Source organism: Vibrio sp. Vb2960, assembly GCF_033337665.1.
Lineage (GTDB): Bacteria > Pseudomonadota > Gammaproteobacteria > Enterobacterales > Vibrionaceae > Vibrio > Vibrio alginolyticus.
In genome coordinates, this window is record NZ_JAWORD010000031.1 from 1 (window position 1) to 46504 (window position 46504).

The 46504-nt window shown below is 45.1% G+C and carries 38 protein-coding genes and 1 other annotated feature; of the genes, 13 read left to right on the forward strand and 25 right to left on the reverse strand.

The features are described from left to right. Positions 1 to 771: 771 nt before the first annotated feature. A complete protein-coding gene (locus R7O03_RS20695; RefSeq protein WP_318131986.1) occupies positions 772 to 1791 on the reverse strand; it encodes a DUF2955 domain-containing protein in 1020 nt (339 codons plus the stop codon). Positions 1792 to 1800: 9 nt separating this feature from the next. Further along, positions 1801 to 2865, reverse strand: coding sequence for an HlyD family secretion protein (locus tag R7O03_RS20700; protein WP_140299280.1), 1065 nt, complete (start codon positions 2863 to 2865; stop codon positions 1801 to 1803). A gap of 99 nt (positions 2866 to 2964) precedes the next feature. On the opposite strand from R7O03_RS20700, the gene R7O03_RS20705 reads away from it, so the two are divergent. Both R7O03_RS20705 and R7O03_RS20710 read left to right on the forward strand, forming a co-directional pair. Continuing rightward, a complete protein-coding gene (locus R7O03_RS20705) occupies positions 2965 to 3825 on the forward strand; it encodes a LysR family transcriptional regulator (RefSeq protein ID WP_318131987.1) in 861 nt (286 codons plus the stop codon). Positions 3826 to 3975: 150 nt separating this feature from the next. Next, positions 3976 to 4518: a hydrolase gene (locus R7O03_RS20710; RefSeq protein ID WP_318131988.1), complete on the forward strand. Its 543-nt coding sequence runs from the start codon at positions 3976 to 3978 to the stop codon at positions 4516 to 4518. 48 nt (positions 4519 to 4566) lie between these two features. On the opposite strand, the gene R7O03_RS20715 is transcribed toward R7O03_RS20710, so the two are convergent. Then, the gene (locus R7O03_RS20715) at positions 4567 to 5463 is read right to left on the reverse strand and encodes a 1-aminocyclopropane-1-carboxylate deaminase/D-cysteine desulfhydrase (RefSeq protein WP_318131998.1); all 897 of its coding nucleotides are present in this window, start codon (positions 5461 to 5463) and stop codon (positions 4567 to 4569) included. A gap of 280 nt (positions 5464 to 5743) precedes the next feature. Between R7O03_RS20715 and R7O03_RS20720 the strand changes: the two genes are divergently transcribed. Next, the gene (locus tag R7O03_RS20720; RefSeq protein WP_213968752.1) at positions 5744 to 6982 is read left to right on the forward strand and encodes a leucine-rich repeat-containing protein kinase family protein; all 1239 of its coding nucleotides are present in this window, start codon (positions 5744 to 5746) and stop codon (positions 6980 to 6982) included. Between the two features lie 96 nt (positions 6983 to 7078). Here R7O03_RS20720 and R7O03_RS20725 read toward each other — a convergent pair whose 3' ends face one another. Together R7O03_RS20725 and R7O03_RS20730 are read right to left on the reverse strand one after the other, a co-directional pair. After that, on the reverse strand, positions 7079 to 8377 hold the full coding sequence (locus R7O03_RS20725; RefSeq protein ID WP_318131989.1) for a HAMP domain-containing sensor histidine kinase: 1299 nt from the start codon (positions 8375 to 8377) through the stop codon (positions 7079 to 7081). Then, entirely contained in the window at positions 8374 to 9051 is a 678-nt protein-coding gene (locus R7O03_RS20730) for a response regulator transcription factor (protein WP_005389368.1), read from the reverse strand. The genes R7O03_RS20725 and R7O03_RS20730 overlap by 4 nt, the downstream gene beginning before the upstream one ends. A gap of 152 nt (positions 9052 to 9203) precedes the next feature. Here R7O03_RS20730 and R7O03_RS20735 point away from each other — a divergent pair, with 152 nt between their 5' ends. Genes R7O03_RS20735 through R7O03_RS20745 form a run of 3 tightly spaced genes read left to right on the forward strand, consistent with a single transcriptional unit; the run spans position 9204 to position 12074 of the window. Next, positions 9204 to 10244 (forward strand): glycosyltransferase family 2 protein, encoded by a 1041-nt coding sequence (locus tag R7O03_RS20735; RefSeq protein ID WP_318131990.1) that lies wholly within the window; start codon positions 9204 to 9206, stop codon positions 10242 to 10244. 2 nt (positions 10245 to 10246) lie between these two features. Continuing rightward, positions 10247 to 11653 carry an ArnT family glycosyltransferase gene (locus R7O03_RS20740; RefSeq protein ID WP_213908144.1) on the forward strand — a complete coding sequence of 469 codons (1407 nt, stop codon included), beginning with the start codon at positions 10247 to 10249 and terminating at the stop codon, positions 11651 to 11653. 4 nt (positions 11654 to 11657) lie between these two features. Continuing rightward, complete coding sequence (locus tag R7O03_RS20745; protein WP_262689256.1) at positions 11658 to 12074, forward strand: GtrA family protein; 417 nt, start codon at positions 11658 to 11660, stop codon at positions 12072 to 12074. A gap of 133 nt (positions 12075 to 12207) precedes the next feature. Here R7O03_RS20745 and R7O03_RS20750 read toward each other — a convergent pair whose 3' ends face one another. The 3 genes from R7O03_RS20750 to R7O03_RS20760 form a co-directional block, all read right to left on the reverse strand. Beyond that, positions 12208 to 13152 (reverse strand): hypothetical protein, encoded by a 945-nt coding sequence (locus R7O03_RS20750; protein WP_167415325.1) that lies wholly within the window; start codon positions 13150 to 13152, stop codon positions 12208 to 12210. Between the two features lie 3 nt (positions 13153 to 13155). Continuing rightward, the gene (locus tag R7O03_RS20755; protein WP_318131991.1) at positions 13156 to 16653 is read right to left on the reverse strand and encodes a T6SS effector BTH_I2691 family protein; all 3498 of its coding nucleotides are present in this window, start codon (positions 16651 to 16653) and stop codon (positions 13156 to 13158) included. 262 nt (positions 16654 to 16915) lie between these two features. After that, complete coding sequence (locus R7O03_RS20760) at positions 16916 to 19249, reverse strand: YgiQ family radical SAM protein (protein WP_054574765.1); 2334 nt, start codon at positions 19247 to 19249, stop codon at positions 16916 to 16918. A 424-nt stretch (positions 19250 to 19673) separates the two neighbouring features. Here R7O03_RS20760 and R7O03_RS20765 point away from each other — a divergent pair, with 424 nt between their 5' ends. From R7O03_RS20765 to R7O03_RS20775, 3 genes are all read left to right on the forward strand, one after another. Continuing rightward, complete coding sequence (locus R7O03_RS20765) at positions 19674 to 22130, forward strand: EAL domain-containing protein (protein ID WP_318131992.1); 2457 nt, start codon at positions 19674 to 19676, stop codon at positions 22128 to 22130. Between the two features lie 86 nt (positions 22131 to 22216). Continuing rightward, entirely contained in the window at positions 22217 to 22927 is a 711-nt protein-coding gene (locus R7O03_RS20770; protein WP_005376761.1) for a hypothetical protein, read from the forward strand. Between the two features lie 152 nt (positions 22928 to 23079). Then, positions 23080 to 23280, forward strand: a complete 201-nt coding sequence (locus R7O03_RS20775) for a DUF4250 domain-containing protein (RefSeq protein WP_005376762.1) — start codon at positions 23080 to 23082, stop codon at positions 23278 to 23280. Positions 23281 to 23301: 21 nt separating this feature from the next. Here the strand turns inward: R7O03_RS20775 and metR are convergent, their stop codons facing one another. Beyond that, positions 23302 to 24213 carry an HTH-type transcriptional regulator MetR gene (metR, locus tag R7O03_RS20780; protein ID WP_005376763.1) on the reverse strand — a complete coding sequence of 304 codons (912 nt, stop codon included), beginning with the start codon at positions 24211 to 24213 and terminating at the stop codon, positions 23302 to 23304. 281 nt (positions 24214 to 24494) lie between these two features. Here metR and metE point away from each other — a divergent pair, with 281 nt between their 5' ends. Further along, the gene (gene metE, locus R7O03_RS20785; RefSeq protein ID WP_318131993.1) at positions 24495 to 26777 is read left to right on the forward strand and encodes a 5-methyltetrahydropteroyltriglutamate--homocysteine S-methyltransferase; all 2283 of its coding nucleotides are present in this window, start codon (positions 24495 to 24497) and stop codon (positions 26775 to 26777) included. A gap of 133 nt (positions 26778 to 26910) precedes the next feature. Here metE and R7O03_RS20790 read toward each other — a convergent pair whose 3' ends face one another. The 8 genes from R7O03_RS20790 to R7O03_RS20825 form a co-directional block, all read right to left on the reverse strand. After that, positions 26911 to 27303, reverse strand: coding sequence for a GspS/AspS pilotin family protein (locus R7O03_RS20790; RefSeq protein ID WP_005386726.1), 393 nt, complete (start codon positions 27301 to 27303; stop codon positions 26911 to 26913). A gap of 3 nt (positions 27304 to 27306) precedes the next feature. Then, a complete protein-coding gene (locus R7O03_RS20795; RefSeq protein WP_318131994.1) occupies positions 27307 to 27603 on the reverse strand; it encodes a YciI family protein in 297 nt (98 codons plus the stop codon). 115 nt (positions 27604 to 27718) lie between these two features. Continuing rightward, the gene (gene yciA, locus R7O03_RS20800) at positions 27719 to 28114 is read right to left on the reverse strand and encodes an acyl-CoA thioester hydrolase YciA (RefSeq protein ID WP_005376768.1); all 396 of its coding nucleotides are present in this window, start codon (positions 28112 to 28114) and stop codon (positions 27719 to 27721) included. A 225-nt stretch (positions 28115 to 28339) separates the two neighbouring features. Continuing rightward, the gene (locus R7O03_RS20805) at positions 28340 to 28903 is read right to left on the reverse strand and encodes a septation protein A (RefSeq protein ID WP_085569781.1); all 564 of its coding nucleotides are present in this window, start codon (positions 28901 to 28903) and stop codon (positions 28340 to 28342) included. Positions 28904 to 29101: 198 nt separating this feature from the next. Then, positions 29102 to 29344: a hypothetical protein gene (locus R7O03_RS20810; RefSeq protein ID WP_017634694.1), complete on the reverse strand. Its 243-nt coding sequence runs from the start codon at positions 29342 to 29344 to the stop codon at positions 29102 to 29104. Positions 29345 to 29455: 111 nt separating this feature from the next. Then, positions 29456 to 31996: a response regulator gene (locus R7O03_RS20815; protein WP_318131995.1), complete on the reverse strand. Its 2541-nt coding sequence runs from the start codon at positions 31994 to 31996 to the stop codon at positions 29456 to 29458. After that, positions 31989 to 33173: an acyl-homoserine-lactone synthase gene (locus R7O03_RS20820; protein ID WP_318131996.1), complete on the reverse strand. Its 1185-nt coding sequence runs from the start codon at positions 33171 to 33173 to the stop codon at positions 31989 to 31991. The genes R7O03_RS20815 and R7O03_RS20820 overlap by 8 nt, the downstream gene beginning before the upstream one ends. 156 nt (positions 33174 to 33329) lie before the next feature. Next, positions 33330 to 34589, reverse strand: a complete 1260-nt coding sequence (locus R7O03_RS20825) for a dicarboxylate/amino acid:cation symporter (RefSeq protein WP_005376774.1) — start codon at positions 34587 to 34589, stop codon at positions 33330 to 33332. 543 nt (positions 34590 to 35132) lie between these two features. On the opposite strand from R7O03_RS20825, the gene R7O03_RS20830 reads away from it, so the two are divergent. Then, positions 35133 to 36674 (forward strand): long-chain-fatty-acid--CoA ligase, encoded by a 1542-nt coding sequence (locus tag R7O03_RS20830; protein ID WP_213868122.1) that lies wholly within the window; start codon positions 35133 to 35135, stop codon positions 36672 to 36674. Between the two features lie 126 nt (positions 36675 to 36800). On the opposite strand, the gene R7O03_RS20835 is transcribed toward R7O03_RS20830, so the two are convergent. From R7O03_RS20835 to R7O03_RS20870, 8 genes are all read right to left on the reverse strand, one after another. Beyond that, positions 36801 to 37496, reverse strand: a complete 696-nt coding sequence (locus R7O03_RS20835; protein ID WP_005376777.1) for a Crp/Fnr family transcriptional regulator — start codon at positions 37494 to 37496, stop codon at positions 36801 to 36803. Between the two features lie 196 nt (positions 37497 to 37692). Further along, positions 37693 to 38499, reverse strand: a complete 807-nt coding sequence (gene trpA / locus R7O03_RS20840; protein ID WP_130545111.1) for a tryptophan synthase subunit alpha — start codon at positions 38497 to 38499, stop codon at positions 37693 to 37695. Next, positions 38499 to 39689, reverse strand: a complete 1191-nt coding sequence (gene trpB / locus R7O03_RS20845) for a tryptophan synthase subunit beta (RefSeq protein ID WP_005386770.1) — start codon at positions 39687 to 39689, stop codon at positions 38499 to 38501. Before trpB ends, trpA begins: the two co-directional genes overlap by 1 nt. A 64-nt stretch (positions 39690 to 39753) precedes the next feature. Beyond that, positions 39754 to 41193, reverse strand: coding sequence for a bifunctional indole-3-glycerol-phosphate synthase TrpC/phosphoribosylanthranilate isomerase TrpF (gene trpCF / locus R7O03_RS20850; RefSeq protein ID WP_213966778.1), 1440 nt, complete (start codon positions 41191 to 41193; stop codon positions 39754 to 39756). A 13-nt stretch (positions 41194 to 41206) separates the two neighbouring features. Beyond that, on the reverse strand, positions 41207 to 42217 hold the full coding sequence (trpD, locus tag R7O03_RS20855) for an anthranilate phosphoribosyltransferase (RefSeq protein WP_318131997.1): 1011 nt from the start codon (positions 42215 to 42217) through the stop codon (positions 41207 to 41209). Positions 42218 to 42254: 37 nt separating this feature from the next. Beyond that, on the reverse strand, positions 42255 to 42863 hold the full coding sequence (locus R7O03_RS20860; protein ID WP_042522815.1) for an aminodeoxychorismate/anthranilate synthase component II: 609 nt from the start codon (positions 42861 to 42863) through the stop codon (positions 42255 to 42257). 16 nt (positions 42864 to 42879) lie between these two features. Beyond that, complete coding sequence (locus R7O03_RS20865) at positions 42880 to 44445, reverse strand: anthranilate synthase component 1 (protein WP_031781064.1); 1566 nt, start codon at positions 44443 to 44445, stop codon at positions 42880 to 42882. A gap of 126 nt (positions 44446 to 44571) precedes the next feature. Further along, positions 44572 to 44675, reverse strand: a sequence feature (Trp leader region). Next, positions 44622 to 44747, reverse strand: coding sequence for a trp operon leader peptide (locus R7O03_RS20870; RefSeq protein WP_005376787.1), 126 nt, complete (start codon positions 44745 to 44747; stop codon positions 44622 to 44624). (Overlaps the previous feature by 54 nt.) 95 nt (positions 44748 to 44842) lie before the next feature. On the opposite strand from R7O03_RS20870, the gene rnm reads away from it, so the two are divergent. Together rnm and R7O03_RS20880 are read left to right on the forward strand one after the other, a co-directional pair. Then, positions 44843 to 45700, forward strand: a complete 858-nt coding sequence (gene rnm, locus R7O03_RS20875) for an RNase RNM (RefSeq protein ID WP_005386777.1) — start codon at positions 44843 to 44845, stop codon at positions 45698 to 45700. Positions 45701 to 45759: 59 nt separating this feature from the next. Further along, positions 45760 to 46380, forward strand: a complete 621-nt coding sequence (locus R7O03_RS20880; protein WP_005376791.1) for an L-threonylcarbamoyladenylate synthase — start codon at positions 45760 to 45762, stop codon at positions 46378 to 46380. Positions 46381 to 46504: the final 124 nt, after the last annotated feature.

Genomic DNA, 46504 nt, shown 5'->3' on the forward strand with positions numbered 1-46504 from the left:
CAGCGAGTCTAGACGAGACTAGGAATCGGGTTACAGCTCGCTAGGAAATAGCGATAACTTTCGCACTTCAAAGCACTTGGTGGGTAGATCCTGAATCACGCTCGTCCCTCGCTGTTCAGGATGACGGCTGTTGGAAAATGCATTGCTCGCCACAACCCCAGGCATTGGATCTGCTCCAAGATAGGATCATTCCAGCGAGTTTAAATGAGAATAGGAATCTGATTACAGCTCGCTAGGAAATGACGATAACTTTCGCACTTCAAAGCACTCGGTGGGTAGATCCTGAATCACGCTCGTCCCTCGCTGTTCAGGATGACGGATGTTGGAAGATACATTGCTCGCCACAACCCTAGGTATTGGTGCAGCTCCAAGATAGGATCATTCTAGCGAGTTTAAACGAGACTAGGAATCGGGTTACAGCTCGCTAGGAAATGGCGATAACTTTCGTACTTCAAAGCACGTGGTTAGTAGGTCCTGAATCACCTCGTCCCTCGCTGTTCAGGATGACGGATGTTGGAAGATACATTGCTCTCCACAACCCTAGGTATTGGATCTGCTCCAAGAGAGGGTCATTCCAGCGAGTCTAGACGAGACTAGGAATCTGATTACAGCTCGCTAGGAAATGACGATAACTTTAGAACTTCACAGCACTCGGTGAGTCGATCCTGAACCACGCTCGTTCCTCGATGTTCAGGGTGACCGTTTTAAATAAAAATGCCGCTCACAGTAAAGTGAGCGGCATACATTTCCCGTTTCCAGCCTCGGCCAGATTTAATTCAACTCCACGTTCTTCATCTCAGGATGCTTTAGCAATATCACACGAATCCAGTGATGCACCACCCACATCACCATCGCGGTGAGCAGAACAGCAACGAAAATCGAGCTGAAACGGTACAAGATCGAAAAGAACGCGTCTTTTTGTTCTGGCACCAATGAAGTCGTCAGCGGAACCGATAGGGCAGACATGGCAGAAAACGCGATAGCCGCTTTAATTTGCCCCTTTGTGAGCCACAAGCAGAATGGCCCCATTGCAATGGTAAAGGCGAGCCAAAAGAGTAGCCCATGCCCATACCAACTGCCCAATATCAGCTGAACAGCCATCCCTGCGATGCAGCCTAGTGCGGTGCCGATGATGCGAATTTTTGCCATGGCGAGCGAGCCTGCTAAAGTCATTGGGGTTAGGATGATCAAAATGGAAGCTTGTGCGGATAACGAGTCATATAAGTCCGCTACTTGGAATACGATAAACGCCGCCATCGCCACTACCCAACCCATGGCAACTTGGCTGATGTAGTCAATATCGCTTTTCACTGGGGTCGACATCTTAATGTGCTCGGCGGGGGATTTTGGCTCCGGGAACAACCAATACGCGAATGCGCAAACAAAAATATTGCTGAACGCCATCACCCACATGTTGACATTGAACTCTTCAATATCCATGAAGTTATAGCTGGCAAAATTCAACACAATTGAACCCACTAACAGCCCCATGTAACCAAATAAATAGGTTTTCTGGTTCATCATTGCAATACACTTGAACAGCATCATGATTCCGACGGCTACGGTCATTAATGTTGGATGAAACTGCAAGTATTCCAGCAAAAATGTGGCTTGTATGGTTGTCCACACCGCAGAGAAAAACACGATCAATAAAGCCGAAAGATTAAAGTTGTCCATTCTGCCCAATATAAACAGCGGCATCATGATGGCAAAAAATCCGTAAGACCAACCGAAGATCATGCTTAGCGCGAGCCCTAAAGAGCAGCCGAACCAAATTCGTAAGGTTTTCATTGTCGCCGCCTAGTAAATGAAGTGGAACCAGCTTGCGAGGTGAATCTGTGCTTGCGCCATCAACTGCCAGAAAATGCTGTTGTCTGGGTACAAAACAATGGTAGCGCGAGAGCCGACAAACAGTGCTGGTGGTAACTCATCGCTGCTGGTTAGGTTCACTCGTGTACGCTGCGCATCACGTACCCAGCGGTTGTTCACTTCCACTTTGGTTAGTGCGCCATTAGGCGTTTGTTGTGCGGCTGCTACACCGTAATCGCGGCTAGCTAAATCAAAGTCGTACACCGAACCTGGGTTGGCATCAAATGTGACCAAGGCGTGGAAAGTCTTGTCTACGTTCGCGACGGATTTTTCACGAAAATCAGCGGCTACCCAGAGTGATCCTGTTGGTACAAACGTCAGCAATGGCATGTTGGTGTTTGCCATCGTGCCAACTTCTAGTTGCAGGTTGGTCACGACACCATCACTGGGAGCGAGTACCGCGGTATTTGCCAAATCAAGTTGCGCCTTTTCGATGCCGTTTTTGGCAATTCGAACGGCGGTGCTTTGACCTTTTTGGTCGCCTAATTGCGCCTCAATGACTTTTAAGTTTTGTCGTTCCGCTTTAAGCGCTGCACGTGATACCTGATTTTGGGCAAAGGCATTATCGAGTGTCGATTGAGAGATGACTTTCTGCTTCGATAGTGTCAGTAAGCGGTTGTACTCGCGGTGTGCATTATCAAATGTTGCTTGTGCGCGGGCAATATTGGCAAGAGCGGCTTCGCGTTGAGAATACAGCGTTGCTTCTTTTTCATAAGCGGATTGCAGAGACAGCTCCGCCTGTTCAAGCGCTATCTTGTATTTACGATCATCAATCGTAAACAACACATCGCCTTTTTGAACGGACTGGTTATTCTCGATGAGAACGTCGGTCACTTTACCAGATACCTCGGGTGCGACTTGGACAACGTATCCTTGCACTCGTCCTTCGGTCGTTAAGGGGGCGTGGCGGTCAGCAATGATAATGTACAAAAATAGTACGATGAACAGGACAATCAAAGTTCGCATCCAGTGTTTGAATTTTTGGTCAGCCGTCATTACAAGTTCCGTTAAACATATTGGATAGCGGATTATAGAGAAGTCACTCACAATTCAGTAGAATGATAATACGAACATAAATGACCTAAAAATAGGACAATGAACGTTAATTTTGATGATGTTTACCTATTCACTCAGACGGTGGTTCACGGCGGTATAAGTGCAGCGGCAGAGGCGAATCAACTACAACGCTCAAAAGTGAGTCGTCGTCTGCAAGAATTAGAGAAATCGCTCGGGGTACAGCTTTTGATTCGCACAACACGCAGCATTGAGTTGACGGAGCACGGGAAACGCTTGTTTGAGTTGGTGGGGCAGCCTATTGACCATATTCAGCAAGGTTTAAATGCCATGCACGAATATCAACAAGAGCTGACGGGCAAGGTGCGTTTAGCCATTCCTTCCGCATTGATGAGCTCTGCCGCGTTTAACGCGATCATCACCGAGTACACAACGCGGTATCCGGATATTTCGGTCGAGATTGAAAACCATCAAGAGAGTGTCGATCTCAAGCGTCAATCGTTTGATTTGCAGCTTCTTCCGAGCGTGGTCAGAGTCACCGATGACAGCTATGTGCAGTTCAGTCTTTTGCCTTATCGTAGTCACTTTGTTGCGTCAAAAGCCTATCTAGAATCGCATCCGCCAGTAAAAACGGTGGAAGATCTTAAGCAGCATCGCCTTTTAACTAATCGTTACAATGCCGATTTGCTCGATTCAGATCTGCATGTGGCGTTGCGCTCGGACGACCTCAACTTGCTGCGCTCGATGGCGATAGCAGGAAACGGCATCGCGTTTATTCCTCAAATTCATTCCAAGCCTGCACTGAGAGACGGTTTGTTGGTCGAGGTGCTGCCTCAATTCGCGCATCCGAAGCAGCATCTTACTCTGATTTATCCCTCGGCCTTATTTCTGCCTAATAAAGTCAAAGCCTTGATTGAACTAATTCGAGAGAAATTTAAATAGTCAGTTCAAACCACACTTAACTAAGGGCAAATGTGTGAGCGAAGGTCATCTTTCTAGGTTTTATTGCTCTAACATGAAAGGGTTCTGATACATTAACTGTTACTCAACTTGTTGAGTATGATTTGTGGTCGCACAAGATAGGAGATGGAAATGTTATCGAAAGGAAACACGGGCCTGATTGTGGTGGATGTTCAGGGCAAACTCGCTACATTAGTGCATGAAAGCGACGCACTGATTGAAAATATCACGAAACTGGTAAAGGGTGCCAAAGCACTAGATTTGCCTATTCTGTGGCTAGAACAGAATCCAGAAAGGTTGGGCCCAACCGCGGATCCGATTCGTGAAGTGCTTGAAAGCACGCATTTACCTATTACCAAGTACACGTTTGATGGTTGCAAAGAGGCGACGTTTAAGGTCGCGGTGGAGAACGCAAAAGTGGATACCTGGTTGGTTTGCGGTATTGAATCCCACATTTGCGTCTATCAAACCGCGGTTTCTCTGCGTCAGTCCGGTTATCGCGTTGAATTAGTCACGGATTGTGTATCTTCCCGAACCGCTGCCAATAAGGCGCTCGCTCTTGCGAAGTTAACCGCTAACGGTGTGGTGCTCACTGGGCTAGAAATGTGTTTGTATGAAATGGTCGAAGATTGCCGAGCACCTGAATTCAAAGAAATTCTGGCGCTCATCAAATAGTGGAATCACTGTAATCACTGTAATCAGCAACAACTTTATTTGAACACGCTATTCAAATTCTCGTTGATATCTTGGCAACATCGACTCGTTGCCAAGTAACCCGCCTTGGTGAATATAAATCACCGTTTTATCTGTGTTCTCTTCCAACCAAGGGGTGAGGCATTGCCACATATACGGGTCGTATAACAGGTCAAATTCGAGGTCGGTTTGCTCAAAGAGTGCTTTCCATGTGATGTAATCTTCTTCGTACAAGCGACCAAAATGGTGTTTGTTGCGCACGGTTAAAATGGTTGGGTGGCTGTTTTCACCGAGCTGGTTGAACTGTTCAGTTAAGTAATCTGCATCGCCTACGCAAGGGCAAGTTAGCACTTCTATGCCGTGTGGGCTTAAATGTTTATGAAGATATAAAGCCGTCGTGCCAGTACCTGATGGCAGGGCGACCGTAAACTGCTCTTTACCTCTCAATCGCGTCCAATCAAGAATTTCTCGTGCTAACTGTTTGATGCCAGCTTCAGCGAGGTGGGAACGTCCACCCTCTGGAATCAGCAATGTCGACTCATCTACTCTTCGTACCTGGTGGATGTATTCACTAGGGTGAAGTTCGCTACCGATGTCTTGCATGGCAGTGATTTTCATACCCAAATTGAGAGCGCCGCGATAGTTTCCGATGGGGGAGCTTTTTAGCCAAGATGGAATGTGATGAACATAAAACTCAAATGCCCAACCTTTAATCTGGGCGAGAGCCGCTAGCGAGTACATGGCATTAGATTGAGCGGAGCCAAAGCTTATTAACGTGGTGATGTCGGGATTTTGCTCTTCCATTAACGTCATAAACTTACGTGCTTTGTTCCCAGAAAAGTGGGAGTGGAGCATGTCGTCACGTTTAAGGAAAAATTTGCGCCCATTAAAGCTATGTTGGGTGATAGGACTTTCTGAGAGTTTCATGTCGATGCTGACGGAATAAACCGTGTCACCTTTGCCATTTAAAAAGGGCGCGTAGTGTAACGCCATTAAACCCAGATAAAAAGTCTGTGTTTCAGGACTTCCATTTCGGTTATTCCTGATGTTTTGATTCGCACTCACCGGTGCTGTAATACCATTGCAATGGTTTCACTTCTATCCTTTGGTTGCTTTGACTCCATGCTATTCCACCCCATGTCTCGCCTTTCTCCCTCAAGCCACGTACACTACTCCGCTTATTTCCATTCAATCAGAAGGCTTGGTTTTGCAAACTCTAGAACAATTAAAAACAGGACAATTAGTAGGAACGAAACAACTGAAGTTGGCGGAAGGGCTAACTGAGTTTCCTATGGAAATTTTAGAGCTTGCAGAAACGCTTGAAGTGTTAGATTTATCTGGCAATGCACTGTCAGATTTGCCACAAGAACTGGAACAGCTGACCAAGCTAAAAATCATCTTTGCTTCCAACAACCTGTTCACCCATCTGCCAGAGGTCTTGGGCAAGCTGCCAAACCTTGAAATGGTTGGGTTTAAAACCAACAAGATCAAAGTGGTGAGTGAAGCCTCACTACCAACTCAGTTACGTTGGTTGATTCTGACCGACAACGAGATTGAAGTTCTTCCAAACAGCCTAGGTGAAAGAACTCGCCTAAGAAAGCTTGCATTGGCGGGTAATCGCATCAAGCAACTGCCAAACAGCATGGAAAACTTGGTCAATTTAGAATTGATTCGTCTCTCTGCGAACCAGTTAGAGCACTTCCCAGATGTGTTAATGAAGCTGCCTAAATTGGCATGGTTTGCGTTCGCAGGTAACCCATTCTGCAAACACCCATCTTCGTTAGACAGCGTGCCGAAAGTGACGACAAACAGTTACTCACTTAACCATGTTCTTGGCCAAGGTGCGAGTGGTGTGATTTCTCATGCTAACTGGACTGACGCTCAATACGAATTCCCGAACGAAGTGGCGGTGAAAGTGTTCAAGGGCGAAGTGACCAGTGACGGTTACCCACATGATGAGCTTGAAGCATGTTTGCAAGCCGGGCATCACAACAACTTGGTGAAATCCATCGCGCAGGTGGATGACGGTAATGAGCTTGCTTTGGTGATGGAGCTGATCCCAAGCAGTTACTACAACTTAGGTTTGCCGCCAACGCTGGAAACTTGCACCCGAGATACATTCCCACAAGGGTTTACGCTGACGGTCGAGCAAGTGAATTCTATTGTTGAACAGATGGTGGACGTGTTTAATCATCTGCACGACAACAAGGTGTGCCATGGCGATTTGTATGCGCACAATACTTTGGTGAATGACCAAGGTGAGATGATCTTCGGCGATTTTGGTGCGGCGAGCATTTACGGTTACTTATCGGACGAGCAGCAAGCGGCAATCAGAACTATTGAATCGAGAGCGTTGAAGTGCTTTATCGAAGATATGTTTTCTGTGTGTGAGGCGCCGGAATCGGCATCGCAAGCATTCAATCGACTAACAGCGCTTGCAGCATAAGATTTCATACAATCGAAATTAGAAAGAGGTATCGAATTGCTCGTTTTGAGACTGAGTAAAGTCGATACCTCTCAATTAAATTAAGTGCTGAGGAAGTTACTCTGAGCAAGCCTCTTGATGCTCTGACGCAAGATCAATTACTGCCTCACAACCACCTTCTGGATGTGTACCAATCTTAAATTGCCAGCCATAGCGTTGGCACAAATCATCCACAATCATCAAACCTAATCCGTGCCCATCTGAGTGCGGAATGGTCGAAAAGCCTTCACCTTCATCGCGCACCGAGATGGTGTTTTCATCCATGCTGATATGAATTGATCCCGATGGTGTCGCGGCGATGCCGTTGCGAATCAGGTTACCAAGAATTATGGTCAACACGGCATTGGTCGCACGCGTTCTTGGGTTGCCGTCGTTCTGTACATTAAAGTTGAGTGCTTTCTCATCCGCCTGAGCTTGGCTTTGGAAGATGATTTGGTTGAGTTCTTCTTCGGTGATGCTGCGCACTGGTGAATCATCTGCATTACGCTCGTAACGTACTAAGCCGAGTAGGGCATCCACCATAGTCGACATTTGCTGCGTTGCATCCTGAATTCGATTCACTTGGCGGGTCTGGAAATCCGTGTTCGCACTTCTCGCCAGTAAGCTGCTTGAGCCTTTCATCACGGTTAATGGTGTACGCAGTTCATGACTCGCGTATCGTGCAAAGGCTTGCTCACGCTTGATGACTTGGTTGATTTTGTGGCGGTACTCATTCAGCTCATCCGCAAGAGTTTGGAACTCTTTGGCTGAACCCTCTGGCACACTAAAAGTCTGTGTGGCATCGCCTTGGTGGTGATCGAGTTGGGTTTTAAGTGCATTGACGGGTTCAATCAAGCGTTGTGATAGGCGCAGCAACAGACTACCAAACAGGAACACCAGCACGGCGACAATCGATAACACCATAGCGACGACGAGAATGAATTCCTCTGAGGTGATCTCGATTTCATCAATCAAGGAAACCAGAATCACAGGATGTTCAACGCCTTTGTAGGTGTAAGTGCTCATGTAAACCATGCGCGAGTATTCACCGTCCTCTACTTCATCAAGAAAGTGCTTTTGACCAATCAGGTATTTTTGGTAGCGCTCGGCAACCAATGAGATGTCGTTGTAAGCGGTGGTGAGAAGGTCAAGCTGAATACTGCCTTGCTCTGGATGAGACTGGAAATGTTCAATTGCTTCTTTTTTGTCGACCATAATACGACGCTCGCCCACGCGGTCTTCAGACCAAAGCAGGGAGCCGGTAATCAACAAAAAGCAGAAGATGCCAATCACGACCGACACAAAAGAGAAAAACAGAGCGAGTCGCCCTGTCATACTTTGTGTGCTTTGCGTGCTAGCAAGTAAGCGATTGATCATGCACCTGTCTCCAAGCGGAAGCCAACTTTCGGCACGGTGATAAGCACATGTTGTTCAAATGGCTTATCAAGTTGGTTGCGAAGTTGGTAAATGTGGCTGCGCAGAACGTCGTTGTTCGGCTCGTTCTCTTGCCAAAGTTGGAAGGCAATTTCTTCGCGTGTCACTACGTCTGGCGCGCTTTTCACAAGCATTTCCAGAATGGTGTAAGTGGTAGGGTTTAGCGCCAACAGTTTATCTTGGCGATAAGCTTTACGCGTTTTTTGGTCGATAGACACTTCACCGTATTCCAACTTGCTCGATGCGACAGTGCCACGGTAACGGCGGATCAGTGCCATCATGCGCGCTTCAAGAATATCCAGATCGAAAGGTTTGGTCAGATAGTCATCCGCACCGTGTTGGAAGCCTTTGAGCATATCGTCACGGCTATCGAGCGCCGTCAGCATAAGTACCGGTGTGTTGTTGCCCGCGTCGCGAAGTTTATTACACATGGTCAGGCCATCCATGCGTGGCAGCATGAGATCGAGCAAGATGATGTCGAAGGTGTTTTCCATCGCTAGTTTCAGGCCGAGTTCGCCGTTGTCTGCATAATCGAGTTCCATACCTGCACACTCAAAATAATCGAACAGCATGCCTGCAATTTCTCGATTATCTTCGACTAAAAGTACGCGTTTCATGTATTTCTCTCCAAGTGGGCAGGTGTTCGAAAATAAGACTTCGTCTTAACCGAACATTATTCACTAAGGACGTGAAAAAGATGTCAATAACATCTCTTTCACGTTGATGTTTGTAGACTGGATTCATTCATCGGATTTAGTGGAAGAGTAGCATGTCAACCTTCAACATTCACGCTGCAACCTTTTCAAAGGTGAGCCAACACACTGAGCCTAAAACAGTTTTGTCTGTTGTGGTGCCATTCTTTAACGAGCAAGAAGTCTTACCTGAATTTCATCGTCGTTTAGCCGCCGTTTTGGATGAAATGCCAGAACGCTGTGAAATCGTTTATGTGGACGACGGCAGCAAAGACGAGAGCCTAATGATCGCGCAAAACTTTTCTCAATCTTCTAGCGACGTTCGTTGTATTGCACTAAGCCGTAACTTCGGCAAAGAGTCCGCCATGAGTGCGGGTCTGGAACACTGTCAAGGTGAAGCGGTGATCGTGATTGATGCCGACTTGCAAGACCCGCCTGAGTTGATCCCGCAAATGGTATCAAAATGGCGTGAAGGGTATGACGTAGTGAACATGCAGCGCAGCGAGCGCCACGGTGAAACTTGGTTCAAACGCTTCTCGGCCGCTTGCTTTTACAAAGTGCTTAACAGCATGGCGAAATTGGATGTGCCTGAGAACGTGGGCGATTTCCGTCTACTGAGCGCAAAAGTGGTTAAGCACATCAATGCGCTGCCAGAACGTAACCGATACATGAAGGGCATTTTTTCTTGGCCGGGTTTCAAGCAAGTGACGGTTCAGTTTGAGCGTGACGCTCGTTTCTGTGGTGAGACCAAATGGAACTATCTCAAGCTGATTGGCCTTGCAATGGATGGCATTACCTCGTTTTCCATTCGCCCTTTGCGCTTAGCGACACTTGCTGGTGCGTTAGTGGCGTTCAGTGCCTTTATCTATGGCGTATTCATAGTGATGAAAACCGTTGTGTTTGGTGAACTCGTCACTGGTTACCCATCCATGATGGTCGTCCAACTTGCCTTGGGCGGTGTGCAACTGCTGTCGATTGGCCTTTTGGGCGAGTACATTGGCCGCATTTTTGTCGAGACCAAGCAACGTCCTCTTTATCTTGTTCAGTCCGTTTACGAGCAGCCTGCAAAACATCAATCCATCCAAACCATGAAGTTTAAACTTGGAGAAACCGCGTAATCATGAGTATTAATAAAACCCATTTGTGGTTGTTGTTGGCGTTTGCTCTTTTACTCCGTCTTATTTCACTTGCTGCTTACCCTTTGATGGACACCACAGAAGCCCGCTACGGCGAAATGGCGCGCTTAATGGTGGAAACCGGCAATTGGCTTACCCCACAGTTTGATTACGGCGTGCCTTTTTGGGGGAAGCCCCCTCTGTTCACGTGGATGAGTGCTTACGGCATTGAGCTGTTTGGATTGAATGAATTTGCAGTGCGCGCGCCTCATTGGTTAGCGGGTGTTGCGACGATTGTTTTTGTTGCTTTCATGGCGCATCGTGCAGGCTTTAATGCTGTCATCGCAGCGTTGGTACTGGCGACGTGTGGCATCTTTTCAATTGCGGCGGGTGCGGTGATGACAGACATGGCACTGACGTTGGCAATGACGATGGCGATGGTTGGTTTTTACTATTGCTGGCTTGGCAAAGACAAACACAGCCGATTGTGGGGTTACCTCGGTTTCTTTGGCTTGGCTTGCGGGCTGTTAGCGAAAGGTCCAGTGGCGATCGTGATCATGGGCATCGCAGTATTTCCTTGGCTCGTGATTCAGCATGGTTTCTTTGGTGCCTTCAAAGCCTTGTGGCAGCGTTTTCCAATTGTGTCGGGGTTGGCGCTCATGCTGGCGATTGCTCTACCTTGGTACATCATGGCTGAAATGGCGACGCCTGGATTTATTGATTACTTCATTGTTGGCGAGCACTTTAAGCGTTTTGTTGTCAGCGGTTGGGAAGGGGATCTGTATGGTTCTGCTCATGATCAACCACGTGGGATGATCTGGGTATTCTGGCTACAGTCGGCTGCGCCTTGGTCAATTGTATTGCCTATCTTGGCGTGGAAACGTCGTAAGGTACTCAAAGCCATTGAAACCGATCATCAAGGTTTGTTTAGCTTCCTGATGTGTTGGCTGATTTCTCCAATGATCTTGTTCACCATGGCTGGGAATATTTTGCCTGCTTACGTGCTACCGGGTGTGCCTGCGTTGGGTATCTTGATTGCAATGCTGGTGGATAAACACGATTTCAAATGGCTGACCGGAACGGCAGCGGTGTTGCCAGCCCTGCTTATGATTGCGATGTTGGTTTTGAATATGGGCAAAGCAGATAGCCGCAGCGACCGCATCATCTTCGCGCAAATTAATGATAATGCTCCGGTCTTCTACATTGGTAAGCGCCCGTTTTCAGGCCAGTTCTATAGTCATGGTCAGGCGAAAAAGCTTAAACATAAGAATGACTTAAACAATCTGAAGAAATTCCACCTGATTGGTAAATCGCAGCAAGTGGATAGCATGATTCATGAAAATGCGTTGAGCTGTACCAACGAGTTCACAGCAAAATCGAAACGCTCACTCTACACCTGTGTGGTTGGATAGCGGAATGCGCAAATTACCAAAGTTTGCTTCGTCAGAAAGGTTTGCTTCGTTAACAAGGTTTGCTCTGGTAGGAGGTGTCGGCTTTATGGTCGACACCCTTATCTTTTCTGTGTTGTTCCATTGGTTTGGTCTGGAGCTGATGTTGGCTCGTGGGATAGCATTTTTGTTTGCGGCAACCACGACGTGGCTTGGCAATCGCTGGCTGACTTTCTATCAAGCAGAAAAAACCAACCCTTTCGCTCAATGGCAAAAATTTATGGCGAGTGCCTTTATCAGTGCTTTGCCGAACTTTATTGTGTTCAAAGGCGTAACGCTCGCGCTAGGAACGCAAGGGGTGATGGTCTATTTGGCTTTGATCTTAGGCATATTGGCAGGCATGGTGAGTAACTATTTACTCAGTGCAAAATGGGTGTTTAGTTGAGGATAGAAAGGTTCGGGCTTACTATCCTATCCTCGAGTTAAAAATTCGTTATTTGAACCAATTTTTCTTTTTGTACATCAGAGTAAACCTAAAGCTTTTCATGGGGGATGTAAAAAGGTAAATAAGCCAAGGTTTATACCTTGGCTGCCGTTAGTTCAGATTTTGATTGTTCGATTTCAGACTCGGTTTGCCACTTACCGTTGTAAAGGTATTCACGCTCAGGAAGCGGGGCATTTGATGCTCTTAAATCAAATACCTCATCGGCTTTATATTCTCTATTACAAACAGGAATGTTAAACAGTCTAGCTTCTGGCTTCGATTCAAACAGCTTTTTGTGGTCATCTACCTCTGTACAATCCAGCTTATATTCCGTAGCTAACTGATTTACCATCGATTCTAAGTCCGTTTCAGTTTTGAAAAATACGTAGCAATCAGATCTACTATGTGAACGGACAATAGTGTTGTGTTCCATATCGATATATTCACACTTATCCTGCTTAAAGTAGAACTGGATCACTTTGCGCTTTTTGTTGTAGTCGGCAAACAACCAATCTTCACGCTCTCCAATTCTCACTTCTGTTGGTTCATCGGGCTTGCGTTTTAACATACCAAATGAGAATAAAATAAGAGCGCCCGCTCCAGCTAACGCCATCGGGCCAACTACCGCTACCATCAAAACGCAAACTACCGCACCGATCCAGCCAACGGCTTGTGTGGCGGTATTCGCCCACTTAGGCATGTTGCGACGCTTCTTCATCACAAAGCCTTTGTCAGAAAAGATATAGTCATAGCGATAGTCGAGGCCAATCGTAAGATAAAAGATCCCGGCCATCATTACTGACAAGATAAGGCCAAAAAAGGTCACGACAAGCGTATCACTTGAGTGTGTCAAAAATACAATTCCAAATAAGAAGCTCATAAATGGCAAAGCCGTTAACTTGTAATGGTAGCGAAATGGCTCTTCTACATCATACTTATGCCATGTTGTTAAATTGTCCCCTTTGAGAATCTCTTGCTCTTGTGCTTCTTGATAAACCGCCAATTCTTCTGGGGTGATATAAAACGGTGAATATGCCAAGGGTTACTCCTGAAAACCTAGTGTGCCAACAGCGGGGGTGAGTGTTTTTTTAATTATGTCTTGTTTGATATTGTCTGAAATAATGCCATAAGTTGCACTCTGTTTTATGCCGTTTTGGAACCAATACTCACGCTTAGCAGGGGCATCATCTTCCACATCGTAAGCTACTTGCATTGCAAGGTAATGATCTGCTTCTTCAATTGGCAAGGTTACTTTGTACACCAGTGATTCTTTGCTCGCTTGATCTTGAGTTTGTAGCGTGACTAAATCTGCGTTTTGATGCCACGAGCCTGACATCAAATCATCTTCTGTTGCCTTGCTGTTAGTTCTCAACGTAATACCATTCGTTGCAGCACGCCTTGGCAGTTGAATATGCACTTCCAAACCGATTAACTCACGATGTGTGTAACCTGGGTAAGCTTGTACTTTTTCAATAGGTTGATGGTATACCGTAGGCTGTTGAATAATAGATTGTAAGTCAAACAGCGCTTGCTGAACCAATGCTGAATTATGCTTCTCTCGTTCGGGTAAGCTCGAAGATTGGCTCCACTGAGTGCGAGTCGGGTGATAACCCCAAGGCTGTTTATCTAACCATTTTTGGAAATCATCTTGTTTCAGTTTATTCAACTTATAATTGATGGCTAGGTATGCAATCGTGAGAATAACCAGGCCGGCCGTTATAGGCCCGCCAAAGGATAAGTTTAATGCAAATTGTCCAGTTAACCCTCCGTATACTTGGAATATACCGACAGCTGACATTGCTGTTAATACTAGGGAATTTGCTACATGCAGATATTTTTCTTGACCATAAACTTTGTCAGCACTCTGCCAAGAACGGTAAGCCTCAATACCCGAAGCTAACGCACCTAAAGCCCCTGTGATTGCTAGCCATTTATTGAATACCTTTAGGTCATCAAGGTTTAAGTTTTTAAAGGTATCTTCGTTTCTATTCACTAACTTTTTTAAGACATTATATGAATGTGACCTTAACCTAGGTTCACCCTTCACTTTCTCCCATAACTTACCTGTACGAACACCTGTCCAAGCGTTGACTGTGTAAAATAACTTTTGCTGGATATCCAAAAATTCATCTGAGGACATTAACCCCGTGTCTTGAATACTGCTCATGGCATCACCAAGCGCGATGCAGTTAAATATTAATGCCAGAAAGCCTAGACCACCGGCATTCTCGAACAGTTTATTCAAATCATTGAGCTTATTCATCACGATCCGCGTTCTAAGCTCGATGGTTCTTTGAGGTAGATCATCAGGTAACTCAATGTACTGCGGGTACTCCAATGTAGCTACAGCGAGAGCCTTCTTAATAGTCTTTTTATTTTTTAAAGCTGTTGTGTATTTAGAGTCAGCTTTGCGGTTATTTTTCTGGAAGTCAGCAATGATTGCATCGTTTTTTTCGAGCTTAATCAGATAATCATTTACGCGTGTTTTCCATTTTTTAAAATCGTGAGCGTAACCTTCTTTTATTGTTACGGGCATATTGTGTGCCATATGTTCTGCAATAACGGCAAATAAATAATAGCTATGACGGTTCAGAGGTTTAGCGAAAACAGGCATCAGCGAAATTGATACTTGTGAGGTCATGCTAACACCAAACTCTACAACGCCTTTTGCAAGCGCACCTATTGCAGATTTAAAAATAATATCCAGCTCTTGGAAACCTTTGGCGATATCTTTGAGAAAGGCTGTTTCCGCAGTGTTTGGGTTGGAAACAAAGTCCATGATCTTAGAGTACATATTCACGCGGTTGCTGGTATCAGATATCTGGTCCATCAACTGATTATCAGGATCAGGATTTTCTGAGACGATCGACTGTTCATCAAGCGCCTCTGTAATATTCTTCTCCATCACTTTAAATAAACTACGACTAAACCCAGAGGCATAGAGAGCAAGTAAACTGGTTGGTTTCTCCCATTGGCTTTCAGCCCATTGGCGGTCTTCTTCTTGTATCACCAAAGTAAATGACTCAACCGCTTGCTTGTGTAGTTGATACAAGCTGTACTGCGTGTCTTCGCTGTATAGGTCGAAGGTTCTTTCGAGATGATGCGGCGTTAAGGACTCCATTACTGCGATAAAGTCGCGTTTGACCGAAACCACTTGGGCTAGCATGGTTTCTTTTTGTTCTGACAGCTCTTGCATCTCGCTCAGCATTTGCTTCCAGTTGAGCTGCTGACGCCAGCGTTCAGTCGCTATCCATTGTTCGTATTTACCAAAACGGCTCGCAGAAATTCGATATTTGTCCTGTATCGCTTTAGCAATGTCACTTTGGGTATGTTGGTGTGATTCAATCGCTCCAGCGGAAAATTTAGCAGGATAGCCGGACTGAACTGAGCTTTTGTTCTGCTCTGCCAAATTAAGTTGGTGAGAGGAGTCATAATAGTCAGCCATGTCGGTATAAAACGACAGCTCTTCGCCGTTACGCTTAACGCTAGCTGGCATGTCTATCTCGTCACTTGCTCCAAACATACACAGTTGCATGGCGGTCTGCATCAAGTTCCACTGGTTTGAAAACTGGTCAGTGAAAAGGCGGTAAGGGCTTGCGGCACCAACAAAATGCAGTGACATATCTTGAATGTCTGCGGCGTAATCTTTTATCGCGACGAAGTAGCCTGATTCTTCTTCTGGAATCGCAGAGGTTAAATAGCTTTCGACTGCTACAGGTTTAAAGACAGAACCATCTTCATCTGCTTTGGTGGCGATGCCAGAATCCGCAAAGCGACCATCATCGACGGCAGAAGATTCAATATCAGCGACTTGGGTTAACTTATCTATTGGTGCAATGTTGTGCTGATTCTCGTTTGAGGATAGAACAATGGTTTGCATGCGATCGATATGATTACTCGGATTGTTAAGTACGCGCATGAACGTGTGCCATGTCCAGCGGTGCTCAGAGAAGCAAATCGATAGTACGCTTCCGTTGACGTAAGTAAGGAAGGGCTTTGCATCTTGTGGTGTCCCACGCTGTTCTGATTTTGGGCTTTCCGATTCTCCCAACTTATAGAGCGTGAATTGCGTTCCTTTGATTTCGTATTCGTCTAAGCTTTTGTTGATTGCATCATAGACATACAGCCAACCGTCGCGCAGTTGACGCAGGGTGTAACCAACGGTATTGAGTTTGGCTGCGCCTTGGCCTTTCCATTCTTCAGGCAAACCAAAAGGTTGTGTCTCTTCTGTTTCTAGCTGATCGATGGCATAGCGGACTGGGATAAAGTGCGCAGGTGATGCTTCCGTTGCTTCTTTCTCAGTTTTTAAATTGAGAGGCTCTGGTTCAGACGGCGGTGGCGGATCGATTTTTTTTGTTTCTCCCTCCCAAAACATACTGCGCTCTGGGGGTGAGCCAGCAAGATCATCGGATTCCGTGGTTGGAACGATATTCAGCGATTTCAGTGTACCATCGCTTTCAAATGCCTGAACGGCCTCCTCATAGGTATAGCTGTTGTCATACCAGAACATAGAAGTTTTTGGGGGAAGTGGATTATTCATCGTTAGCCCATGTTTAAGAGTTTTACTCTGTTACGCAAATATCGCACCAAAATAAAGCGATTAAAAATCAATGGGTTATATTTTTATGGTTTTGCGTCAATCAAATAATTGTTTGTTTTTCCAATAAGTTGGTTGGTGTTTACCATTTTTTGTATTGATTGAATCAAAGTTTGAGTTGTGAGTGATGCCTCAATGAGCCGACAAAACAAAAGGGCTCCAGAGTTACCTCTGGAGCCCTTTCTAGTATCTAAGTGCTAAAGAGTTAGCGACGCTTTGGTTTACGTTGACCAGTTGGTTTGCCTTGTGCTTGTGGGCGACCTTGGCCTTGCGGCTTGCTACCTGCCGGGCGGTTTGCACCGTTGCCGCTAGGACGTTGGCCGTTGCTTGCAGGGCGTTGACCACCTGTAGCTTTACCCGAACCGTTACGGTTGCCAGATGGTTTACCATCTTTTGAACCGCCTTCAGAGCGTTTGTTCAAATGACCACCGAAGCCTGGTTGGTTTTTGGTATGTTTGGTTGCAAAGCGGTTTGCCCCGTGACGACCAGATTTACGACGTTGCGCAGGTGTTTGTGCTTCAATGTCTTCTGCAGGAACGAGACAGCCTTGTTTGTCACCAATCAAATGTTTTTTACCCATACTGACTAGGGCTTCACGGATCATTGGCCAGTTTGCTGGATCGTGATAACGCAACAGCGCTTTATGCAGGCGACGTTGACGTTCACCTTTTGCTACAGGTACATCTTCACGTTTTTTGTACTTCACGCGTTTCAGAGGGTTTGTCTCTGAGTAGTACATCGACGTTGCGTTACACATTGGCGAAGGGTAGAAGTTTTGTACTTGGTCACATTCGAAGTTGTTCTTTTTCAGCCACAGAGCAAGGTTCAGCATGTCTTCGTCTTCTGTGCCTGGGTGCGCAGAGATAAAATAAGGGATTAAGTACTGCTTCTTGCCTGCTTCTGCACTGTATTTCTCGAACATCTCTTTAAAGCGATCGTACGTACCCATGCCTGGCTTCATCATCAGATCAAGAGGACCTTTCTCTGTATGTTCCGGTGCAATCTTCAAGTAACCGCCTACGTGGTGAGTCACGAGCTCTTTCACGTATTCTGGTGATTCAATCGCAAGGTCGTAACGTACGCCAGATGCAACCATCACTTTCTTCACGCCTTCAACTTTACGCGCTTCGCGGTATAAATCGATCGTGTGTTTGTGGTCTGTGTTTAGCTTGTTACAGATGCCCGGGAATACACAAGAAGGACGACGACAGTTCGCTTCCGCTTTTGGATCTTTACAGCCCAGGCGGTACATGTTTGCAGTCGGGCCACCAAGATCGGAAATTGTGCCGGTAAAGCCTGGAACTTTGTCGCGAATTTCTTCAATCTCGTTGATGATAGACTCTTTCGAACGGTTTTGAATGATTCGACCTTCATGCTCGGTAATCGAACAGAAAGAACAGCCACCAAAGCAACCACGCATGATGTTCACAGACGTCTTGATCATGTCGTACGCAGGAATTTTTGCTTTGCCGTACATAGGATGAGGAACACGCGCGTAAGGCAGGCCAAACACAAAGTCCATCTCTTCGGTCGTCAATGGAATTGGAGCTTGGTTTACCCAAAGTTCACGATCACCATGGCTTTGAAGTAACGCTCGACCAGAGTACGGGTTCGTTTCTAAATGCAGTACACGGCTTGCATGCGCATAAAGAATGCGATCGTTTCTTAGCTTTTCAAACGAAGGTAAACGGACCGCAGTCGTCGCAGCATCGTGGCGTGATGGGCGAATTGTGATTGGTTGTGCAACTGGCTCGTCTTTTTTGGTTTCACACTGAGTTTCTACTTCGTATGGGTTCTTTGGTACGAACGCTTCTTTACGAGGTTTTTCAATGCGAGAAGAATCAATAACCGTGTAGCCTTCTGGCGCCGCTGGCAAGTTCACGGCAGTACCACGAATATTGGTCATGGTGCTGATGTCTTCGCCGTTTGCGATGCGATGTGCTACTTCGACAAGTGCGCGTTCTGCGTTACCAAAAAGTAGGATGTCTGCTTTTGCATCAAATAGTACCGAACGGCGAACTTTATCTGACCAGTAATCGTAGTGCGCAACACGGCGTAGGCTGGCTTCGATACCACCTAAAACAATAGGTACTTCTTTGTAAGCTTCACGACAACGCTGAGAGTAAACCAAAGTCGCGCGGTCTGGGCGTTTGCCACCTTCGTTATTTGGTGTGTACGCGTCATCGTGACGAAGTTTTTTATCCGCGGTGTAACGGTTGATCATGGAGTCCATGTTACCCGCAGTGATCCCGAAGAACAGATTTGGCTTACCAAGTTGCATGAACGCATCTTTATTTTGCCATTCTGGTTGAGCAATGATACCGACACGGAAACCTTGTGCTTCTAGCAGGCGGCCAATGATAGCCATACCAAAGCTTGGGTGATCCACATAAGCGTCACCGGTTACAATGATAATGTCACAGCTATCCCATCCTAGGGCATCCATTTCTTTGCGACTGGTCGGCAAGAAAGGTGCCGTACCAAAACACTCTGCCCAGTATTTTTTGTACTCATGAATAGGAGTGATGTTATTGGTCATATTTTGCTCTCTGTTCCAGGGAGCGCGAATTATAGCGATTTGATTATCAGGTATCTATAACAAACTCATCTATTCCAGCTTAGTTCATCGAGTTTTATTTGGTTTGTAAAAATATCAATGATCTATCGGCGATTTTCTGTCTAATTTCACCTTGAAAGCCTCATGGTTATAGATCGGTTCATGAAAAATGTCGCAATCTTAATACAAAGCATAAGCAATGGTGTGCTTATGTGGGGTAAAGCCTATAATCAAATTAGTGCATATTAAATGCAAAAGGCTGAGCTGCTCTGGAAATAGTTCTAAGTCGATAGGCTTATCGTTGACACAATCCATCTATAAAGAGGATCGGCAGGTCCCAACTGGAATGTCGCGAATTGACTGTGAATTTTGAGCCTTGGGCTAATTACAAAAAAGGGGCTAGGGTATGAGTGAATCTACGACAACAGTGCATCCAAAAATGCAAACGACTTCCAGTCTAACTCCTGTTATAGAGTGGTCTTACGATATTGATACTCGCGAGTTCGAATGTGATCAGCAAGGAATGGCAAAGGCATTTGGGATAAGTACGCCAGTAACCAGCCTAAATAACTTGTTTGATCATATGCTGATGGGGCAACAAGAAACGCTAAAACAACGAATTCTAGAAGTGGAACTCTTTGGCGGACGGGGGCGGTTTTCTTGTTGCATGATGCTAAAAAACGTTAACTTAGTGCACGTTACTATTAGTTTTGAAAGGCTCAATAAGCGCATTATCCAAGGCACTATCATTCCACAATTAACAATCACTGGTTGCGAGGAGTTAGCGAAAATCCTCGAAACGATTTTTGATTTGCCAAATGTAGGCGTTTTAGTTGCCGATGAAGATACGCGCATCTTAGGTTGTAACCGTGCCTTTGAGTTACAAATGGGCTATCAAAACCGAGATCTGGTTGGGCTTAAAACTCATATATTCAGTACCTCTCACCATAGCCAAGCGTTTTATGAGCAGCTGTGGCAGCAAATTAATGATGAAGGATGTTGGTGTGGTAACTTGCTGAGCAAAACAGCAAATGGTAGCAACCAAGCTCATCATCTTTGTATTTACCGACTTACGTTTCACTCTGGACGAATTCTTTATCTCGGATTTTCTACGGATATTTCTGCTTCGTTGTTGTGGATGAAAAATCGTTGTGAACAACAGCATGATTGGGCTGCCTTTTTACCAACGAGGAAAGAATTTGAACTCCAATTAGCTAACTTAGCGAATGAAAGCAGAAATAAAGAACTCAACATTGTTATGACACTCAGACCCAAGTTTTCGGAGAGATACTTGCTTGAACAGCAATTAGGTTTTGCAGATTTTATTATGCGAAGTCGCTACACCAGTATTGCGGGGCAGTTATCTCGGGATGTGTTTGTCGTATGCTTGCAGACCCCTCATTGTCAATGGTTGAGCCCGGTTCGTTTGATCCAAATTGCCATGAAAGGGTTCTTTAATGAGCTTAGAAATGAAATGGGCACAAAAATGCATGCCACTATCGTTAAAGGCCAAACTGGTGTGTCAATCCTTGGCTATGATACGAACCGACCAAGACAAGCGCTAGCACATGCAGCGCAAGCGATGTTGTCCTCTATTTCCGGTGAAGGCAGCTATTTCAACTTTTACGACAGTGAACTTCACTCTGAATTAGTGAAGCGCCAACATCTCGAGGCGTTTTTGGAGGCGCAAATAGAGAGTGGGCTAGTGGACGTTTACTTTCAACCGATTATCGACGTTCAAACCGGAAGCGTGGTTAAGTTCGAGGCTCTCGCACGCTTCTATGATGAAAATGATGCGTATTGTACGCAAAAGATGATCGCTATTATTGAAGATCTAGAACTCATAGCGGCACTTGATGATGTGGTCTGCCAAGCTGCGTTGAAGCACTTTCCGCGCTTACAAGAAATTTATGGCGAGGAAGTGGGCGTGACCATCAATCGCTCCCTCAATACGAAATTGGATTCTCTTCAGATCCTTCAGCGGTCGCATGATTTGATTAAAGCCAGTGGTGTAGACCCTAAGCGAGTAACTATCGAGCTAACAGAAACCGCGTATTTTGAACAAGATGAGGAGCATACTCGAGCTCTAGAGGAAGTGCGGAAAGAGGGCATTGAGATCGCGATTGATGACTTCGGTACTGGGTATTCTTCTTTTTCTTATCTAGAAAAAGGGCAGTTTGATTTACTGAAAATAGACCGAAAATTCGTCAAGAACATTCATAAAGGGAGCACCAGCTATAACATTGTTAAAATGGTCACCGAGCTTGCACAGCAAATGAATGTAAAAGTGGTTGCTGAAGGCGTGGAATCTAAGCAAGAACTTCAAGTATTGGCAGAAATCGGTGTCGATTACATGCAGGGCTTTCTATTTTCTGCTGCCGTGCCTGTCGATTTGATGGATAAAGCGGACAGTTATGAGCATCTGTTCTCTGACATCGCGATTGAGTCTAAGCAAAGTGATGTGTTGCAATCTGTGAGCCATGAACAAGTCAGGTCTATGGACCCTGGAGAACCGCTCTCCTTGGCAGTGGAGTACATGAATTTGAATCCAAGCTCGCCTTTAGTTGTTCTCAATGAAAATCGTTGTGTTGGGTTAATTACGAAAGAGACGGTGAATTTACACCTAACGCCTTCGATGGGAACAGAGCGAGAAACTGAACGAGAAAGCCGAATTTGGAAACGTCCTGTTAATCAGATAATGAGCACCGAATTTGTGTTGGTTGATGAGGATTTACCTGTCTCTGTTATTCGAGAGTTGGTTAAAACCGGCATCCGTTTCCCTTGGGTACTGTGTAATACCAAAGAAGAGTACCGTGGAGTTTTAACGCAGGAAGATGCGTTGAAGTATCTTGCTTCTCTGTGAATAAAATTGTCTTACCGTTTTAGCTCATTTGGGGGCCGACTTTCGGTGGTTTGGCGATAGTTGATTTGATATTATCGCCCCCCAAAATGACTTTTGAGCGTGCATTCAACATGATTCAACAATTGCTGGTTACTTTCCCTCCGATGCTATTTGGCGCACAAGCGCTACTGACTTTGCTTCTAATCAAGGGCGATATTTGTCCTGGTCAGCGAGGACGTCTTCATAAAATGTTGCCTGCAGTAGCTGTATTGTGGCTCGCTGTTGCGTCACTTCGCATTGAAGCATTTATGATCGTGTTTGCTATTTTCTACTTCTATTCTCAGGTTCAAACCAAGAAAACGCGTGAAAAAGGGCCACTATGGGCGATGCATTTAGCGAATGGTTTGGCCTTTGCGTATGTAAGTATTCAGGTATTTGAGCAATCAAGCTGGCCAGCATCGATAGCGATGGCGCTAATGATATTTTTCCTTGGGGCGTCATTTTCTCAATTGCTACTTACGATAGCTCGCAGCAGGTTACAGGCATTTCACCGCATTTTACCAGTTACTGGCATTGTGTCTGGAATGCTATTAGTCATCGCAACGTTGTTTGCTTCTTACCAGTTAAATGAAGCCACACTAAACGCTGCGACACAGCCGATCTTGCTGTCTTTAGCTATGCTAATTTCTTCAATTATTGTGTGGTGTTGGCATATTTTTACGCATAAGAAACCAGAAAAGGTGCAACTGAGCGTTGCCTTGTTTCTAGCACTCGCGTCGATGACGAGCCTGCAAGGTTTATTCTCTCTCGCGGCTTAACCTCTATTCTAAAGACAAAGCTAGACAGCTTATATCCAAGTGCTTTCTTGGTGCTTGGGTATAAGGTGATCACGTTTTAGATCGCACTCACTTTAAATTCGCGTGATTACTACTACGCTTGTTTATATACCTTGTCGAAGAGGAGAGTCGCGATGGATTTAAGCAATGTAGGTAATCTGGACAGCACTATTTTGCTAGGTATCGTCAACGAAAAGCTACGTTTAGAGTGCGACAGTTTTGACGAGTTAGTATCAGTGTATGAGATGGATGTAGAGTCTGTAGTCGGCAAGCTTGATATGCTCGGTTATCAGTACGATCCATTGACTAACCAATTTAAAGCATATCAACGCTAAGCCTTTCATAACCCAAATCTTTTAAGCCACCTTGATTCCGTCAAGGTGGCTTTTACATTGTAGCCTCGCGGTTGCGAAAAAAGCTTGTAAGTAACGCTTCTCTTTCTCTGAGTGACGCGTTGCTGCAAACAAGCGACGCCATAAGCCTTGGCCGAAAGGTTTACTGGTAATAAGACCTTGGCGAGAAAATTCAGAAATCGCCCAATTGGGTAGTGCCGCCACCCCTAATCCAGCAGAGACCATCTGAACTAGCATGAGAGTATTGTCGGCTTGCTTCCATTTCGCAGGTTCTATTCCTGCTGGCTGAAGAAAGTGTTTTACGACGTCTAGCCTTTGTTTTTGAACCGGATAAGAGAGCATGGTTTGATCTGCGAGATCTTGCGGATCAATAATTTCTTTTTCCGCCAATGGGTGGTTGGTTGCGGTAATTAAACGCATTTCAAAGTCGAATAGAGGCTCGTAGTGGACTTCAGATCGAGGTTGGATATCGGAAGTAATAACGAGATCGAGTTCGCCTGCCAATAGAGCAGGGAGTGGTTCAAAGCCAAAACCAGAGGAAAAGTCCAATGTTACGCTAGGCCAAGCAAGTTGGTACTCCCTAAGTGCAGGCATTAGCCATTGGAAGCAAGAGTGACATTCAATGGCCATATGTAATCGGCCATTGACGTCCTCTTTCAAGCTCGCTAAATCATTTTCTGCTCTTGCGAGTTTCGGAAGGATATCTTCTGCAAGACGCAATAGGATTTCTCCCTCTGAAGTGAACTTCACCGGACGAGTCTTTCTCAGGAACAGTTGCCCTCCAATTCGCGCCTCCAAATCTTTGATCTGATGAGACAGTGCCGACTGAGTGAGATGCAAAGCGGTCGCTGTCGCCGTTAGAGAGCCAGTGTCTCGAAGCGAAGTGAGTGTCCGCAAATGTTTTAGCTCTATCATGAATTCCTTTCATCCTTTGTTGCTCGCTATGAACAGAATAGCAATCGTGTAAATAACTTAACGACAAAAAATGGATATGTAAACGTCTAGACGTCTATTTGTTGTTTTTATTTGCGAATCATGTCGCTTCATGATGAATTTTTTTAATAAACAAGTTGAATAAATGGACGTTGTTCTAATATCAGATGAGAGCGATAGTTTAGCCATCCAGACATCTCATTCTTTACCGAAAGATGCTCTGATCCAAACAAATTGAACAAAATTGAGAAAGGAATAGGGACATGGCGACAACGACTCACATACTAGGTTATCCACGCATTGGTGAAAAAAGAGAATTAAAATTCGCTCAGGAGAAATACTGGCGAGGAGAAATTGATCAAGCTGAGCTTAAAAAGGTTGGGGCAGATCTACGCGCCAAAAACTGGCAAACACAAACGGATGCTGGTCTGAGTTTTGCCACCGCTGGCGACTTCGCTTGGTACGATCATGTACTGACGACCACGTTGCTATTGGGTCATGTGCCAAAGCGTCACGCTGATGGTTTCCCTAACCTGGATACGTTGTTCAAAGTGGGTCGCGGTCAATCTCAGGCGGGTTGCAGCTGTGCGGGCGCTGCGGCATCGGATATGACCAAATGGTTCAACACAAACTACCATTACATTGTCCCTGAATTCAGCAAGGACGATACGTTTGAAGTGAGCTGGCCGCAACTGTTTGAAGAAGTCAACGAAGCGCTTCAAGCTGGCCACCAAGTGAAGCCTGTTTTGCTTGGTCCAGTCAGTTACCTTTACTTGGGCAAAGAGGTCGAAGAAGGGTTTGACCGCTTAACCCTGCTACCACGCTTACTTACTGCTTACCAAGCTATTTTGGCAAAGCTAGCAAGTCAAGGTGTTGAGTGGGTTCAGATTGATGAGCCAATTTTGTCACTGGAGCTAGAAAGCAAATGGGCTGATTCGTTTAAGCTAGCCTACCAAGTGATTCGAAGCGATGTAAAAGTGCTGCTAACGACGTACTTTGACTCCGTAAGCGATACGCTAGACAAAATTGTAGAGCTACCGGTGGATGGTTTGCATATCGATTTATCTGCCGCCCCTCAGCAGCTTGACGATGTGGTTGCCAAGTTACCGGAGGGGTGGGTGCTTTCTGCTGGCGTTGTGAATGGTCGTAACGTGTGGCGTTCGGATTTAAGTGCTCAACTCGAGCGTCTACAGCCAGTCAAAGAGAAACTGGGCGACAAACTTTGGGTTGCCAGTTCATGTTCTCTGCTACATAGCCCTGTTGATTTAGCACTGGAAACAGAACTGAGCGAAGAAGTAAAAAGTTGGTTTGCCTTTGCAAAACAAAAAGTGGCAGAAGTCGCCTTGCTTGGCCGAGCGCTCGATGGTGATCAAAATGCGATTCTCGCTTGTGATACCTATAGCCAGCCAATCAAAGCGCGCAAGACAGCAACACATGTGAATAAACCTCAAGTACAAGCGCGTTTAAACCACATTACCGCGTCACTTGCCGAGCGCAGCGTACCTTATGCAGAGCGTGCTGCGCATCAAGCTGAAGTATTGGGCTTGCCTTTGTTGCCAACAACGACAATCGGCTCTTTTCCTCAAACGGGTGAAATCCGGGTGCAGCGCAGCGCTTATCGTACAGGTCAGTTATCTGAGTCTGAATATATCCAAGCACTTAAAGGACATATTGCTGACGCAGTAAAACGTCAAGAGGCGCTCGACCTAGATGTGCTTGTTCATGGTGAAGCAGAGCGTAACGACATGGTGGAATACTTCGCTGAGAACTTGGCGGGTTTTCAAACGACCAAATTTGGTTGGGTACAGAGTTATGGTTCTCGCTGTGTGAAACCTGCCATTGTAGTTGCTGACATTGAACGTGAAAAACCGATCACAGTTGAATGGTCGACGTACGCACAATCGCTAACCAGCAAACAGATGAAAGGCATGTTGACTGGACCAGTAACGATTTTATGTTGGACGTTCCCACGGGAAGACATCACACGTCAAGAAATTGCGCAGCAACTTGCTTTGGCACTACGTGATGAGGTGTCTGACCTGCAAGATGCAGGCATCAATATCATTCAAATTGACGAGCCAGCCATTCGAGAAGGTTTACCACTCAAAAAACGCGATCACAAAGCGTACTTAGAATGGGCCGTAAATGCGTTTAAGGTCTCTGCGGCAAGTGCAAAACCAGAAACTCAGATTCACACTCATATGTGTTACAGCGAGTTCAATGAAATCATTGATTCGGTTGCGGCACTCGATGCGGACGTCATTACCATTGAAACATCTCGCTCAAATATGGAGCTGCTGAAAGCATTTGAAGAGTTCAATTACCCGAACGAAATTGGCCCTGGTGTTTATGACATTCACTCACCAAACATTCCTACGGAAGAATGGATTGAAGGTTTAATCAAGAAAGCGGCAGAAAAAATTCCGGCTCAACGTTTGTGGGTAAACCCAGATTGTGGTCTGAAAACACGAAACTGGAAGGAGACAGAAGCCGCATTGGCAAATCTGGTTTCAGCGGCGAAGAAGCTCCGTGCTGAGCTGGCATAACACATCGTTACAGCAAATAAAAACGGAGACTGTGGTCTCCGTTTTTCTATTCTTAATTGTTAACTTTCGTTTTCAGATTATCCAATAATAGCGAATCATCGTCTCATGCCGAAAGCAACAAAAATTACTGTAGCTACTTCACCTGAGTACAAGTCTGTGCGGAAACCAACTCATCTGCCATCAACTGACCGCGAGAATTACGTACTTTAATACGATACATCAAGCCCATATCAATTTGCTTGCGAACTTCTGGGTTGCTGCAGTAGGTATAGATACTGGTATTCAGTACTTGATTTAACGGCTTTGCACCGAGTGCGCCATCGTTATAAATCATCATCATCTCTACAACATTTTTGTTGGATGAGACACGCATTATTTGCAGTGGACCGTACTCTAAAGGGAGGCCCGCTGACAAGACTCCTGCTCGGTTTGATGCCATAAGCTCAAGTTGGCGCTGATTATCATCGGTTGATGAACAGCCAGCCAGAGCACCAAATACCAAGAAAAGACACAGTAATTTTTTCATAAATTAAAACACTTTTTTGAACGGTTTCACGATTACATTATCGTAAACACCAGCCGCTACGTAAGGATCGGCTTCTGCCCACGCTTTAGCATCCTCTAGAGAGGTGAATTCAGCGATGACAGTTGAGCCCGTAAATCCAGCTTCACCAGGATTGTCAGAATCTATCGCAGGCATCGGACCAGCTGTAAGAAGGCGACCTTCGTCTTGTAGCTTTTGTAAGCGATCCAAGTGTTGTGGGCGAACGCTCATGCGTTTTTCCAACGAGTTCTCAACGTCCTGTGAAAAGATGACATACCACATAGCATAGTTCCTTAATTGGTAGGGTAAAGTGTTAATTTAACGCCTTTTTTGTGTCTCTCACAAGTGAACAACAGAAAATGTGAGATCCTTTCTAACTGTTAGCGTTGTAGGTTGACTAATTCTGAACCGGACGTGGTTTACCTTCACTGTCAATGGCTACGTAGTTGAAGGTCGCATCACAAACCATGAAGCGTTCGCCAACACCGTGAGCTTTGACGGGTTTGACCCATACTTCCAAATCGACACTCATGGATGTGCGGCCGATCTTAGTGCATTCGCCGTAGCAGCATACGACATCGCCCACACCAACAGGTTTTTTGAACGTAATGCTTGATACCGAAACGGTGACAACGCGACCACAAGAGATCTCTTTTGCCAGAATCGCGCCTGCTAAGTCGAGCTGAGACATTATCCAACCGCCAAAAATATCGCCATTGGCGTTTGTATCTGCAGGCATTGCAAGGGTACGAAGCAGCATTTGACCTTTCGGAGAGCTAATTTCTTGACTCATTGTGACATCCTAAATCTTAAAGGCGCTCAAACTAAGCGCCAACATAGTAAATACCTAGAACCAAAGGTCCTTAAAAAACCGCAGATACCGGACCAGAGAAAGTTGGTTTACAGCAGCAAGAATGGTCTGAAAACGGTACGTTGTTTGAGCGGTTTACTGATACATGGAGCAAAACAGCGACCCTAAGGTCGCTGTGAAGTCGCGGATTATAGCAAAACTGAGTTTTTAATCATCAGTGGACACATCGGATGAGTTATTTTTTTGTTCTTTTGGCATGTGTTTATAAATGTAAAAGCCAGTCACAATCATGTAGGCAAATGTCGCGATCAACATTCCAAATACTTTGAAGTTAACCCAAACATCCAACGGCAATTCGTAAGCAATATAAATATTTAGGCCAGCGAAGAATGAGAAGAAGCCAACCCAAGCCCAGTTAATCTTTGCCCAAACAGCGTCAGGTAACGTAATTTCCTTGCCTAGCATACCTTTGATAGCTGATTTTCCCAATGCGTGGCTCACTGCTAAGCCAATCGCCAGAATCGCGTAAATGATGGTGACTTTCCACTTTATAAAATTGTCGTCGTGGAAGAAAAGGGTCATGCCGCCGAAGATAGTGACGATAACAAATGTTATTAGCTGCATCTTTTCGACTTTCTTATACAGCGCGTAGGTGACGACAAGTTGAATGGCTGTTGCTACGATCAGTGCACCTGTCGCCACGTAGATGTCGTACAGCTTGTATAAAGCGAAGAAAACGATGAGTGGTATAAAGTCTAGGATCTGCTTCATGATGGCAAAATCTACCTAATTATTGAATTGAAGACAGTCTAACGGAATCTGACAAGATGTGAATACTGAGGAAGTTAAGGTAAGAATAGTAACGCTTAGTATATCGTACAGCCCGCAAGCTTCTTCCACGTCGAAACAGCAAATGGAAGGAATAAAAATTGCCGCGTGAAGCGGCAATAGAGTTGAGAGTTTTAAACCTTAAGCCACACGTTGATATTGGGAAATAAGCGTTTTTACATCTTCTAAATAGCCTTCCCGCAGTAAGTTATCGACCGTTGCTTCTAGCTCTTCGAGAGACATCGTGAAGCAAGTGGATTTACCAGTCATCAGGGTCAGATATTGATGATACTCTTCTTCTGTATAGTGGCCTAAGCGATCAAGTAACAGTGTTTTGATTCCATGATGAATCAAGCCGTAGTATGTATGTCGATGAAGTAACATGGCGATCTCCTTATCAAGCTCATACGCTACTCATTTGCAGCCTGCTTGACCTTCTGGATAATTCGATTTACTCCAATAATGCACATCTAGTGCCAATTCTATATTTGCAAATTAAAAAGTGTTGGAAGGTGCAAAATTCTCGTTCTGTAACCATCTTTGGATGACGACTTGAAGTGCATTTAACGTGGTGGGCTTTTCGAGTCTGTCATCCATGAGTTTCGAAATTAGCTCCAACTCTCTAGCTCCAGACTCACCAGATAATGCAATGATTGGAACGGAGGATGTGATTTGCTTAATCCGTTGGCTGGCGTCAAATCCATTCATTACCGGCATTTGGACATCCATAAGAACGAGATCAATCTTGTGAGAGTGGAATAGTTCTAACGCAGAGGCTCCATTATTTGCTTGTAAGCTGTTGACTCCCAGCCTTTTTAAATACATCTGTACCAAGGTGCGTTGCACCTCTTTGTCATCAACAATGAGCACTGTTGGTGCATCTTTAGATACTTGTACGTGTTGAGCTGAATGATTTTCAGAATGTGATGCAGTTGCTTTCCAGCTATCAAAGTCCGGTGCCCTTAATGTCTCTGGTTTTGGTGCGTTTGGTACGACTGGGAAATACAAGTAGAATTCTGTGAACTCGTTCAATTCAGACTGGCACTCTATTCGTCCTCCGAATGAGCGCATAACACGTTGGCAATAGCCCAAACCTAAGCCACTGCCTCCGCTTTTTTGATACGAGAAAAAGTCATCAAATATCTTGTGTAAGATACTGCTATCTATACCTGGCCCACTATCTCGGAAGATCAGAATGTTTTCGTAAGCCCCCGTCTGGGTACGAATCTCAATTTGACTGTCGGGATAAGAATCAAAATAGTAGATAGCGTTACGAATCAAATTGAAAATGACAAAGTTAAACAGGGTCTCATTTAACTTCGCGACAAAATCGTGTGCCTGTGGCAGGTTAATTCTCTCTATTATTTGATCGTTTTCAAAACCATAACGGCTTACTGCTTGGTCGATGGCTTTATGTATGGAAGTGAGAGCTAAAGGCTCATACTCTGGTGAACTGTCGCTAACTTCTCGTAAAATAATATCGATAAGTTGTCGACCGCGTTGTATAGCGGCTTCACCTTTATCAATTTCTCTTTTTAGCGTATCCAGTGAGGCGTTTGACTCTATATGCTGTTTTAAAGCTTCAAATTGTAATTGTACTTGAGCGAGAGGGTTACGCATTTCATGTGCAATGGAGTTAGCCAGCGCACGGCTTTGGCGTACCTTTCTATCGGCTTCTATGGTGCTCTGGATGCGAACTAATAACGTTTGCAGAGCTGAGATTTCTTCATTAGAAAACAGCTTATTATCTATTTTATGTGAAGAAATCAGCAAGTGAGTAACAGACTTTCCACGACCGAAGAGAGGCATAACGAGCGCAGTATTGCTTGAGCTCATACGCTCGTAGAGCTTTCTCATAGACCCTTTAGAAGAGGAGGCATAATCAATTTCTTCAGACAACTCATCAAGCACGAGAACTGACTTGCTTGACGGCAGGTACTCTTCGTAAAACGTTTCTGTGTAATTGCTAGTGACTAGCTGTAGCTTGTTGTTTGGTATGTTAAGTAACGATGCCAACTGACGCATAGCATCATCTATTGAGCGTTTAAACTCTTCCTCTAACCCAAGGATTTGCTGAACGGGAGTGTGTCGTTTCCCATAAATAAAATACGAAGCGAAACGACTGACTCGCTTAAAAAGCAAGTGCCAAGTGATACCGATAAGCGCGCATAAAGGTACCGCAACAAGCCATTGGTTATCTTCAGAGATAGGAATAAATATCGCCCCTAGCGGCAGAACAAAAATGGCGCAGACTAAGAGCGCGCTTACCGTTAAGTACGTGAGATATTTAGCGCTGTAGAAGCGAGAGGTAAGTAGGGCATAGCCCACAAACAACATTTCGCTGATTGAAAGTGCTGGTGGTAACCAAGTTAGGGAGAAGTCGCCAAGGAAATACGTCATTCCAAGGTGTATCACTGCCGTAGATAACATGAATACCAAAATGCCAGCGATCATATAGTTGCTTTTTGCTAGCGTGAGCTTGCTGCTGTTAGCGCGCATGGCAATCAAGTTAAGCAGCGTTAGTACCACGAAAGCTAGCAAACTAATGAAAAAATATGAGGTATGTGGGCCAAATTCAATGACGAACTGGCTTGGACCACTAATGGTGACATTTTCGACAGTAAGATTCGGCACTAAGTTGATGTACAGTGAATACGTTGCTAGTGCGACAAAGACGACTTTTTGCCAGACTTTGACCGCTGTTTTTTTAACATCTGCGGTTAACTGGCAAGAAAAATAGAATGCAAACGCAAAGGCGAAAAAAGACGCTAAGTTCGCTAACTTAGCCATAAAAATGCCACCAACAGAGCCTAATTCTGGCAATAAATCGGTATGGAAATAGGCGTTGCTGCTTATCCAAACAATGATACAGCTGGAATAAGCGATGTAAGGCGCGTGATGCGAGCCTAAGATTGATTCACTCTTCTGTTTTAGGCGATAGCAGTAATACAGTAGCCAAGCGAATACTATTAGTACAGTCGCGTACAATGCCATTGCTTTTGGGTAAAAGAGACCGTGCAAATGAACATCAAGCATGCTCATTTACCTTTTTATCCATTCTTTTTGTTCGTACGCAATGTTTGTAGTCGCGAAATTGTATGTCTTGAAATGCTTCAACCATCATACCTAAATTCCAGAAACCGCGGTATGTCTTGGTACCGTCACCGTTAATGTCGCGGTATCCTGAGTGAAAGTAGGCACTTAAATCAATAGATTGATAGAAATTTAACATAAATACTTGCTCAATAATGGTAAAGCCGAGCTTATAGCCTGCTTTATAGAGCTCGCTCATCATAGTTTTTTGCGCCAGATACAAAAAATACAGCTTTTGTTGAATGTTGCCTCCCACCGTAAGACGCAGTACTTCGCAAACCGCTTCAGTGTTCTTTACACGAGATTGAAACTGAGCATCAAACTCAATAAGAGTGTGCTCATGAGTTAGAGCACGACACTCCAAAATACCCAGTTGATTGAGAACACTGTACCCATGATTAGGAAAGCAAAACTGCCATTGTTCGTTACTAAACTGTGGTGAGTAACTAAGCCAGTTATTTCGTTGATGCCAGCTTTGCACTAAAGCGGAGGAGACCATGATTGGTGAAGATGACGATTTGAGCAAGAGGGCAAAGTGCTGCCCTTTTTGCGAGAGTGATAAAAGAGGCAAGATTTCAAACCATTGTTCAGTTTGGACGAAAAGCTCAAGATTACTCAGTGTGATCGCTTCGGAAATCGGCATTAACGCTGCATGATTTGGCAGCATTACCTCAAGAGCGCAATCTGCGATATCTTCAATTAACACGCTAGTATAGCTGTGGTCGTCAAACGGAAGCGGAGTAGGAATCGCAGCTTCGTTTGAAGGATATTTTTGCTTGATTGCTTCGATCTCGCATTGACACCAGAAAACCATCCAATGCGGGTAACAATCTGCGGCAAGTTGTTCAAGTAAACGAATCTCTTTGGAGAAACCTGTCGGATACTGTTGCACTAAATCTCGATAATCCATTAACTCAAATAGTGCAGAAAGACTTTTTGATGCGTGTTTAGGAAAGAGAGATTTAAGCAGTTTTATTCGATACAGAGCAACCTGTTGAAAAAGAGCATCTCGTTTTTGTTTCGTTAGGGTAAGAATAACTGAGTCAACCAGGGCCTGCTGCTTTGATTCGATCGGCAAATTTATTTTGGTGAGATATTCCAAAGATTGCTCAAGACTCATGATATAACCTAGCTCTAACGTTTTGTTATATTTTGTAATGGTTTATATCATTTTGAAAAATTTATGCCATCGGTTTCTATTTGTATAGTTACGTAATGCAAGAAAAGACAAAAAAACCGCTCATTATGAGCGGTTTTTGGTCTATTCAAGAAAGGGTTAGGCTTCTTGCTTTTTTAGCTCAGCTTCTGCCGTTTCTTCTTCAATTAGCGCATCAACGATAACTGCACATGCAGCATCACCTGTGATGTTCAGTGCTGTACGAATCATATCGAAAATACGGTCAAGAGCGAATAGCAGCGGTAGACCTTCAATTGGAATACCAGCGGCAAGAAGCACGGCAACCACTAGGAAAGAAGGGCCAGGAACACCTGCTTGACCAACCGCACCCAATGTAGACGTTACGATAATTGCAATGTAAGCGCCCATGCCTAGATCGATATTGAACAGTTGAGCAAAGAAGATAGCAACCAAGCCATAGTAAATCGCATTACCTGACATGTTGATCGTTGCGCCTAGAGGCAGAACAAATGATGCAGTTGAATTTTTTACGCCCAGCTCTTTTTCACAGGTGTCCATTGTGACAGGCAGTGTTGCCATAGAAGACGCTGTTGAAAGTGCAACTGCTTGCGGTTTCTTCATTGAAGACAGGAATTTCTTCGCAGATGTCTTCGTGAAAACATGCACCATTGCTGGGTAAACAACGAAACCGAAGATTAGGATGGCGGCAACGTAAACAACGAACAGTTTAAACACCACCATTAGCGCACCAAAACCGAACGTACCGACGGCTTCTGCCATCAGACCAAATACACCGATAGGTGCAATGATCATTACTTTGTTGATCATCCAAACCATTGCGTCAACGATGCAGTTAACACCATTGATGATTGGTTCACGACGCTCTTTTGCTTGCTTAGAAATCGCAATACCAAAGAACATACAGAAAACGAGGATCTGTAGGATGTTTGCTTCATTTAGTGATTGGAAAACGTTGGTTGGGATCATACCAGTGATGGTTGCCCAGAAAGTAGGTAGTTCACCTTTTGAAGCGTATTCTGCTGAGAACATGCCTTCAACGCCAGAGACGTCGATACCCATGCCTGGTTGGAATACTTCACCCATAAATAGTGCAAGCGCAACGGCTAGGGCGGATGTTAAACCAAAATAACCTAGAGTGACGATGCCAACTTTACCTGCTGACTGGCTGTTCCCAAGACCAGCGGCGCCAGAAATCAAGGCTACAGCGACCAAAGGAATAACCAACATTTTGATTAAGTTGATAAAGATAGCACCTAAAGGAGCGAACACTGTCGCATCATGACCCATCATGGCACCAACGGCTGTGCCCACGATCATTGCGATTACGACTTGTACGCCAATGTTGTTTAGCAAACTCTTTTCTTTTAACACTTCCATAACCTCTGTGCTAATAAAATGTAAAATCCTAAAATTACCCACTAACCATAAATGGATTTACGGATAATTATCTCGCCTTGCTTTTTACACTTATCGTTTACAATTGGCAATATGCAGCAAGGTATTATTGATGGATTAATCGATATTTTATTGACGAACGATAAAGTTTTGTCCAATAGCAAACGTTTGCTATTGATTTTTCTTATAAGGGTTACGCTTGGGATTGTTCAAGTTTATTTTTCTTTATTTGTTTTCTTTTTGTTAATTTTAACCGCTTTTGTATTTGCTATTGTAGTCAGAGTTTTTAGTGACTTGGGGTGATATTTATAACAATTCATCTCTTTCAAGCTCACACTTTTATTAATTTGCCTTCTGAAATGTTAATTGCTTTACATTCTTAGTCCAGATTGCGTTGTAAACATAATGTTAAATGATAATGACTGGTGAGAATCAAATGCTGACGATCCAGTGTTAGGGATAACTTGCTTAGTTAATGCTCCTGAGCTGATTAGACGAGAAAGACAAGTAAGAGGTGAAGAGACTATGATGAATCTTGCTGCTGCGTTACAAAGAAATGCTGCGAGTAAACCAGATAAAACGGCGTTGATATGTGGCGCTGAAAAGATAAGTTATGCGCAATTTGATGCGATCGCTGGCAAGATCGCAGCGTCTTTAATCAATAAAGGCGTAAAGCCAGGTGACCGCGTTGCGATTTCATGCCCAAACATTCCTTTTTTCGCGTTTGTTTATTATGCAATACAAAAAGCCGGCGCGGTTGCAGTCCCATTAAATGTGCTTTTGAAAGCGCGAGAAATTAAGTATCACTTAGAAGATTCAAAAGCGAAGTTTTATTTCTGCTTTGAAGGGACGAAAGAACTGCCAATGGCAAAAGAGGGTGTAAAAGCCTTTGAACAAGTCGATACATGCGAAGGCATAGTCGTATTGACTCAATCTCAAGATCAAAGCTATTGGAATGGTGTAATAACTCTCAATGCGTTTATAGCCGATGTCCAACCGTTGCCGGATTATATACCGCGTAATGCGGATGATACTTGTGTGATTTTGTATACATCAGGCACGACAGGCTTACCAAAAGGCGCTGAGCTGACTCAGCAGAACATCATAATGAACGCTCTGGTGGCACAAAACATTATGGGCAGCCAGGCCGATGATATTCACTTAGTAACTTTGCCTTTATTTCATACATTTGGTCAAACCGTCCACTTAAATGCTAGTGTTTTGGGCGGGGCAACATTGGTGTTAGTGCCTAGGTTTGAGCCTAAACATGTTCTTGAGCTGGTGGAAAAACATAGGGTGACGATATTTGCTGGTGTGCCAACGATGTACATCGGTCTGCTTCATGTGCAGCATCAATTTGATACCTCGTCATTGCGTGTTGCAGTAAGCGGTGGTGCGCCATTGCCAACCGAAATCTTTCGAACCTTTGAAGAAACATTTAATGTGCCGATCTTAGAAGGATACGGGTTATCGGAGACAAGTCCTATTGCATGTTTTAATCATTTGGATCAGGAGCGCATACCAGGCTCGGTAGGTCAACCGGTTCAAGGTGTCGAAGTAAAAGTTATCGATATTGAAGGTAATGCACTACCGATAGGCGAAGAAGGTGAGATTGTTGTGCGTGGTCATAATGTTATGAAGGGATATCTTGACCGCCCAGAAGTTACTGAATCTGCGCTACAAAATGGTTGGTTCCATACTGGTGATGTGGGCCGCTTTGACAGTTCAGGTAATTTATTTATTGTCGATAGAATGAAAGATCTGATCATTCGAGGTGGATTTAATGTTTATCCCAGAGAAATTGAAGAAGTTTTCATGACTCATCCTGCAGTTTCAATGGTAGCGGTGATAGGGATTCCAAATGAAGAGTATGGCGAAGAGATAAAAGCCTACGTTGTACTTAAACCAAAAGAATACATTGACGCCGATTCATTACAAAAGTGGGGTAAAGAGCAATTAGCCTCGTTTAAATATCCTCGTTATGTCGAAATTCGTGAACACCTCCCGATGAGTGCGACAGGAAAGATTTTGAAACGTGAGTTGAAATCTGAATTGAATATAGCTTAGTCAATTCAATGGTTTTTGTGTCACAGCGCCACTTGCCTAAGTGCAAATGGTGTTGTGCTCTTGACCAATTAGATGCATAAGGTTTTTAGCTATCGTTAGACAATACTTACCGTTTGTTGAATGGATCTATTGCTCGAGTTCTTTAAAGTATTCTTCTAAGCGTTTCGGGTTGGTAATGGTTACTGAGCCATAGTTTAGCTCTAGCATCCCAATACTTTCTAATCGTTTTAGTATCTTGTGTACGCTCTGACGAGTTAGCCCCATCATGTTAGCGATATGTTCTCTTGTTACCCTGACAACGCATGGTCGAGTATCGATCGCTTGATTAAGTTGGTATTCAGCAAGCAGCAGCAACCTTTTGGCGACTCGTTCTTCAATTCCTCTAATCGCGTCATCTTCGATAACAGAAATAGCAGACCATAAACGGCGGCTAAGTAAGTCGAGTATAGTGGGGTAACTTTGAGGGTATTTGGCGAGTAACTGGCGAAATTTATCTCCAGGAAGCTCCATTACAGTCACGTCCGAATGCGCGGTCGCACCAAAAATACGAGGCATACCGGGAGAAAAAACATTGTCTCCAAACCAGCCACCAGCTTCGAAAATCATCAGTGTGACTTCTTTGCCTTTTGAACTAATTGAGTTCACTCTCACTGCACCTTGAGCTATGACCATAAGAGAAGATTGAAGCGCACCTTTATTGCAAATCAGTGCTTTTTCGTCGAAGCAGCGAACCTTAGTCATTTGCGCTGCTTCACTAAGCCCTTTATCTGGCAGCCCTGATAGTACAGGACATTTGGCTAGCAGTGTTTTGACTTCTTCCATGTAGCAACCTTACTGCACATTGCTTTATTGAGTTAGTTAAGTTACCCAAGCTTAACACTCTTTGAGTGCTCTGCTTGAGATAGATTTGGAAAGTGCGGGCGTTGAACAAAAAATGACGTGGTATAAACGCGATAGTAAGAAAACGCCCACTAAACATAATGTTAAGCGGGCGTTGTTGTGTCATATCAAACTGAAATTATTTTTGAGTGGCAGCTTTCATTGCAGAAACGAATTCACCTAGCTTGTCGAGCATAATTTGTGGCTGCTCAACGTTCGCTTCAATGATCTTCACGACAGCCGAACCGGAAATAGCCCCCGCCGCACCAGATTCTAGTGCTTGTTTCACCTGTGCTGGCTCTGAGATGCCAAAACCAAGTAGTGCTGGTGGCGCATCAAATTGGTTCAGTCTATCCAGCATATGACCTACAGGCATGTTTGCTTTGGTTTCTGCGCCAGTAACGCCTGCACGAGATAGTAGGTAAGTGTAGCCGCCACCTAACTCTGATACTTGCTTCAGTGTTTCGTCACTTGCCGTTGGTGGTGCGATGAAGATCGGGTGAATACCAAACTTCTCTGCAGCAGCAACGAACTCTGCACTTTCATTAGTTGGTACGTCTGCAATCAAAACAGAATCGATGCCTGCTTTTGCACAACGCTCATAGAAGTTTTCGATACCACGAGAGTAAACAAGGTTCGCGTACATCAGAAGGCCAATAGGTAGCTCTGGGTACTTAGCTCGGATCTTACCAATTTGTTCGAAGCAGATATCCGGTGTTGCGCCTGAATCTAGCGCACGAATGTTAGCGCCTTGGATGGTCGGGCCATCCGCAAGAGGATCTGAAAATGGAATACCAAGTTCAAGTGCATCTGCGCCAGACTCGACCAGTGTTTCCATGATTTTGTAAGACTGCTCGGCGTTTGGATCGCAAACCGTTACGAACGGTACAAATGCGCCTTGGTTCTTTTCGTTTAGGCGCGTAAACATCTTCTCATAACGGCTCATTAGATCGCTCCTTTTTCTTCTAGGATGGCATGTACAGTGAAGATATCTTTATCACCACGACCAGATAGGTTAACAACCAGCAATTGCTCTTTTTCTGGATTCTCACGTGCCATACGCAGAGCGTGTGCCACGGCGTGAGAAGATTCAAGTGCAGGGATGATGCCTTCATGACGTGCAATCTCTTGGAATGCTACTAGCGCTTCATCGTCTGTCACGTTGTCGTATTCAGCACGGCCAATTGCGTTTAGGTGTGCGTGTTGTGGACCAACTGAAGGGAAATCAAGACCAGCAGATACCGAGTAAGATTCTTCAACTTGACCGTTAGGATCTTGCATCAATGGCGCTTTCATACCGAAGAAGATGCCTGTTTTACCATGCTTAAGTGGTGCACCGTGCTGGTCAGTATCGATACCTTTACCTGCTGGCTCAACACCAATTAGGCGAACGCTTTCTTCTTCGATGAAGTCAGCAAACATACCAATCGCGTTTGAACCACCGCCCACACATGCGATAACCGCATCAGGAAGACGGCCTTCACGTGCCAAAATCTGATTCTTCGTTTCTTCACCAATCATGCGTTGGAAGTCACGCACGATCGTTGGGAATGGGTGAGGACCTGCCGCTGTACCTAGTAGGTAGTGCGCATCTTCATAAGTTGCAGACCAGTCGCGTAGCGCTTCGTTACATGCATCTTTAAGTGTCGCTGAACCCGAGTGGACAGGAATAACTTCTGCGCCCATAAGCTTCATACGGAATACGTTCGGGCTTTGACGTTCAACGTCTTTTGCACCCATGTAAACGCGACACTTAAGGCCAAGCAGCGCACACGCTAGTGCAGTTGCTACACCGTGTTGGCCTGCGCCTGTTTCTGCGATGATTTCGTTTTTACCCATGCGTTTTGCAAGCAGCGCTTGACCCAACACTTGGTTGGTCTTGTGCGCGCCACCGTGAAGTAGGTCTTCACGTTTTAGGTACAGTTTGGTTTTCGTACCTTTGGTTAGGTTACGAGTTAGAGTCAAAGCCGTTGGACGGCCCGCATACTCTTGAAGAAGCGTCATGAATTCGCTGCGGAATTCTGGATCTTCTTGCGCGTCGATAAACGCTTGCTCTAGTTGCTCCAGTGCTGGAACTAGAATTTGCGGAACGTACTGACCGCCGTATTCGCCAAAGTAGGCATTCAGTTTTGCCATCGTTATATTCCTTCTCGTATTTTTCGCTACGAATAGCTTTAAATTTTTTAGCTGATATCCAGCTTTAGTAGTTGCGAATAGCAGTGAATGCCGCGAGCAACTTCTGTGAATCTTTTTTGCCTGGTGCGCTTTCTACACCAGAGTTTAAATCTAATCCCAAGCAACCTAGTGTCGCTGCTTGTTGAGCATTTTCTGGCGACAGTCCGCCCGCTAGCATAATTTGACTTGGGTCGCCGATCAGTGACCAGTCGAACACTTGACCAGTTCCACCAGTTTGAGTGCCAACTTGCGCATCTAATAAATGGCGATCAATGTTGTCTGCTAGCAGTTCTGGCTTGGCATCAGTCACGCCGTAAGCTTTCCAAATTTCTACCGCTGCTGGTAGTTCGGCTTTGAGTTGGTTTACGTAAGCTTGGTCTTCTTGACCGTGCAGTTGCACCGCTTTTAAACCCAAAGAGGTGACGACAGAAGCAACAAAATCGATATCGTGATTTTGGAAAACGCCTACATAGTTCAGTGGAGCACCGCTCATGGTTAAGCGAGCACCCTCAAGGTCAACCGCACGCTTCGACTTCTCGACAAAAATCAGGCCACCAAATACTGCGCCAGATTGATACGCTTTTGCTGCGTCATCTGGATGCGTTAAGCCACACACTTTGTTTTCGCCTAACGTCACTTTACGTACAGCAAGTTCTAGGTTGTCTTCCGCCATCAGTGAACTACCAATCAAGAAGCCGTCTGCGTATTCCGCTAAATCACGAACTTGTTGATGGGTATAAATGCCAGATTCTGAGATTACTGTTGCGTTAGGAGCCAGTTCGCGAATTGTCGGTGCCAGTTCTTTAGTACGATTCAAATCAGTACTTAGGTCGCGAAGGTTACGGTTATTAATGCCGATAACGCGTGCGCCTAGCTTAACTGCACGATGAAGCTCTTCTTCGTTGCTGACTTCGGTCAGGATACCCATGTTCAGGCTGTGTGCTGCTTCTTCTAAGGCTTTATACTCTTCGTCATTCAGGACAGAAAGCATCAGTAGCACAGCATCAGCACTATAATGACGTGCTAGGTAAACTTGGTAGGTATCTACCATGAAGTCTTTGCACAGAACCGGTTGTTTGACTTGACCACGCACTTGAGGAAGAAAGTCAAAGTTACCTTGGAAGTACTTCTCGTCTGTTAGGACTGAAATTGCATCTGCGTGGTTGTTGTAAACCGATGCAATGTAATCCAAGTCGAAGTGATCACGAATCAAACCTTTAGAAGGAGATGCCTTCTTACATTCGGTGATGAATGCCGTCTTTTCGCCACTCAGAGCATCGTAGAAGCTGCGGTCCGATGGCAGCAAATCAGACTGAAATGTGCTTAGCGGTTGAGACACCTTACGGTCTGCTACCCACTGATATTTGTCGCGGACAATTTTCGCCAGTACTTCTGCCATTTCTGCTTCTTTCTTAGAAACGTGTTCAGACAGGTTGTCAGCTTGCTGAGTGTTGAAGTCAGTCATCTTCTTCAATTCCTTAAGCGTGTGCGGCAAGTTGTTGTACCAGTTGGTACGCCTTGCCTGAATTCATTGCCTCAATCGCTTGTTGCGTGTTGGCTTTTAAATCTTCGTGGCCGAATAGACGCATTAGCAGAGCAACGTTCACCGCCACTGCACCCAATTGTGCGTCTGTACCTTTACCCGTCAGAATATTGGTAATGATCGCTTTGTTTTCTTCAGGATCGCCACCTTTGATCGCTTCTAGCGGGTGCGCGTCTAGACCGAAGTCTGCAGGCGTTAGTTTGTATTCTGTGATCTTACCGTCTTTGATTTCGGCAACGGTTGTTTCACCGTGAATTGCTACTTCGTCCAAGCCACTGCCGTGAACTACAGCGGCGCGCTTCATACCCATTTGTAGCATGGTTTCTGCGATAGGACGAACCAGTTCTTCACTGTAAACGCCCATCAATTCGATGTTAGGACGAGCAGGGTTAATCAGTGGACCAAGGATGTTAAAGATGGTGCGTGTTTTCATGGTTTGACGCACTGGCATCGCATGGCGCACACCACCGTGGTACTGAGGTGCAAATAGGAAAGCAACACCGATCTCGTCTACCGCTTTGCGCGTATCTTCTGCGCTCATTGCTAGGTTAATACCAAATGAATCAAGAAGGTCAGAAGAACCCGATTTGCTTGAAACGCTGCGGTTGCCGTGTTTCGCCACTTTTAGACCACATGCTGCAGCAACAAACGCCGCAGTGGTTGAAATGTTGATGGTGTTGTGACCGTCGCCGCCAGTACCTACGATATCTGCGAAATCGTAATCTGGGCGAGGGAATGGGTTTGCGTTTGCCAACAGTGCTTTCGCTGCGCCTGCAATTTCATCCGGTGTCTCGCCTTTGATTTTTAGTGCAGTCAGTGCTGATGCCATCAAAGTTGGGTCTAGTTCCCCACGGATAATGATGTCGAATAGCTGTTGGCTCTCTTCCTGAGTAAGCGATTCTTGCTCGTACAGTTTGGTAATAATAGGGTTGATGATTGCTTCCATATTTCCTCTCCTAAATTTCTTATGTGCCAAGTGCTTTTTAAGCAGTGAGTGGGGTCGCTGAAGTTTGTTCTTCTAGTGCCCATTCAATGGCATTGGCCAACAGTGTTGCTCCGTAGGTCGTCATAATAGATTCCGGGTGGAACTGGAACCCGCAAACTTTATCTTCTTCATGTACAACAGACATTACCAAGTCATCCACTTCTGCTGTGATGGTTAGGTTCTCAGGAACCTTGGTCGCAACCAGCGAGTGGTAACGTGCAATCGCAAGTGGTGATGGTAGGTTTTGGTAAATCGCATGGTTTTGGTGCTCCATCATAGAGACCTTACCGTGAATGATTTCGCCCGCGCCAGCAACGGTGCCGCCGTATGCTTCAACAATCGCTTGGTGACCAAGACAAATACCGATCATCGGCACTTTGCCTTTCATACGTTGGATAAGCTCCGGCATTGAGCCTGCCTCTGACGGTGCTCCGGGGCCTGGTGATAGCAGGACCACTGGGTTTTCAAGCTCATTTACCGCTTGTTCAATGGTTTCTGCTGGGATGTTGTTTCGGTAAATCTTGACTGAGTGACCTAGCGAGCGGAATTGATCCACAAGGTTGTAGGTGAACGAGTCAAAGTTGTCGATAAAAATGATATTAGCCATCTCTGAACCCTATTCCTTATTGTGACTTATGCGCTGCTTGGATAGCAGAGATTACCGCTTGTGCTTTGCCGCGCGTTTCGTCTGCTTCCGCTTGTGGATCAGAGTCGAACACCACGCCTGCACCAGCTTGAACTTGAGCAATGCCGTTTTCTACGTAAGCTGAGCGAATGACGATACACGTGTCGAGTGTGCCTTCACCAGTTAGGTAACCAACCGCACCGCCGTAGCTACCGCGACGTGCGCCTTCCACATCGCGAATCAACTGCATTGCGCGAATCTTTGGTGCACCAGTGAGCGTGCCCATGTTCATACATGCTTGGTATGCGTGCAGCGCGTCTAGGTCTTCACGCAGTTGGCCAACCACACGAGATACCAAGTGCATTACGTGGCTGTAACGGTCGACTTTTAGAAGGTCTGCTACGTGGCGAGTGCCCGCTTGTGCAATACGAGCGACGTCGTTACGTGCTAAGTCAACCAACATCATGTGTTCTGCGTTTTCTTTCATGTCAGTACGCAGTTCAAGTTCGATGCGGCTATCCAAGTCGAAATCGATCTCGCCTTTAGGGCGTTTACCACGGCGACGTGTGCCTGCAATTGGGTAGATTTCAATTTGGTTGGTATCGGTTTCATACTTAAGCGCGCTTTCTGGTGATGCGCCAAACAGAGTGAACAGCTCATCTTGCATGTAGAACATGTAAGGGCTTGGATTACTTTGTTTCAGTTCTTTGTAAGCCGCTAGTGGAGAAGGGCAAGGTAGAGTGAATCGGCGAGATGGTACGACTTGGAATACATCGCCTTTCACTACGAACTCTTTTAAGTCGCGAACAGTTTGGCAGAAGTCTGCATCAGATACGCTAGGTTCTACCGTTACGTCAGCGATTTGTTTTGCGCTTGGCAGTAGTTTTGGCGCTGCACACTGGGCGCTAATTTCTGCAATACGAGTCTCTAACGCTGTTTTCTCTGAACCATCAACAAACAACGTCGCTTGAAGCTGGCAAGATTCCGTTTGATGGTCGACAACAAGTAGTGTTTCCGCGACGTAGAAAACGTAATCTGGACACTGATTTGTTGCTTCGGCATTACCAAGCGGCTCAAAGTTTGCGACTAAGTCGTAGGCAAACAGACCACCAAGGAAAATTGCGTGTTTGTCTTGCTGTGAAATATCAAAACTATGCTGAACCAAACGCAGCGCATCGAAAGAAGAGGCTTCACGCAGGCGAGAGTCTTCATCTAACGTGTCGCATGGCTGGTTAAACTCCAAAGTTAGCGTTTCGCCATCGAACTTGCTCTCAACGTCACCACGGATGTTTTGGTTTAGGTGAGACAGTAGGTTTTTACCGTTATTGGTCAAGGCGTGCATGCTAACGGTATGGCCGAAGCAAACAATGCGAACCGCTGAATCTACGATTAGCAGGGATTTTAAATTTTGCTTTGAATCGATCTCAGCAGATTCCAGCAATAGGCTGTCAGTTTTGTTCTCACATAGTGTGTGGAACAAGCGAGTCGGGTCTTGAGTATAAGGGACGGAAGCCGTTAGCACTTCAAGCTGTCCAAGTTTCTTAATTTCAATGGCCTTGTTCACAAGACCTCCTTGTAGCTGTTTAAATCTTCCTGCCGTACATAGTCGCATAAAGCAAACGTTCTCCCAATCTAGAGTTGGCTATATTCGATTAATGTTTAGGCAGTTGAATGTGAAATGAGCAACAAAACAAAAAAGCCCGCTTAAGTAGCGGGCTTTACAACGTTTGGTTCTATAAACTAGAAGTATACGTTTGCCCACCAAGAACTAGTCCAAGTGCGCCACCAAGCAAGATCTGATGAGTTTGCCTTATTAAGACAAACCGCAACTTTCGCTTTTTGGTTTTGGTTAAATTCTTGTAACATGGTGAACCTTAAATTACATACTTTGTATTTGTGTACTAGTTAACTAGTGCGAGAGTAAAAAGTCAACCCCAAAACGGCATTAAAACGATAAAAATATGAGAATTGATTTACATAGTCACACCACAGCATCGGACGGTCGGTTAGAACCTAAAGATTTAGTGGAAAGGGCGCTGAGTTTTGATATCGAGGTTTTGGCGATCACTGATCACGATACGGTTGACGGTTTGGCGTTAGCTAAGCAATACGTTCAAGATAATAATTTGCCGATAAAAATCATCAATGGCATTGAGATATCGACCGTCTGGCAAAACAAAGACATTCATATTGTCGGCCTGAATATTGATCCGGAAAATGAACAATTATCTGCCCTCATAGAACAGCAGAAGCAGCATCGCATAACACGATCTGAGTTAATTGCAGAGCGACTACAAAAAGCAACTCGAGTAGGTGTGCTTGAAGAGGTAAGGCAAATCGCCGGTGATGCTCCAGTGACAAGAGCGCATTTCGCGAAATGGTTGGTAGATAATGGTTACGCAAAAACCATGCAAATGGTGTTTAAAAAATACCTAACGCGTAATAACCCAGGTTATGTACCACCGAATTGGTGTTCGATGAAGGATGCGGTTGATGCTATCCATGCGGCTGGTGGAATGGCGGTATTAGCGCATCCTGGTCGATATAAGTTGACAGCGAAGTGGATTAAGCGTCTTCTAGCAGCGTTTGTCGAAGCGGGTGGTGATGCGATGGAAGTTGCACAGCCACAGCAAGCGCAACAAGAAAGGCGCAACTTGGCTGATTATGCTATACAATACAAACTATTAGCCTCTCAAGGCAGTGATTTTCACTACCCATCACCGTGGATGGAGCTAGGAAGGAACCTATGGTTGCCTGCTGGCGTCGAACCAGTTTGGAAAGATTGGGGAATAGATCCTTCGTTGAATAATACTCAGTAATACGAAGTCGAGAACCCATAAAAATATAGAGCCGAGAGGCTCGATAATGAGGAATTACAATGAGCCAGTTTTTTTACGTTCACCCAGAAAACCCACAGGCTCGCTTGATTAATCAAGCAGTAGCAATCATTCGTAACGGCGGCGTTGTGGTTTACCCTACTGATTCAGGGTACGCACTTGGCTGTCAGTTGGAGAACAAACAGGCACTGGAACGAATCTGTCAGATTCGTCGTCTGGATGATAAGCATAACTTTACTTTACTGTGTCGTGATTTGTCGGAGCTTTCTCTCTATGCGCGAGTGGATAACTCTGCATTCCGACTGCTGAAAAATAACACACCAGGTCCTTACACCTTCATCTTCAAAGGCACAAAAGAGGTGCCGCGTCGTTTGATGAATGCAAAACGTAAGACCATCGGTATCCGTGTTCCAGACAATCAAATTGCCTTGGACTTGTTGGAAGCATTAGGTGAGCCGATGATGTCTACGTCGTTGATTCTACCTGGCAGTGACGTAACAGAATCTGATCCAGAGGATATTCGCGATAAACTAGAACATGCGGTTGATGTGATTCTTAATGGCGGTTACCTAGGTGAACAACCTACGACTGTAATTGACTTTAGCGAAGGTGAACCTGTTGTGGTTCGTTTGGGATCTGGTGACCCTGCACCATTCGAATAGTAGACGCACACCACCGTCAAACAAAATAGGAGGCATCGCGCCTCCTATTTTTGTTTTCAGCCCTAAACCACCTACTTCAGTAGGTGGTTATCATCCGTTTCGGCTTTGCCTGTAAAACTACTCA

Coding starts and splice junctions, on each gene's coding strand:
- trpD (WP_318131997.1), bottom strand. CDS start 42,217: ATGGAAGCAATCATCAACCCTATTATTACCAAACTGTACGAGCAAGAA.
- R7O03_RS20700 (WP_140299280.1), bottom strand. CDS start 2,865: ATGACGGCTGACCAAAAATTCAAACACTGGATGCGAACTTTGATTGTC.
- metR (WP_005376763.1), bottom strand. CDS start 24,213: ATGATAGAGCTAAAACATTTGCGGACACTCACTTCGCTTCGAGACACT.
- R7O03_RS20815 (WP_318131995.1), bottom strand. CDS start 31,996: ATGCTTGATGTTCATTTGCACGGTCTCTTTTACCCAAAAGCAATGGCA.
- R7O03_RS20710 (WP_318131988.1), top strand. CDS start 3,976: ATGTTATCGAAAGGAAACACGGGCCTGATTGTGGTGGATGTTCAGGGC.
- R7O03_RS20860 (WP_042522815.1), bottom strand. CDS start 42,863: ATGGCTAATATCATTTTTATCGACAACTTTGACTCGTTCACCTACAAC.
- R7O03_RS20820 (WP_318131996.1), bottom strand. CDS start 33,173: ATGAGTCTTGAGCAATCTTTGGAATATCTCACCAAAATAAATTTGCCG.
- R7O03_RS20810 (WP_017634694.1), bottom strand. CDS start 29,344: ATGTTACTTCATCGACATACATACTACGGCTTGATTCATCATGGAATC.
- R7O03_RS20745 (WP_262689256.1), top strand. CDS start 11,658: ATGCGCAAATTACCAAAGTTTGCTTCGTCAGAAAGGTTTGCTTCGTTA.
- trpCF (WP_213966778.1), bottom strand. CDS start 41,193: ATGACTGACTTCAACACTCAGCAAGCTGACAACCTGTCTGAACACGTT.
- yciA (WP_005376768.1), bottom strand. CDS start 28,114: ATGAGTCAAGAAATTAGCTCTCCGAAAGGTCAAATGCTGCTTCGTACC.
- R7O03_RS20715 (WP_318131998.1), bottom strand. CDS start 5,463: ATGAAACTCTCAGAAAGTCCTATCACCCAACATAGCTTTAATGGGCGC.
- R7O03_RS20825 (WP_005376774.1), bottom strand. CDS start 34,589: ATGGAAGTGTTAAAAGAAAAGAGTTTGCTAAACAACATTGGCGTACAA.
- trpA (WP_130545111.1), bottom strand. CDS start 38,499: ATGAGCCGTTATGAGAAGATGTTTACGCGCCTAAACGAAAAGAACCAA.
- R7O03_RS20765 (WP_318131992.1), top strand. CDS start 19,674: ATGAGTGAATCTACGACAACAGTGCATCCAAAAATGCAAACGACTTCC.
- R7O03_RS20770 (WP_005376761.1), top strand. CDS start 22,217: ATGACTTTTGAGCGTGCATTCAACATGATTCAACAATTGCTGGTTACT.
- R7O03_RS20880 (WP_005376791.1), top strand. CDS start 45,760: ATGAGCCAGTTTTTTTACGTTCACCCAGAAAACCCACAGGCTCGCTTG.
- R7O03_RS20740 (WP_213908144.1), top strand. CDS start 10,247: ATGAGTATTAATAAAACCCATTTGTGGTTGTTGTTGGCGTTTGCTCTT.
- R7O03_RS20870 (WP_005376787.1), bottom strand. CDS start 44,747: ATGTTACAAGAATTTAACCAAAACCAAAAAGCGAAAGTTGCGGTTTGT.
- R7O03_RS20835 (WP_005376777.1), bottom strand. CDS start 37,496: ATGGAAGAAGTCAAAACACTGCTAGCCAAATGTCCTGTACTATCAGGG.
- R7O03_RS20755 (WP_318131991.1), bottom strand. CDS start 16,653: ATGAATAATCCACTTCCCCCAAAAACTTCTATGTTCTGGTATGACAAC.
- R7O03_RS20730 (WP_005389368.1), bottom strand. CDS start 9,051: ATGAAACGCGTACTTTTAGTCGAAGATAATCGAGAAATTGCAGGCATG.
- R7O03_RS20795 (WP_318131994.1), bottom strand. CDS start 27,603: ATGTGGTATGTCATCTTTTCACAGGACGTTGAGAACTCGTTGGAAAAA.
- R7O03_RS20805 (WP_085569781.1), bottom strand. CDS start 28,903: ATGAAGCAGATCCTAGACTTTATACCACTCATCGTTTTCTTCGCTTTA.
- R7O03_RS20790 (WP_005386726.1), bottom strand. CDS start 27,303: ATGAAAAAATTACTGTGTCTTTTCTTGGTATTTGGTGCTCTGGCTGGC.
- trpB (WP_005386770.1), bottom strand. CDS start 39,689: ATGGCAAAACTGAATGCCTACTTTGGCGAATACGGCGGTCAGTACGTT.
- R7O03_RS20830 (WP_213868122.1), top strand. CDS start 35,133: ATGATGAATCTTGCTGCTGCGTTACAAAGAAATGCTGCGAGTAAACCA.
- metE (WP_318131993.1), top strand. CDS start 24,495: ATGGCGACAACGACTCACATACTAGGTTATCCACGCATTGGTGAAAAA.
- R7O03_RS20705 (WP_318131987.1), top strand. CDS start 2,965: ATGAACGTTAATTTTGATGATGTTTACCTATTCACTCAGACGGTGGTT.
- R7O03_RS20695 (WP_318131986.1), bottom strand. CDS start 1,791: ATGAAAACCTTACGAATTTGGTTCGGCTGCTCTTTAGGGCTCGCGCTA.
- R7O03_RS20775 (WP_005376762.1), top strand. CDS start 23,080: ATGGATTTAAGCAATGTAGGTAATCTGGACAGCACTATTTTGCTAGGT.
- R7O03_RS20735 (WP_318131990.1), top strand. CDS start 9,204: ATGTCAACCTTCAACATTCACGCTGCAACCTTTTCAAAGGTGAGCCAA.
- rnm (WP_005386777.1), top strand. CDS start 44,843: ATGAGAATTGATTTACATAGTCACACCACAGCATCGGACGGTCGGTTA.
- R7O03_RS20760 (WP_054574765.1), bottom strand. CDS start 19,249: ATGACCAATAACATCACTCCTATTCATGAGTACAAAAAATACTGGGCA.
- R7O03_RS20725 (WP_318131989.1), bottom strand. CDS start 8,377: ATGATCAATCGCTTACTTGCTAGCACGCAAAGCACACAAAGTATGACA.